Genomic DNA, 56,740 nt, shown 5'->3' on the forward strand with positions numbered 1-56,740 from the left:
CCTCGTGTTGCCGCCCTGCTGGATGTTGGTCAGATCTCCGATATCATCAAGGTTGAATCACCCGATACCTTTGTACGTCCGATCTATGCCGGTAACGCCATCGCGACGGTACAGTCACTGGATGACACCAAGGTGATCACGGTACGGACCACTGCATTTGATGCGGTTGCCGAAGAGGGCGGCAGTGCAACTGTTGAGTCGCTGAGCCAGGTCAAGGATCTGGGTCTGAGCCGTCTGATCTCTGAAGATATGGCCGTTTCGGATCGTCCCGAGCTGACAGCCGCACGTGTCGTGATCTCCGGTGGTCGTGGTATGGCCTCCAAGGAAAACTTCGAGCTGCTTGAGAAAGTCGCTGATAAGCTGGGTGCTGCTATCGGCGCGTCACGCGCTGCAGTCGATGCCGGCTTTGTCCCGAATGATATGCAGGTAGGGCAGACAGGTAAGATCGTTGCGCCTGAATTGTATATTGCAGTGGGTATTTCGGGTGCGATTCAGCATCTGGCTGGTATGAAAGATTCCAAGGTGATTGTTGCGATCAACAAGGATGAGGATGCGCCTATCTTCCAGGTTGCCGACTATGGTCTGGTGGCGGATCTGTTCGAAGCTGTGCCTGAGCTGGAAAAGTCACTGTAAAAGGTGATCTGTAGAAGGGCCTCCCGCCCTGCGACAGGCGGGAGGGCCCATTCAGCTCTGTTGGTTAGACAAGAGCCGGAGACGCTTAAGCTGCGCCGGTTATCCTGGGATCAGGATGAGTGGCCATGAAGTGCAGCAGTGTCTTTCTTAACAAGATAACGCGCTCATGATTGCCGCACTTTCTGGCATGTTCTATATCATCAAGAATGATACTCTTGATACGATTTTCCCCCTCATGTGTTACCAGATAATGCCCCAGTGCCATTGCGATCATCGGATCAACGTGCTCATGCTCTGCGATTGCATCGATCTCTTCGGGGGTAAGATCGCACATTTCAAGGCATTCGTCGTAGGTCAGCATATGCCTCACCTCCTGTTATGGTTTGATGATCTGTTCAGATCCGAAAACTGCATGACATCCTGTGGCTAGCTCCAGTGTAGAACACCTGTATAGGGAGTCTAGAGTCTCTGTGAGAGTATTTTTCATCTAATCTCAGTGTTGCTGCTAAGGGTTTCATGTTGCAGTTGCGGGTTTTAAGGCTTCAGCTTGGTGCTTTTACTAGCTGAAACAGTGACTAATGATGCTTAGCAGCTGCGGAAAATGCTGTTCTCGGATGGTGATTTTTTGAACAGAAATAACAGTTGTTTATTGATCTGTATCAGTATTTCGGATCTGCTTTTCCTGAAGAGTTGTCCGCCTTGAATGGCAGGCCTTCTGACAGGTGCAGCATACGCTGGCGCATCAGTCGGGTTTCGTCTGTCAGGAATTGGCGGATGCCCTGTCTGAACCCTGGCTCCTCTATCCAGTGTACGGACCAGGTTTCAATCGGCTTGAAGCCACGCTGAATCTTATGCTCGCCCTGGGCGCCGGGATCAAACCAGCGTAACCCCTGCTCGATACAATACTCGATACCGCGATAGTAGCAGGCTTCAAAGTGCAGATTTTCATACTCATCCAGAGACCCCCAGTAGCGTCCATAGAGGGTATTGCTGCTTTTGAATGAAAGCGCTACGGCGACGGTCTTTTCCCGCGTTTCAGCCACGACCATCATCAGATGCTGTGGCAGGGTGTTGCGAATAAGGCGGAAAAAATCCAGATTCAGATATCCACGCTGACCCCGTTTCAGATAGGTCAGTTGGTAGCAGCGATAGAACTCCTCCAGTAGTCCGTCGTGAATATTACTGCCCTCGACCACGCGTATCTCAATTCCCTGCTCACGAATTTTCTGGCGCTCCTTCTTCAGATTTTTGCGCTTGCGTGAAGCGAAGCGTGACAGGAAGTCGTCGAAATTCTCATAGCCTTCATTATGCCAGTGATACTGGGTTCCCAGCCTTGGCAGCATGCCGCAACTGCTGAAATGGTCCTTGGTGATAGACTCGGTGAACAGGCCATGCCATGAGGAGGTCTGAAACCGCTCACACAATACCCTGATGGCCTGTGCTATGGCAGGTATGGCCTGTTCAAGTGGAATGCTGATCCCGAATCTGGGGCCCTGTGAAGGAGTGAAAGGGATGGCAGTCAGCAGCTTGGGATAGTAATCCAGGCCATGGCGTGAATAGGCGTCTGCCCAGGCCCAGTCAAACACATATTCGCCATAGGAGTGGTTCTTCAGATACAGCGGCATGACCCCGACCAGGTTGCCTTCCTGCTCAAGCCTCAAGTGCAGTGGTTGCCAGCCGGTGCTGGCACTGACGCAGCCAGAGCGCTCAAGCGCCTGCAGAAATTCATGGCGCAGAAAGGGATAGTCCGTTCCGCACAGAGCGTTCCACTCCTCACGGCTGATCTGGTCAATCGACTCACACACCTTAACTTCGAGCATATTGTTCTATACTTCCCTGAGTAACCTTTGAGAAACTGGCATCCATCTTATCCTGCCGACTGGAGAATGTAATGGACGAACTGGAACTTGAGTTTGTTGAGTTTGTACTGGACCCTCGCCTGCAGTCTGACTGCATTGTCATGGGGGATTTCCCGTTGTGTCGCTTGCTGTTGATGAATGATGCCCAGTACCCCTGGTTCATACTCGTACCGAAGCGGGCAGAGGTGTCCGAAATCTATCACCTTTCGCCTGAAGATCGACTGCAGTTGATGAATGAGATCTCCTGCCTGAGCGAAAATCTCGCGGATCTGTTTCAGGCCAGGAAAATGAATGTGGCTGCGCTGGGCAATGTCGTTCATCAGTTGCATGTGCATTGTATTGTTCGCTATGAAAATGATCCTGCCTGGCCCGGCCCTGTCTGGGGTGTCAGACCGGCTGTTGCTTATACGCCGGAAAAGGAGCAGGAGATTCGTCGCAAGCTTGAAGTCATGCTTGATGGAGAGCTGCATTATGTCCCGGAAGGGGGGTAGTAAGGCCGACTGTCGAAGCTGAGCCGCAATATCTCAATATCTTTTTTCGGGCGCTGTCAGCGCTCGGATAATCAGGTATAATTCCTCCCCTTCATTACACGTGGTTACCGTTCTGGCAATTTTATCGAAATTGCGAGTGCCGTTCATGCGCTTGTTCAGACGGTAATCGGTTGAGCCGGGGTATCAGCAGAACTGATGCTGATAATGGCTAAGTCATTGTGTATACAGTATAAACGCTTCTGGAACAGGAACAGCCAACCATGCGCAGTCATTATTGCGGCGATCTTCGTAAAGAACATGTTGATCAGGATATAGTCTTGATGGGGTGGGTTCACCGCCGTCGTGATCACGGTGGAGTGATCTTTCTCGATCTGCGGGATCGTGAGGGGATAACTCAGGTCGTATTCGATCCTGACAGAGAAGAGAGCTTCAAACTCGCCGACAGCGTGCGTAATGAGTTCGTGGTTGAAGTGCGCGGTACCGTTCGTGCCCGTCCTGCCGGAACTGAAAACTCCGACATGAGCACCGGTGCGATTGAAGTGCTGGGTAAAGAGTTGGTTATCCTCAACCGTGCCGATACGCCGCCATTCCAGTTGGATGAACATCAGCAGGTAGGTGAAGACGTTCGTCTGCGCCACCGTTATATCGACCTGCGTCGTCCAGAAGTGCAGCGCAAGCTGCGTCTGCGTTCCAAAATCACACACAACATCCGCAACTATCTGGAAAAGAACGGCTTCATTGATGTTGAAACGCCGATTCTGACCCGTGCAACGCCAGAAGGTGCCCGTGACTACCTGGTACCGAGCCGCACACATGAAGGCAGCTTCTTTGCGCTGCCTCAGTCACCACAGTTGTTCAAGCAGTTGCTGATGGTATCTGGCTTCGACCGTTACTATCAGATCGCCAAATGCTTCCGTGATGAAGATCTGCGTGCCGATCGTCAGCCTGAATTTACACAGATCGACATTGAGACCTCCTTCCTGGGTGAAGACGATATCATGGGTCTGACCGAAGGGATGATCCGTGAGTTATTCCAGGAGCTGCTCGACGTGGATCTGGGTGATTTCCCACGTATGCCTTACTCCGAGGCGATGCAGCGTTACGGTTCAGACAAGCCGGATCTGCGTATTCCGCTGGAACTGATCGATGTTGCTGATCTGATGGAAGGGGTTGAGTTCAAGGTGTTCGCTGCGCCTGCGCAGGATCCCAAGGGCCGTGTCGCTGCTCTGAAAGTGCCTGGTGGTGCTGTTCTGACGCGCAAGCAGATAGATGATTACACCAGCTTTGTTGCCATTTACGGTGCCAGAGGTCTGGCCTGGATCAAGGTTAATGAGCTGGAGAAGGGCGCAGAAGGTCTGCAGTCTCCGATCGTCAAGTTCCTGGGCGAAGAGGTTGCATTGAAGATCATGCAGCGTCTGGGTGCACAGAATGGCGATATCGTCTTCTTCGGTGCTGATAAAGCCAAGATCGTCAATGAAGCACTCGGTGCGCTGCGTATTCGTGTCGGCGAGGAGATGGGACTGGTCGAGCGCGAGTGGGCACCTCTGTGGGTGGTTGACTTCCCGATGTTTGAAGAGGCCAGCGATGGCAGTCTGACAGCACTTCACCATCCGTTCACCTCTCCAAGCTGCACGCCTGAAGAGTTGATCGCCGAGCCAGAAGGCAAGCTGTCGCGCGCCTACGACATGGTACTGAACGGTACTGAACTGGGTGGCGGTTCGATCCGTATTCATGATCAGACGATGCAGCGTGCAGTGTTCAAGGTGCTGGGTATTGCTGATGATGAAGCGGAAGAAAAGTTCGGCTTCCTGCTGAACGCCCTGCGCTTCGGTGCACCTCCGCATGGTGGTCTGGCGTTTGGTCTGGATCGTCTGGTGATGCTGATGACCGGTTCCAGCTCGATTCGCGACGTGATCGCCTTCCCGAAAACCCAGAGTGCGGCCTGTCTGCTGACTGATGCGCCGGGTGAGGTGAGTGCGGCGCAGTTGCGTGAGCTTAACATCAAACTGCGCAAAACCCCCTGATCGTCTGTTTTGAGCGGGTTGCCATGCAGCCCGCTGATTTACCGAGGAAAGTAGTATGGCTGGTCATTCCAAGTGGGCTAACATCAAGCACAGAAAAGCCGCCCAGGATGCCAAGCGTGGCAAGATTTTCACCAAATTGATTCGTGAACTGACCGTTGCAGCCAAGGCTGGCGGTGGTTTGCCGGAAGATAACCCACGCTTGCGTGCGGCGGTTGACAAGGCACTCGGTGCCAATATGAAAAAAGACACCATCGAAAAAGCGATCCAGCGCGGTGTCGGTGGGGCTGATGGTGAGCATTATGATGAACTTACCTATGAAGGCTATGGTGTCGGTGGTGTTGCCATTCTGGTCGAGTGTCTGACCGATAATGTCAATCGTACCGTTTCCCAGGTGCGCGCTGCTTTCAACAAGCATGGCGGAAATCTCGGCACCAACGGCTCTGTCTCCTATCTGTTCGAGAAAAAGGGACAGATTACCTATCCCGAAGGAACCGATGAAGATGCTCTGATGGAAGCAGCCCTTGAAGCTGGTGCCGATGATATTGTCACCCATGAGGATGGCAGTATCGATGTATTCACAGCCGTTTCTGACTTCATGGATGTAAAGCAATCACTTATTGATGCCGGGCACGAACCTGTGCATGCCGAAATCGGCATGATACCAGCAACCACCGTTGAGCTGGATGTCGAGGCGGGTCAGAAGGTCATGCGCCTGCTGGAGGTGCTGGAAGATCTCGATGACACCCAGGAGGTGTACCATAATGCCGACATTCCTGAAGAGGCGATGGCGTGAGCCGGTTGTTGGTCAGGAATGCTGACGCATGGTGATTCTGGGGATAGATCCCGGCTCCCGGATTACCGGGTATGGTGTGATCAGCTCGCTGGGCTCTCGAAATGAGTATATCGCCAGTGGCTGTATCCGTATCAAGGGTGACGAACTGGCCGACCGGCTGAGTCAGGTCTATGCCGGTATCACTGAGGTGATCGATCGTTATCTGCCTCAGGAAGTTGCCATAGAGCAGGTGTTCATGGCCCGAAATGCTGACTCTGCGCTCAAGCTTGGGCAGGCAAGAGGGGTGGCGATCGTGGCAGCGGGTAACCAATTGCTGCCCGTACATGAGTACTCGGCACGCAAGGTCAAGCAGTCAGTGGTGGGAACGGGTGCCGCCGATAAGGCGCAGGTTCAGCATATGGTGGCGATGCTGCTGAAGCTTCCCGGCATGCCTCAGGCTGATGCTGCTGATGCGCTGGCTATTGCTTTGTGCCATGCTCACAGCCGTCTATCACTGGTGAGTATTGCCGGTGTTGCTTCCGGTAAGGGCGGCCGCTGGCGCTGACACGAGTTGCTCAGTGCTGTGACCAGGGCGCTCGCTGGTGCTATGATCATCCTCTTCAGAACCCTTGCTCGACTAATTGCTCAGATTTTCAGTCGGGCGGGCAGGCTCATCCAATTCACGTCATTGCAGGAACATAATCATTCATGATCGGTCATCTCAAGGGTATCGTTCTCGAGAAGCTGCCACCCCAACTGCTGTTGGATGTGCAGGGTGTGGGCTATGAAGTTGAGGCTTCCATGAATACCTTCTATCGCCTGCCTGCTGTTGGCAGTGAGACCAGTCTTTATACGCATCTTGTCGTGCGTGAGGATGCTCAGCTACTGTTCGGCTTTGCTGATCGTCAGGAGCGCACGCTGTTTAGGGAACTGATCAAAACCAATGGTGTCGGCCCAAAGCTGGCGCTGACGCTGCTTTCGGGGATCAGTGCCGATGCTCTTATCAATTGCATCCAGCGGGAAGATAGCGCAACTCTGATCAAGGTGCCGGGCGTTGGCAAAAAGACCGCCGAGCGTCTTATCATAGAGATGAAAGACAAGCTGAAGCAGTTGCATATGCCGCTGTTGTCAGGAGACCCTGCCGAGATGCCGGTGCATTTGCAACAGGCGCGAGTGGATCTTCGCGGAGAAGCGGAGAGTGCTTTACTGGCACTCGGGTACAAACCCGTGCAGGCGACACGTGCAGTGGAGCAGGCCAGCAAGCAGGCGGGCGAGGGGGCTTCAACGGAGGAGTTGATCAAGCTGGCGCTGAAGTCGATGGTCAGTGCCTGAGCCTGCATCAGTGCCTGATACTGAACGTGCGATCCATCAATTGAAGCTAATATAAGACAGGTAAATCATGTTAGAAGCTGATCGCTTTATCAGTGCCCTGCCCGTCAAGAGTGAGGAGCAGCAGGATCGAACTGTCAGGCCACAGACGCTGGGTGATTATCGTGGTCAGCCAACCGTCTGTGAACAGATGGAGATCTTCATTCATGCTGCAAGGCAGCGAAATGAAGCTTTGGATCATACACTGATTTTCGGTCCTCCCGGTCTTGGCAAGACCACGCTGGCCAATATCATTGCCAATGAGATGGGTAGTCAGATCAAGACGACATCCGGGCCTGTGTTGGAAAAGGCCGGAGATGTCGCCGCGATTCTGACCAGTCTTGAGCCTGGGGATGTCCTCTTTATCGACGAAATTCATCGTCTGAGCCCGAATGTGGAAGAGATACTCTACCCGGCGATGGAAGACTATCAGTTGGATATCATGATCGGTGAGGGGCCTGCTGCGCGCTCCATCAAGATAGATCTGCCACCTTTTACGCTGGTGGGTGCTACTACCCGGGCCGGGTTGCTGACATCTCCGCTGCGGGACAGATTTGGCATAGTACAGCGCCTGGATTTTTACTCCATCGAAGATCTGACCGCGATAGTTGTCAGAACGGCTGAGCTGTACGGGACGCCTCTGGACCCTGACGGAGCACGTGAAGTGGCTTGCCGTTCGCGTGGTACCCCGCGTATTGCCAATCGTCTGTTGCGTCGTGCCAGGGATTTTGCTCAGGTCAAGGGTGATGGTGTGATCACGCGTGAAATTGCGGATCTGGCTCTGAATATGCTGAAGGTAGATGAGCGTGGTTTTGATCATATGGACAGAAGGATGTTGCTGGCGATGATCGAGAAGTTTGGTGGTGGCCCGGTAGGTGTAGATAGCCTGGCTGCCGCTATCAGTGAGGAGCGGGACACCATTGAGGATGTGCTGGAGCCCTATCTTATTCAGCAGGGGTTTATCATGCGCACACCGCGTGGAAGGGTGGTAACGGATCATGCCTATCAGCATTTCGGGTTGCCAAAGCCTGCGGTTTGAAATGTCGGTATGAAACAAGCGTATATTTTTTTGGCTGACTGCATTTGAGTTGATACTGATCAAGGTCTGTACTGTGTGGGGGGTTACAATGTGTAATCACTTTCCACTAACGGTGTCAGCATGTGCAGCCGACTTGATAAAGCTCAGTACAGGCGAGAATTACAGTCTCTGCAGCGCAGCCTGCTGGATGAACTGTCATCCTGTGAGGCGGCACTGCAGCGGATTGAGCAGGGTACTTTCGGCCGCTGTGAAATCTGCTCGGAACCGATAGAACTCAATCGCCTCAAGGCCGACCCTCTTACCACTCGCTGCCTGGAATGCCAGCACAGGCATTAGGCGAGGGCTGGCGCGCGTCGGATTAGGCCACTGAATAAATCTCCTTACCATTCTGATGCCCCCCTCTTGTATAAATTCTCGCGACTGCTATTGTGTGCAGTCTTTGCTTTAATTGGGTTTTGAGATGGTATTCAGCTGGCCGCTGAGGGTTTATATAGAAGATACCGATTACGGCGGTATTGTCTATTACGTGAACTATCTGAAGTTCATGGAGCGTGCCAGAACTGAGCTGCTCCGTAGCCTGGGCTTCTCTCAGCAACAGCTGGCCTTGCAGCAACGCCTCTTTGTTGTGCATAAGGTCGACTGTCAGTATAAGCTTCCAGCGTTGTTGGATGATGAACTTATTGTCGAAACATCTCTCAAAGAGCAGGGTGCGGCACGTGTCGTTTTTCGACAGAAAATAATACGCATCCGCGACGCATCTGAACTCTGTCAAGCTGAGGTTCAGGTAGCATGTGTAAATTCCACATCCATGAAACCCTGTCGATGGCCGGCTGCTATTTCGACCGGTCTGGAAAAATATTGTCAATGCCACTCCGAGGGAGAGAAAAGTGCAAGATAAGATGTCAATCTGGAGCCTGATCCTTGAGGCGAGCCTCCTGGTGCAACTGGTGATGCTCGTGCTGGTGCTTGCTTCCTTCTTGTCATGGGTCATGATTTTCCAGCGCAGAGCCGTTCTTCAACGTGCCAGAAAGTCGTTTGCAGCCTTTGAGGAACGATTCTGGTCTGGAACAGATCTTGGGCATCTTTTCCGTGAAGTGAGTCAGAATCCAAATCCTGATAATGGCGCTGAAAATATTTTTCGTGCAGGCCTGAAAGAATTCACGCGTCTGACACAAAGTGGGAACGCAGATCCCGATGTTGTCATGAACGGTGTTCAGCGCAGTATGCGCGTTGCCTTTTCACGAGAAGAGGAAAAGTTAGAGAAACACCTTCCGTTTCTGGCTACTGTCGGTTCGACCAGCCCGTATATCGGTCTGTTTGGAACCGTATGGGGTATCATGAACTCCTTTCGAGGCCTTGCCAACGTACATCAGGCGACGCTTGCTGCAGTAGCTCCAGGTATTGCAGAGGCCTTGATTGCGACAGCTATCGGACTCTTTGCGGCGATTCCTGCGGTTATCGCCTACAACCGTTTCTCCGCTCAATCGGAAGCGTTGATGAGTAACTATGAGACATTTGCTGACGAGTTTTCCAGCATCCTCTACCGCCGTGTTCACGTGCTTTGAGGTTTAATTGATGATCAGGCGGAACCGTAAAAAGCGCAAGCTGAACGCAGAAATGAACGTCGTGCCCTATATCGATGTCACATTGGTGTTACTTATCATATTTATGGTAACAGCGCCGATGCTGACGCAGGGGGTGAATGTCGAGCTGCCTCAAGCCAGTGCAGAGCCGGTTGAAACCCAGGATGACGAACCTCTGATCGTCACGGTTGATGCTCAGGGGCAGTATTTCATCAATGTAGGTGGTGTGGAAACTGATCCTGTGGATGCTGAAACGGTTCAGGATCGTGTCGGTAAGGTACTGAACAGTTCACCGCAGAAGATGATACTGGTCAGAGGGGATCGTCATGTTGATTATGACCGAGTGGTCAAACTGATGGTGTTACTGCAACAGGCCGGTGCTGCGAGCGTAGGCCTGGTGACCGAGTAGGCATTATCGTGGAAATACGCGGTTACATTGTTCCATCTCTGAAGGCCTTGGCTGTTCATCTGCTGGTGATTGTCACTGTCAGTGGATACTGGTTCGATCACTCCAAGCCAGAGCATAGAACACCCAGGCATATTCAGGCACAGATGGTTGATTTGTCCACACTGCAGCAGGCACCGCAGCAAAATCAGCAGGCGGCGCAGCAGGCAGAAGAGCAGCGACGTGCTGAGCAGCAGCGTCAGGCTGAGCAGCAAAGGCTAGAGCAACAGAGAGCGGAACAGCAAAGAGCGGAGCAGCAGCGTCAGGCTGAGGTTCAAAGGGCAGAGCAGCAGCGTGTTGAACAGCAGCGGGTAGAACAACAACGGGCAGAACAACAACGGGCAGAGCAGCAGCGACAGGCTGAGCAGCAGCGAATAGCTGAGGAGGCCCGTCGTAATGAGCAGGAGCTGGCTGCGCGCCGCGAGGCTGAAGCCAGGCAGAAAGCTGCTGAGGAAGCGCGCAAGGCGGAAGAAGCTGAGCGCAAGCGTCAGCAGGAGCTCGCCGCGCAGAAGGCCGCCGAGGAGCGTAAGCGTCAGGAGGCACAGGCCAAAGCCGAGGCAGAGGCAAAAGCTCAGCGCGAAGCAGCCGAAGCCAGAGCCAGAGAGCAGCAGCGACAGGCAGAGGCGGAAAGAGTACAGGCAGAAGCTGCCGCTGCAGCTGCAGCGGCTCAGGCTGCTGCAGCCCAGGCAGCCAATGTTGTAGTGGCGGATATCTCCTCCTACATCGCTGGCATGCTGCAGCGTAACTGGCAGATTCCATCCACTGCACGCAATGGCATGCAGGCGGTGGTTTCGATCAATCTGCTGCCTAATGGTGAGATAAACTCGGTGGATATACACACCAGTAGTGGCGATGCAGTATTCGACCGCTCTGCAGTACAGGCGGTATTGAGAACAGAGCGTTTCCCGCGTGTGGCGGAGATCGATCCGATTCTATTCGAGCGACGGGTAAGACGGACTTTAGTAACATTCAGACCAGAAGGCCTGAGGTGGTAAAACAATGATGAAAAAACTGATCGCAATATTGACTCTGATGCTGACCAGCACCTGGCTGCAAGCACAATTGGTGGTGGAGGTGACGCAGGGTGTCGATAGCCCTAGCCCCGTTGCCGTGGTTCCATTCAACTGGAGTGGCACCAGCCCGCTGCCGGAGGATATCGCCCAGGTTGTCTCTCAGAACCTTGAGCGCAGTGGCTTTTTCCGTATGATGTCGCGCGACAATATGCTCAGTTTTCCGAGCCGAGGAGATCAGGTCTTTTTCCGCGATTGGCGCATCAGTTCAACGGACTATCTGGTTATTGGTCGCGTAGAGCCTGTCGGTGGTGATCAGGTCAGTATTACCTTTGAGGTTTATGATGTCCTTAAAGAGCAGCGCATTGTCAGTCAGCAGGTGGCAGGCACCACAGGTAGTCTGCGTGATGCCGGGCACTATATCTCAGACGTGATTTTCGAAGCCCTGACCGGTATCAAGGGTGCTTTCTCGACGCGTATCGTTTATGTGACAGCAGAGCAGTTGGCGCAGGATCGCCAGCGCTTCAGGCTGCAGATTGCAGACTGGGATGGTATGCGCCCGCGAACTATTCTGGAATCCAGTGAGCCCATACTTTCACCTAGCTGGTCATTCGATGGCAGCAAAATCGCCTATGTATCCTTCGAGACAACTCGTCCGTCGATCTATGTGCAGCATCTGGCGACAGGTCGTCGTGAGCGGATTCAGTCCTTCCCTGGTCTGAACGGTGCTCCCGCCTGGTCACCTGATGGTAACCGCATGGCTTTGGTGCTGTCGAAGGATGGTAACCCGGAAATTTATGTTTTGAATCTCAATACGCGTGAGCTGGATCGCATGACCCACAACAGCGCGATTGATACTGAACCGTTTTGGGCGCCTGATGGACGCTCTCTCTATTTTACCTCTGACCGTGGAGGCTCTCCTCAGATCTATCGTCTGGATATGTCCAGCAGAAATGTCGAGCGCGTCACGTTTGAAGGTAATTACAACGCCAGGGGGCGCCTGACACAGGATGGTCGGTTCCTGGCAATGGTACATCGTGGTCAAAGCAGAAGATTCCAGATTGCCGTTCAGGATCTCCAGAGTGGCCGTATCGATATTCTGACCAATAGCGACTACGATGAATCACCTAGCATCGCACCCAATGGCAGCATTATAATTTACGCCACTCAGCAGGGGAATCGGGGCGTTCTCGCCGCCGTTTCACTTGACGGACGGGTACGTTTTACAATGCCGGCTCCAAGTGGGGATGTGAGAGAACCAGCCTGGTCTCCATATCTGCAATAAGATTGAAATCAAATACCCTTAATCATGTCTCAGACCATGCTGGTCTGTGCTCAGGAGTGAAAAATGCGTGTAATGAATGTTGGTAAAGCTTTGGCACTGGTTGCTGCTGTCGCTATCATGGCTGGTTGTAGTTCAACGAGCACCAGAACCGGTGCCGGTGATACCAGTGGAGCGGCAGGCACGGGTACAGGCACTGACGGAGCCAGCGCTTATGGAGCTGGAACAGGGGCAGGCGTTTCCGGTGTAGGTCTTGAAGAAGTGGCTACGCTGCGTACCGTATTCTACTTCGACTTCGATCGCTCAGTAGTACAGCAGGAAGGCTTTGCTGATCTGGAAGCGCATGCTCGTTTCCTGTCACGTAACCCATCTGTTTCTGTACGTCTGGAAGGTCATGCTGATGAGCGCGGAAGCCGTGAATACAACATGGCTCTTGGCGAGCGTCGTGCAAATGCGGTTGAGCGTCTGCTTGTTGTTAACGGTGCAGCAGCCAATCAGATTGAAGCCATCAGCTATGGCGAAGAGCGTCCTGCAGTCACTGGTAGCCATGAAGGTGCCTGGGCTCAGAACCGTCGTGTTGAGCTGAAATACGTAACGCGTTAATTATGAAATACTTACTGAAAGGTGTTCTGGCGCTTTGTCTTGGTGTATCCGGGCTTGTACATGCTCAGGTAGATAATGTACAGGTCATCGAGATCAGCACCAGTGGTCAGCAGTCGCAGGCTCAGCGTCAGCCAGATGTGACAGCTGGCTCCATGGCCGGGCAAAGTGAGCTGTTGCTGGTTGTCTATCAACTGCAGGAAGAGATCCGCCAGCTTCGTGGTGAGCTAGAAGCTCAGCAGCACAAGTTGAACAGGCTCGAGACAGATCAGCGGGACCGGTATCGTGATGTCGATCGGCGCCTCAGTGCCCTGATCAACGCTCTGCCTGATCCCGCTGCACCTCCTGCTGTGCCGGCTCCTGAGCCGATACAGTCATCGGCTGGTGCGCCTTCAGTAAGTCCTCCTTCGGCACCAGTTGCGCCGGCACCGGAAGTAGCTTCCGTGCCGGATGCAACCCGCGCTGATCAGCAGGCGTATGACCAGGCTTTCAATCTTGTGCGTGAGCGCAAGTTTAATGAGGCGATCGCTGCCTTTGAAGCCTTCGTTATCCAGTTTCCGAACAGCAGCAATACGGCAAATGGCTATTACTGGTTAGGTGAGATTCATCTGGCTCAGCAGTCATTGGATATGGCTCGAGTGCAGTTTGAAAGGGTGCTCAGCGACTTTCCCAGTCATGGCAAGGTGCCGGATACACTCTATAAGCTGGGTGTAGTCTATTCCAATCTGGGTCAGCAAGAGCGCTCACGAAATATGATGCAGCGTGTGATTGATGAGTTTCCGCAAAGTACTGCTGCCAGTCTTGCCAGAAATTTCAGAGCTGCAAACAGCTGATTAAGGGCTTCTGTTTCATGAGTAGTGATTTAAAACGGGCAGTGGTTCTGTTGTCCGGCGGTCTTGATTCCGCAACGGTTCTGGCTATTGCCAGGAGTCATGGGTATGAGTGCCATGTCTTGAGCTTTGACTATGGTCAACGCTCTCTGACTGAGCTGAATGCCGCTCGTGCAGTGGTTGCCCAGCTTGGCGTTGCCCAGCACAAGATTCTGCGACTGCATCTTGAGGATATCGGCGGTTCTGCATTGACGGATCACTCCATAGATGTGCCCGAAACCTTCGAGGATGAAAGTATTCCTGTTACCTATGTTCCAGCACGTAATACAGTTTTTCTGTCCCTTGCTCTGGGTTGGGCAGAGGTGCTTGATGCTCAGGCAATCTTTATCGGGGTTAATGCCGTGGATTATTCCGGCTATCCGGATTGTCGTCCTGAATTCATCAAGGCCTTCGAGGTGATGGCGAACCTGGCGACACGTCAGGGTGTTACCGGCCATCCACTGACGATTGAAACGCCACTTATTGATCTGACCAAGGCCGAGATCATACAAAAAGGTGTCGCACTGGGGCTTGATTATGGATTAACGGTATCTTGCTACCAGGCTGATGAACAGGGTCGCGCCTGTGGTGTCTGTGATAGCTGTCGCCTGCGTGCAGCGGGGTTTGTCGAAGCCGGTGTTCCAGACCCGACACACTACTTCCAGTGAGTCTCTTCCACATCTGATTTACAGCACGACTATGGTATAATTCGTTCAGGGTTATACCAGTGCTGTTCAATTCAGCATCTCTTAATCCAGCGTTATTCAATTTTTTCGGAATAAGATACTTTCATGTCACAGACAAGCGAACTTGCCGAGCGTATTCTGGTTCAGGAACATTTTGCTCAGGAACACCTGCCTTCAGCAGTGACTCCAGAGCAGGAAGCATCATATCGTCAGAAGATTAAGCAACTGTTACATGAAAAAGACGCTTGTCTGGTGGCGCACTATTATACCGACCCTTTGATTCAGGCTTTGGCCGAAGAAACCGGGGGATGTGTGGCCGACTCGTTGGAGATGGCACGCTTCGGTAGCCAGCACTCCGCATCAACACTGCTTGTGGCAGGTGTGCGATTCATGGGGGAAACGGCAAAAATTCTTAATCCGGAAAAACGGATACTGATGCCGACACTCGAAGCCACCTGTTCGCTGGATATCGGCTGTCCTGTCGATGAATTTTCTGCCTTCTGCGATCAGTACCCTGATCATGTAGTCGTGGTGTATGCCAACACGTCAGCTGCGGTCAAGGCGCGTGCTGACTGGGTGGTAACGTCCAGCATTGCATTGAAAGTGGTGGAGCATCTGTCTGACCAGGGTAAGAAAATTATCTGGGCACCGGATCGGCATCTGGGTGAGTATGTACAGCGCCAGACGGGCGCAGAGATGATTCTGTGGGATGGTAGCTGCATTGTTCATGAAGAGTTCAAAGCCAAAGGGCTGAAGGATCTCAAGGCACTCTATCCGGATGCGGCGGTTCTGGTGCATCCAGAGTCACCTGCTGCCGTTGTGGATCTGGCTGATGTGGTCGGTTCGACCAGCCAGTTGATTCGTGCTGCCAGTGCTTTACCAAATCAGTTATTCATCGTTGCAACGGATCGCGGCATCCTTTACAAGATGCAGCAGGCTGCGCCGGGTAAAACCTTTATTGAAGCGCCTACAGGTGGTAATGGTGCAACCTGTCGCAGTTGTGCGCACTGCCCGTGGATGGCAATGAACGGTCTTGATAATATTGTTCAGGCGCTGGAAAATCAGACCGAGGAGGTGATCGTTTCTCCTGAGCTGATCAGGCAGGCACGTATACCGCTGCAGCGCATGCTGGATTTCCCGGTCTGATATCTGTATTCAGACTGACTGTGCTCTGGCAGGCTGTTGGTGACCGCACAGCCTGTCAGTCGCTTTCTCTTGTCAGCCTTGCGCTTATCAAATAGAACGGGCTGGCGCTTAAAGATCTTCTCTGATCTGCCTTCTTATCTCTTCGACCTCCGCTTCCTTCTCTTCAAAACGACTGAGATCTGATGGGCTATGGATGCTGTCTCGCTTGGCAAATTCGACCTGGCGTTGTGCGTGGTCAAAATTGCCGGTCAGTAGAAAATAGTCTATCCGTGCTTCATGCACCGCCAGAATATTTCCAAGCAACCCCTCAGTTTCGGCGAGTTGGAACAGGCTGTCGGTATCCGTGGGGTAGTCACGCAGTATCTGACGATAAAGAGCCGTTGCCTGCTGAAGTTTGCCTGTTTCTCTGGCAGCTGTGGCCAGTAGCTTCCTGACTGGCAGGCTGCCCGGATAGATCTTGTTCAGGGTATTGCTGCGCTCGAAGGCCTGGGCGTACTCTCCGGCTGCGAGCATGATCTCCACTTCGGTCAGTGCAATGTAGAGATGCTGGCGCCAGTTGGCAGGCAGCTTTTCCAGATGTTCGCGGGCCAGTGAGGTCTGGCCGTTGCGCATGGCTGCCATGACAATGCCGTAGTCATTTTTGGCTGATGGATTAACTGTATTGTCTGCCTGGTAACGCTGCAGGGTTTGTGCCGGTTGCTTGCTGAAGTGTACTTCCAGCCTGGTTCTGATGATCTCAAATTCCGGGTTATAGGCTCGCTCTGCAGGTCTTGGCAGAGTTTCGGCACGATTGAGCGAGTCGGCAATACGGGATTCAGTGACAGGATGTGTCAGCAGAAACTCAGGAGGTCGTTGCCCGTAGAAGCGATAGTTCCTTTGCAGTCGAGAGAACATCTGTGGCATGGCATGAGGGTCAAGACCGGAAGCAACCAGTGTCTGCATGCCGATACGATCAGCCTCCTGCTCATAGCGACGACTGAAGGATAGCTGAGACTGCGCCTGGGCAGCGATAGTGGTGGACAGAGCGGCTGTCCCTCCTTGTACATCTGCGGCTGATATCAGAATACTGGCCAGTATGCCTGCCAGGACCAGAGGTCTGGCGCGTCGCTCCTCTTCCAGGCGCTGAGCAAAATGGCGCTGACTCAGATGCGCGAGCTCGTGCGCCAGTACGGATGCCACCTCATCCTCACTCTCTGCAGCAAGGAAAAGTCCACCATGCACCCCGATAATGCCCCCCGGAACAGCGAAGGCGTTGAATGTGGGGTTGTCGAGCATGATCAGTTCAAGACGTCTGTCAGTGATCTGGGAGCCTGGTACCAGTCGCCACAGCAGGTCATCAACATAGTGATAGACAATCGGATCCTCAAGCAGCGGCGCTCTGCCTCTGAGTATGCGAGCCCAGTTTCGGCCCAGACGATACTCTGCATCAGCGGCAACCATCGCAGCACCGGGGCCGGTGAGGCTGGGGAGGCGAGTATCGGCATAGGTGGTTTGAAAACCCAATGCAAGCGTTAGTAGCAGAAAAAATCGGATCATAAAGGTCCTGACGAGAAGTTCTTTGGTTACCATGTTATCTGTAATAGTATAAGGTGCGCTTTGATTCTGAAGCGAAAGTTTGTGTCATCTATCTATCTTACCTGATTGACTCATCAGTAAGATTTTGTATCGGTTTCCGAGGTTCCAGGTCATGACAGATTACCCCATTGATCAACAGTTGGATGCATCCGGCTTGCACTGCCCGTTGCCGTTGCTGAAAGCCAAGCAGGCGCTTAATCACCTGCAGCCAGGGCAGATACTTCGTGTCATCGCCACTGATGCGGGGTCTGTCAGGGACTTCAAAGCCTACACTGATCAGTCAGACCATTGTCTGCTTGAATCGTTCGTTGAGCAAGACAGTTACATCTATATCATTCGCCGCGGTTAGGATGGGCAGGAGAGATCATGCTGAAGATCATCAGTAAATGGATTCATCGCTATCTGTCGGATGAGGAAGCACTGCTTCTTTTCTTCCTGTTAGTGGCGGGGCTTTTTCTTATTCTGATGCTGGGGCGAGCACTTGCCCCGGTTTTCATCAGTATTATTGTCGCATTTCTGATGCAGGGTGCTGTTAACCGGATAGAGAAGTATATTCCTCGCACGGTATCGGTGTTGCTGGTCTTTTTTGCATTTGTAGCAGCGCTTCTGGCGTTCATGCTGATAGTGATGCCGCAGGTCTGGCAGCAGTTGGTAACCTTGTTCAACGAAACGCCGCGCATGATTTCACAGTTTCAGGCGATGCTGCTGGTACTGCCTGAGCACTATCCCGATCTGATCACCGAACAGCAGGTGCGGCAGTTGATCGGCGTAGCCGCCACCGAGTTGAGCAAGGCTGGGCAATGGGTGCTGACTTTCTCGCTGCACTCCATTACGAATATCGTGGCGCTGCTGATCTATGTGATTCTGGTGCCGATCCTGGTGTTCTTTTTTCTCAAGGATGGTTCGCACCTGATGGATGGTCTGGCCAGATTTCTGCCCGAGAAGCGCCAGATGATGCGCACCATATGGATCGAAATGGATGCTCAGATTGCCAATTATGTGCGTGGCAAGGCGATCGAGATTCTTATCGTCGGTGCGGTCAGCTATGTGGTTTTTGCCTTTCTGGGTCTTAATTATGCCGCACTGCTGGCGATCATGGTGGGTGTTTCGGTTGTCATTCCCTACATAGGTGCAGCGCTGGTGACTATCCCGGTCGCTGGGATCGCCCTGTTTCAGTGGGGGTGGGGAAGTGAGTTCATGTATCTGATGATTGCCTATTTCGTGATTCAGGCGTTGGATGGAAACGTGCTGGTGCCACTGCTGTTTTCTGAGGCTGTCAATCTTCACCCTGTATCCATTATCGTGGCAGTTTTGCTTTTTGGCAGTCTCTGGGGTGTCTGGGGAGTGTTTTTTGCCATTCCGCTTGCGACTCTGATCAAGTCGGTCATCAATGCCTGGCCAAGTGTGATTGAAGAGGTTGCGGCGAAGGAGGAAGAGTAGGCGGCACCGGCTTTTATGGCTGGTGCCGCAGGGCGTGCTTCAGCTGAGCTGTTTGACGGCTTCCAGTACCTCGTCAACATGTCCTTTGACAGAAACCTTGCGCCACTCCTGTCGCAGCACGCCTTCCTTGTCTATCAGGAAGGTGCTGCGTTCGATTCCAAGTGACTCGCGTCCATACATTTTTTTCAGCTTGATCACATCGAAGTGTTTGCACAGGGCTTCATCCTGGTCACTCAGCAGCTCGAACGGAAAGGACTGCTTGGCCTTGAAGTTTTCATGGCTGCGCAGGCTGTCTTTGGAAACGCCGAAAATTTCCGTATCGGCAGACTGAAACTGCTCGTACCTGTCGCGGAACTCCTGTCCTTCAGTGGTGCACCCAGGGGTGCTGTCCTTGGGGTAGAAATAGATCACGACATTGCGTCCTCGCAATGCGGACAGTGAGATCTCCTTGTCGCTGGTGGCCTGTGCAGTGAACTCGGGTACGGGTTGGTTGAGTGCTACATTGCTCATGGTGTTTCATCCTGTGTTAAAAAAAGATCTATCCTACTACGCTAAAAGAGGCATATTCGTTTAAAATATTGTGCTGTTCACAATAGCAGAAGGTAAAGTGGGGTTGAAACTTTACCTTGAGTGTTGTGTGGCCGCTGAGTGGTGAGTACCATACGGCATCTGATTGAATTTTGGAGATAATGATGATTCGCGGCAGTATTGTAGCCCTTGTAACCCCAATGAAAGCCAATGGCGATGTCGATTGGGATGCATTGAAGAGAATCACAGAGCTCCATATAGAAAAGGGCACAGCCTCGATAGTCGCTGTCGGAACAACGGGAGAATCGGCGACACTGAACTGCGATGAACACATCGAGGTGGTCAAGTTCATTGTTGATCAGGTGGCTGGTCGTATACCTGTGATAGCTGGCACAGGCGCTAATTCAACCAGCGAAGCGATTGAGCTGACGCAAGCGGCAAAAGAGGCTGGTGCGGATGCGGTGTTGCTGGTGACACCCTATTACAATAAGCCGACGCAGGAAGGTTTGTATCAACACTACAAAGCTATCGCCGAAGCAGTGGATATACCCCAGATACTTTACAATGTACCCGGCCGTACAGCTTGTGACATGCTGCCGGAAACAGTTTTGCGGCTGGTGGGCATTGATAATATCGTGGGTATCAAAGAAGCAACCGGCAATCTCGAACGTGCACGCTTTCTGATTGACTCGGTTCCTGACGGTTTTGCAGTCTATTCCGGTGACGATGCTACTGCCATTGAGCTGATACTGATGGGCGGTGACGGTAATATTTCAGTCACGGCTAACGTTGCGCCCGGCGAAATGGCAAAACTCTGCCAGTTGGGTCTTGAAGGTGATATAGAGGCTGCTAGAGCCTTGCAGGAGCAACTGATGCCATTGCACACCAATCTTTTTATTGAAGCGAACCCTATCCCCGTAAAATGGGCCATGCATGAGATGGGTATGATTGACTCCGGTATCCGGTTGCCACTGACGCCTTTGTCCGAGCAGTATCATGACGTGGTTCGCGGCGCCTTAAAGCAAAGCGGCATAATCTGACAGGCTTACAAATGATAAATAAAGGCTTAGGTATACTGACGATGGCCGGGGCAGCAGTGATGCTGGTCGGTTGTAGCTATATCGAAAAAAATCCGGTCTATGGTGAGCATGGAATAATTCGTGATCGCAGCCAGGACTATATGCAGGCTGAAGGTGGAAGTCGCCTGCAGATACCAGAGCATATCAATGCGCGTGAAACCTATGAGCAGCTTCAGGTGCCTGATGTGGGCGTGACAGCCACCCGGACTGAAGGCCGCTTTCAGGTACCGCGTCCCGAATTTTTCTATGCTGATCCTGTTTCCGATTCGGTGAGTCTTGCGCGTCTTGATGGCGAGCGGATTATCATGGTGGATGAGCCGATTGCAGATGTCTGGGTCAAGATTCAGGATTTCTGGGATTATAACGGCATCGATGTAGCCAGAGCAGATCCCAGACTGGGCATCATGGAGACGGACTGGATCCGCACCGATGGGCGAGAATACGGGTTTGTTGATCGCTGGTTCAAGCGTCTTACGTTTCAGGGGCTGGAAGGACCAGTTGATAACAAGTTGCGTGTGAGCATTCGTCCTGATCCGGATGACTATGATCGCACCTCTATTCGTATGAGCCATGTTGCCTTCGCGGCCAGCGATCGTCATGAAGAGGTTGACTGGGATCTGCAGCAGATGGATATCAGCTATCAGTCGGATATGATGTTTGAGATGCTGCGTTATCTCAGCCGTGCTTCTGCACCGACGACAGCACAGAGCCTGATGGCGATGCAGCAACAACAACAGGCTCGTCCATTGCTGGGTCGTGATTCGCGCGGCAACCCTGCACTGCGTATCAATGCTCCGGTTGATGAGGTATGGGACCTGCTTGATAGCGTCATTGATGGCACGACGCTTGATGTAGGCACAAGAGACAAGGAGGGTGGTGTTTTTTACATGAGCTACACTACTTCCACACCGATAGCTGAAACGCGCCGACGTGGTTTCATGGAGTGGCTGACCTCGGAGCGCGAGGAGATCAAGCTGAGTACCGGCTTCCTGAGTAGCGCACTGGGTTTCTCTGAGGAGGAGCAGGCCGAGGCGGTGGCTTACTCATCCACTGACGGCCGACTGAGTGGCCGTTCGGCTGAGGAGATGGCTGCAGATCTGAGTGACCCGAATAATCTTGCCAATCAGGAAGGGTACAAAATCTGGCTGGGTGGAAGGGTAATCTTTGTATTCGGTGGCTCTCAGCGCGGTGTATTCAACACCGAGAGTGGCAGCTTCGAGCATACGGGGCGTTACCAGTTGAAACTGAACCGGACACGAACAGGTGTGATTATTTCCGTGTTGACGGATCAGGGGCTGGATGCACCTGCGGTGGTTGCTGAAGAGATATTGTGGCAGATAAAAGACCAGTTGCCGTCCAACACGGCTGGCTGAAAAGATTGATTGCAAAACCAGCCCCCAATAAGGGGGCGGTTTCGTCTGGAGACCTTGATGACAACGCGTACAGAGCTTTTATATTCGGGTAAGGCCAAATCGGTTTACTCTACAGATAACCCGGATTACATGATCATGCTGTTCCGTAATGACACTTCGGCCTTTGATGGCAAGAAGGTCGATCAGCTGGATCGCAAGGGCATGGTTAACAACAAGTTCAATGCCTTTATCATGGAAAAGCTGGAAGCTGCCGGTATCCCGACGCACTTTGAAAAGTGTCTGTCCGACACAGAGAGTCTGGTCAAACGTCTGGATATGCTGCCGATTGAGTGCGTCGTGCGCAATGTTTCAGCTGGCTCTATCTGCCGTCGTCTGGGTGTGGAAGAGGGGCTGACACTTAACCCGCCAACGTTTGAGATGTTTCTGAAGAACGACGCGCTTGGTGACCCGATGGTCAATGAGTATCATATTGAGTCTTTTGGCTGGGCTACGCGCGATCAGGTGGAAACAGCCAAATCACTGACCTTTCGCGTCAATGATGTGCTGAAGCAACTGTTTGACGATGCTGGTCTGCTGCTGGTTGATTACAAGCTGGAGTTTGGCATGTTCAAGGGACAGCTCGTGCTGGGTGATGAGTTCTCTCCGGATGGTTGTCGCCTGTGGGACAAGGAAACACGCAAAAAGATGGATAAGGATCGCTTCCGTCAGGGATTGGGTGGTGTTATCGAATCCTATGAAGAGGTGGGGCGTCGTCTCGGTATCAATTTCGACTGATTATCAGGTCGATATTGAGGCCTCGGTATCAATTTCATGCAAAAGCAGGTCCATGTTAGTAAAGGAGAGGTAGATGCGGGCAGTATTTCTTGACCTTCAGAGCCTGGATGACCTGGATCTGCAGCCACTGCGCAGCGTTGTCAGTGAGTTGGTCTGTCATCAGCAGACCGCTGTAGCAGACGTGCTGGATCGTATTCGTGGCTTCGATATTGTCATTACCAATAAAGCGGTGCTGACGGCTGAAACCATTGCTCAATCTGACTCTCTCAAATTGATCTGTGTGGTGGCGACAGGGGTCAACAATGTTGATCTCGATGCAGCAAAGCAGCGTGATATTCCTGTGTGCAACTGTCAGGGATATGGTACTTCATCTGTAGCGCAGCATGTTTTTTCCCTGATGTTGGCACTGCATACGCGCTTGCTGGATTATCACAAGGCGGTTGGAGAGGGGCGCTGGAATCGATCAGAACAGTTTTGCCTGCTGGATTATCCGATACAGGAGCTGCAGGGCAAGACTCTGGGGCTGGTGGGCTATGGTAATCTTGGTCGCAAGGTGGCGGAGATAGCTCGTGCATTCGGCATGAAAGTACTGGTTGCACAGCGCCCGGGTGCAGAGCCGACACAAGCGGATGACAGTCGTTTACCTCTGAATGAGATGTTGCCATTGGTGGATGTGTTGAGCCTGCACTGCCCGTTGACGGATGCAACACGGAATCTGATTGATGCCAGGGCCCTCAGGTTGATGAAACCCGGTAGCTTCCTGATCAATGCAGCCCGCGGTGGCATTGTGGATGAACCTGCACTGGTGAGTGCGCTTCGCGAAGGGCATCTGGCGGGCGCCGCGACGGATGTGCTGCTAGAAGAGCCGCCGCGTCATGGCAATCCATTGCTGGAGCCTGATATTCCTAATCTTATCGTGACTCCTCATTGTGCCTGGGGAAGCTTTCAAGCGCGCAGTACAATCATTGCTCAGGCAGCTGAGAACATACATGCCTTCCTTGAGCAGGGATCACCGAGTCGTCGGGTTGTCTGATCAGCTCATTCCTCAGGATTTAAGTCAAAAAGGGCAAGCTGACTCGAACGCCAACCACTCCTCGCTGAGTGGATGTTGCAGTGCCAGTTGTTCAGCATGCAGCAATAATCTGGGTGAAGCCTCTCTGGCGTCGCCTTCGGCATAAAATTCATCACCCAGAATCGGGTGGCCAATAGCCTGCAGGTGTACCCTGAGTTGGTGAGAACGGCCAGTGATGGGGTGCAGCAGCAAGCGAGACCCCTGATCGTTGCGCTCCAGGCATTGCCAGTGCGTCAGAGCTGATTTTCCCTGTTCATGATCCACTATCTGTAAGGGTCTCCTCTCCCAGTCACATCGCAGAGGCAGCTCAATGCTACCTTCATCCCCTCGTACCTGTCCGCTGACTATAGCCTGATAGCGTTTCTGTGTGATGCGATTCTGAAACTGCATGCTCAGATGGCGATGAGTCACGGCGGTCAGTGCCATGACCATAAGCCCGGAAGTGGCATAATCCAGTCGATGGACAATACGTGCCGTAGGATACTGCTGCTGTACACGCCGCCAGAGGCAGTCCTGCTTCTCTTGGCCAAGACCCGGTACAGAGAGCAGCTGATGGGGCTTGACGACCACCAGCATCGCTTCATCCGCGTAAAGCACCGGAATCATCGTTTTTTCTCAAACAGCGCCATGGATTCCACGTGAGAGGTCTGAGGGAACATGTCCAGTACACAAAAGCGCGTCATCCGATAGCCCTGACTGGTAAGAGTGGCGCTGTCGCGCACCAGTACAGAAGGGTTGCAGGCGATATAGAGGATGCTTCTCGCGCCTGTTTTTGACAGGCTTCTGGCCAGCTCTGCCGCCCCTGAGCGAGGCGGGTCCAGCAGTATCAGATCATACTTCTGGCGCATCCAGGCAGTTGCACTGCAATCCTGGCTGAGATCAGCACAATGGAAGCGGGTGTTGTCGCAGTGGTTCAGCGCGGCATTTCCCTGCGCACGCTCAACCATCTTCATGCTGCCTTCAACGCCCGTCACCTGGCCTGCCTGCTTAGCCAGCGCGAGGGTGAAATTGCCAAGGCCGCAGTAGAGATCCAGCACTTTGTCTGTAGCCTTTGGGCTCAACCACTCAAGTGCCTGAGAGACCATCCTGCGATTGACCTCACTATTAACCTGCAGGAAGTCGTCGGGCTCAAACTGAAGCGTTATATCAGCATCCGGCAGCTTGTAGGTTAAGTGAGGTGTGCTGCCGATTGATGTGAGTTGATGGTCGTTCAGTTCAAGATAAAGCTGCAGAGAAAGGGTGTTGGAAACGCGCTTGAGTGCTTCTATCAGTTCGTCAGAGGGTTGGCGAGTGGCGCGGAAGGTCAAGGCGCCAGAGTCATCACCCAGAGTGATATCAAGATGTGTCAAAAGCTTCAGGTCAGAGAAGTGTTCAAGTTCACGATAAAGCACACTGAACAGTTGATCGGCACGCGGGTCCAGCACCATGCAATGTTCGATGCGAGTCAGTTTGTTGCTGTTTCTGCGCCTGAAGCCGATGATCAGGCTGCCATCACGCTGCAGCTGGTTGATACCGATGCGCGCACTGCGGCGGTATCCGGCAGTGGCTGACTTAATGGGTGCCTCCACCTGTGTCGGAGTGACAGAAGCAAATCGAGACAGTTGATCCAGCACGGCTGATTCCTTGAAGCCGAGTTGCTTATCAAGATCCAGATGTTGCAGATCACAACCTCCGCACTCCTGATAATGCCTGCAGGCAGGCTTGATCCGATCCGGGCTGGTGGTGAAGCACTCAATCAATGTGGCTTCATCATAACGACTGTGGCGCTTTTCCAGTCTGGCGCTGACGCTTTCACCGGGTAGTGCGCCCCTGACAAACACCGTTTTGCCATCATGCCTGGCTACCCCTCGTCCCTCGATGCTGAGCCCAGTGACATCAAGTTCAATCGGGGTTTGTGGAAGGTTCTGGCGGGTGTGTCGGGCTGTGCGTCGCTTGTGCATGGTCGAGTCTCGAAAACAGGAGCGCTAATATTACCAGTTTCAGAGATAAAAACCCCAGTCAATACGACTGACTTATAATAACCTATCATTTTACTCGGAATTAATTTCGGTGTATGCTGTCTCACGCTTAGAGTCCAGATGCGAGTATTAAAGTACCATGATAATTACTGTAACCGAGAGTGCTGAAGAGTATCTGTTTCAACTGCTCGAAAAGCAGAATGTTCCCGGCATCGCTGTACGTCTGTTTGTCACGCAGCCAGGTACACCCTATGCCGAAACCTGCCTGGCTTACTGCCGTCCGGATGAGGTGAATGAAGAGGATGAGATCATCGATCTTCAGAAGATTCGTCTCTATCTGGAGCGCAACAGTCTCGCCTACCTTGAAGAGGCGCGGGTGGATTTTGCCGAAGATCGGATGGGGGGGCAGCTGACCATCAAGGCACCCAATGCCAAGATGCCCAAAGTCACGGCTGACAGTCCGCTGGAAGATCAGATCAACTATATCCTCTACTCCGATATCAATCCGGGCCTGGCCTCACACGGTGGAGAGGTGAAGTTGATTGAGTTGGTGGAGGAGGAGGCGGGTCATGTCGCGATACTCAAGTTCGGTGGTGGCTGCCAGGGTTGCAGTGCCGTTGATCTGACACTCAAGGATGGTGTTGAAAAAACGCTGATAGACCGCATACCCGGCTTGATAGCCGTCCGTGACGTCACTGATCATACCGTGACAGATAACGCCTACTACCGGTAATTATCTCTGTCAGCCAGTCTGAGTTGGCCAGAGGCAATGTCCATATGTGAGGGAGAGCGTTCGCTATCCCTTCTGTTGGCGCTCTGGGTTGCTTATTACCACCCGGAGCTTGTTTTCCATTTTCCGATCCCCATAAATAGAATTAATTCCAATATCAGCTCTGTCTTCTATAGTGAATTAGTGGCAGGCTAGTCAATATCAGGGATCAGGTTTAACAGTTATCTTGCGGTTTCCCACACTGGTCAGCCGCTTTGCACAGAGGCAACCCTACTATGGATCATATTGAAGCAAAAGATGATGCAGTGACCATCGAGCTTCCCGTACTTCCATTGCGAGATGTCGTGGTTTATCCGCACATGGTTATTCCGTTGTTTGTCGGTCGTCAGAAATCTATCCATGCGCTGGATATGGCCATGATGAACGATAAGCAGATTCTGCTTGTTGCCCAGAAAAATGCATCTGAAGATGAGCCCGTTCCTGGCGATCTGTTTCATGTCGGTACCGTCGCAACTGTTCTGCAGATGCTCAAACTGCCCGATGGCACGGTAAAAGTGCTGGTGGAAGGTGAGTATCGCGCCGGTATCAAGAGCATGACGGAGCAGGAGGACTACTTTGTCTCCACCCTGTCGCAACTGGATTCAGAAAATGTCAGCGGCAGCGAAAGCGACATATACAAGCGCACCGCCATGGATCAGTTCGAACGCTTTATCCAGGTCAACAAAAAGATTCCCGGCGAAGTGCTGACATCACTGCAGAATATCGATGACATCGGCCGTCTGGGCGACACCATTGCTGCGCACATGGCACTCAAGCTGGAAGATAAGCAGAAAGTGCTGGAGATGCTCAGTACGCGTCAGCGTCTGGAATATCTGATGTCGCAGATGGAGGCTGAAATCGATCTGGTTGAGGTCGAAAAGCGCATTCGCGGTCGCGTCAAGAAACAGATGGAGAAGAGTCAGCGCGAATACTATCTGAATGAGCAGATCAAGGCGATTCAGAAAGAGCTGGGCGATCTTGATGAAAGTGGTGCGACAGATCTTGAAGATCTCAAACGTCGCATAGAAGCTGCCGAGATGCCGGAAGAGGCGCTGACCAAGACGCTGGCCGAGCACAACAAGCTGCGCATGATGTCTCCGATGAGTGCTGAAGCGACCGTTGTGCGCGGTTATATCGACTGGATGCTTCAGATTCCCTGGAAAAATCGCTCCAAAGTGCGCTTTGATATGCAGCGTGCAGAGAAAATCCTTAACGAAGACCATTATGGGCTTGAAGAGGTCAAGGATCGTATCATCGAGTACCTTGCCGTGCAGAAACGGGTGAAAAAGCTCAAGGGACCGATTCTCTGTCTGGTTGGCCCGCCGGGAGTGGGTAAGACTTCGCTGGGTAAATCGATAGCACGCGCCACCAATCGTGAGTATGTGCGCATGGCTTTGGGTGGTGTGCGCGATGAAGCCGAGATCCGTGGTCATCGCCGTACCTATATCGGTTCAATGCCGGGTAAGCTGGTACAGAAGATTGTCAAGGCTGGTGTAAAGAATCCGCTGTTTCTGCTGGATGAGATCGATAAAATGGGTATGGATCACCGTGGTGATCCTGCATCAGCTCTGCTGGAGGTGCTGGATCCCGAGCAGAACAGTACCTTCAATGATCACTACCTGGAGGTGGATTTCGATCTGTCGGATGTGCTGTTTGTGTGTACCTCCAACTCGATGAATATCCCCGGACCACTGCTTGACCGCATGGAAATCATCAGAATTCCGGGATATACCGAGGATGAGAAGCTCAATATTGCCCGGAATTACCTGATTACCAAACAAATTAAGCAAAATGGGCTGAAAAATCAGGAAATTCGCTTCGAGGATGAAGCGATCATTGATCTGATCCGTTATTATACCCGTGAGGCCGGTGTGCGTGGTCTTGAACGTGAGATTGCCAAGATCTGCCGCAAGGTGGTGAAAGACCTTTCACTCGGACGTATCGAGAAGAAAGTGGCTGTGATCAATTCCGAAAATCTTGAGTACTTCTGTGGTGTGCGCAAGCACAACTATGGCAGGGCTGAAGAGGAGGATCTGATCGGGCATGTCACGGGTCTTGCCTGGACACAGGTGGGCGGTGAGATACTGACGATCGAGTCGGCTGTTGTACCTGGTAAGGGGCGACAGATCAGAACAGGATCGCTCGGGGATGTGATGCAGGAGTCAATTCAGGCAGCAATGACAGTGGTGCGCTACCGTGCACAAAGCCTGGGTATCAAGCCTGATTTTCATGAAAAGCATGACATCCATATCCATGTGCCTGAAGGGGCTACACCCAAGGATGGACCCAGTGCCGGTATAGGCATGTGTACGGCTCTGGTGTCGGCCCTGACGTCGATTCCCGTTAGATCAGATGTGGCAATGACTGGTGAAATTACGCTGCGTGGACAGGTGCTGCCGATCGGAGGATTGAAGGAAAAATTACTGGCTGCACATCGTGGTGGCATCAAGACAGTGATCATTCCGGATGAAAACCGCCGTGATTTGAAGGAAATACCTGAAAACATAAAGGCGGATCTCAGCATCAAAGCGGTAAAATGGATCGACGAGGTTCTGGCGATAGCGCTGGTGCGCCAACCGGAGCCACTTTCGGCTGAAGAGGTCGAAGTTGTCAGTAAGGATTCAGGTACAACCAAGGGAGAGCCTGGGTCACTCAGTACCCATTAAGCGCTTTCCCGCGGCAGAAAAGGGCTGCAGTCAGTTGACACCGGTTTCTGCGAGTTGGTATAAAGTGCATGAATAGTCGCTTGGCACAGTTTTTAGAACAGAATAATGTACAGAACAAAATAATGATTCAATAAGGGGAACAATGTGAATAAGTCTGAACTAATCGATGCAATTGCAGCGTCTGCTGATATTCCCAAGGCTGCTGCAAGTCGCGCTCTGGATGCAACGCTGGCTGCTGTTACTGAAGCTCTGCAGAAAAATGAATCAGTGGCACTGGTAGGTTTTGGAACCTTCTCTGTCAAGGAACGTGCAGCTCGCACTGGCCGCAATCCTCAGACTGGTGCACCAATTGAAATCTCTGCAGCAACTCTGCCTACCTTTAAACCGGGTAAGGCTTTGAAAGATGCGGTGAACAAGTAATCTGACCCTCATCAGATTAAGTACAGGAGGCCTTGAATATTCAGTGTACGGAGAAGGTCGAGATCCGTCAGTTGATAGACAGGGCCCCATGTCAAAATAAGCGCATTCTTACCGGGTGCGCTTTTTTTGTATATATGAAATAAGGTGTGTGGCAAACAATGCTTCAAAAGATAAGGGATAATTCAAAAGGCATCATCGCCAAAGTGATCGTGGGTCTTATTGCACTGACCTTTGCACTCTTTGGTGTTGAGTCATTGATCGGAATGGGTTCAGCTGAAAGGGCGCCGGCCAAGGTCAATGGTGAAGATATCAGTAGTCAGGAGCTTATGCGTGGTATTGAGTTGCAGCGCCGCCAGATTCTGACTCAGATGGGTGCCAACGCAGATCCGGCCCTGCTGGATGATAATCGTCTTTACCGACTAGTACTGGATGAACTGATTGAACGGACGTTGCTGGAGCAGTCCGCTGAAAGCCAGGGCCTTTATCTTTCAGAAGAGATGATCGATCAACTGATCGTATCGACTCCGCAGTTTCAGGTGAATGGGCGCTTTGATCGTAACCAGTTTGAAGCGATCCTGAGAAATTCAGGGTATACCCCGCTGATGTATCGTGAAGCCCTGCGCATTGAGAATCTTCTCAATCAGGAGCGTGCAGCTTATATTCTGTCTGCCTTCGCAACGCCTTCGGAAGTTCGTCGAGTCATTGCCATGGATCAGCAGTCACGTGATCTGGCTTATACCGAGCTGTCCCTTGCAGATGTGATGGCAAATCTGAGTGTTGATGTTGCTGACGTTCAGGCTCGCTATGATCGTGAGGCGCCACGCCTGCAGACAGAAGAGCAGGTAGTGCTGGAGTACGTATTACTTGAGCGTGATCAGTTTGTTGATTTTGAAGGTGTCAGCCAGGAGCAGTTGGAAGCAGCCTATAATCAGGTGCTGGCAACCTTTGGTGAACAGGAGGAGCGTGAGGCACAGCACATCCTGATCGAGATAGGTTCAGGGCGTAATGCTTCTGCTGCTCAGGCGCGCGCGCAGGAGCTCCTGGAAGAGATCAGGGCCGGTGCAAGCTTTGCTGAGGTTGCGCGTGAGGCTTCCGACGATATCGGATCAGCGTCATCGGGTGGCGACCTGGGTTTCAATACTCGTGGCGTTTTTGCTGAAGCCTTCGAGAGCGCCCTCTTTGCACTGGAGGTTGGAGAGATCTCCGAGCCTGTACGTACCGAGTTTGGCTATCACCTGATTCGTCTGAACGATGTGCGCAAAGCGGAGCCACCCAGCTTTGCCGAGCAGCAGTTTGGACTGCGTGCCGAGATTGCTGAGCGTGAAGCGGAGCTGGAATATGTAGCTGCCCTTGAGCGGTTGGCAGATATCTCCTTCTCAGCGGCGGATCTGATTGTTCCGGCCGAGGAGCTGGGTCTTGATATTCGTACGACCGAGCCTGTAACTCGTGAAGCTGGAGTAGGTCGTGTTGCTGGTGATACGCGTGTCAGAACAGCCGCCTTCAGCGGTGATCTGCTGAATGAGCGTCTTAACAGCATGCCGATTGAGCTGGATACAGGATCTGCTGTTGTGGTGCGTGTCAAAGAACACCTGCCTTCTCGCCAGCTGACGTTTGAAGAAGTGCGCGAAAATCTGGAGCAGGTGCTGCTGGTTGAAATGGCTCAGGCGCAGTTGACCGAGCAGATAGCGCAGTGGCTGGTCGGGCTGCGCAGTGGTGAGCCGTTGGACAGGCTGGCTCCAGAGCAGAGCTGGTCAGAGTTCTCCGGATTGCAGCGCGATGCACGCGAGGTGCCTGTCAATGTTCTGCAGAAGGCTTTCTCACTGCCTTATGGCGATGCTCAGCAGAAACCCTTGTATGACAGTGTCACCCTGGCAAATGGCAACCTTGCGATTGTCAGGCTGGATGCCGTACATGCCGGTGAGCCTGATCTGAGCGATGAGGAGGTCAGAATGATGGCCTCAATGCTTGCTTCACGCTTGGGTGAGCTTGATTTCCAGAGCCGCTTCAACTCTCTGAGAAACTCAGCGACGATTGAGCGTAGATAACAGGCGCAGATAAGCTGGAATGAAAAAAGCCCCCAGAGCGCTGCGATAGCGCCCTGGGGGCTTTTTCTTTTCTCAGCCATGCATTGACGGGATGGCTGCGATCAGCTTCCTGGTGTACTCCTGAGTGGGCTGAGTGAAGATCTGCTCTGCCTGACCTGTTTCCACGACTTTGCCTGCCTGCATGATCATGATGCGATGACTCATCGCTCTGACCACTGTGAGATCGTGGCTGACAAACAGGTAACTCAACTGATGCTTCTGTTGAAGCGCCTTGAGCAGGTCTATGATCTCTTTCTGTACTGAGCGATCAAGAGCCGATGTCGGTTCATCCAGTACCAGCAGGCTTGGGTTCAGAATCAATGCCCGAGCGATGGCGATGCGCTGTCGTTGACCGCCCGAAAAGGCGTTGGGATAGCGGTTGCGTGAGTCGGGGTCCAGTTGCACTGCTTTCATCGCGGCAATGACACGTTCGTCCACTTCATCACTGCTCAGTTTCTCATGCACATGCAGGCCTTCGGCTATGATCTGGGCCACCGACATGCGTGGGCTGAGGCTACCGTAAGGATCCTGAAAAATGATCTGCAGATTGCGTCGCAAGGGGCGCATCTGACGCTGGTTGAGCTGATTCAGGTCCAGCTTTTTCATATCCGGCCCGACATATCCGATTCTGCCTTCACTCGGCACCAGGCGAAGCAATGCGCGAGCAAGGGTTGTCTTGCCGGAACCGCTTTCTCCTACTATGCCCAGTGTCTCACCCTTACGGATACTCAGGCTGATGCCGTCGACAGCCTTGACATGGTCATAGACGCGCTTCAGGACGCCCTTTTTCATTGCAAACCAGACTTTCAGGTCATCAGCCTCAAGCGCCACAGGAGCGCTCTCTGTCACGGGGAGAGGGGAGCCGGAGGGCTCTGAGCTCAGCAGTTTTCGGGTATAGGGGTGCTGTGGGTTACGAAAGAGTGCATCGGTCTCACCCACTTCCACAATCCTGCCCTGCTGCATGATAGCCACGCGGTCGGCCATCTGATGCACAATACCCAGATCATGGGTGATGAACAGAACCGACATGCCTAGGTCTTTCTGCAACTGCTGAATCAGGCTCAGTACCTGAGCCTGAATGGTCACATCCAGGGCTGTAGTAGGTTCGTCGGCAATCAGCAGATCCGGTTCATTGATCAGCGCCATGGCGATCATGACGCGCTGACGTTCTCCACCGCTCAGCTCATGTGGCAGGGCTTTGAGGCGCTTTTCCGCATCACGCAAGCCGACCCGATTCAGCCACTCCAGCACTTTGTTTCTTGCAGACTGTCCGGTATCACCACTATGCAGAAAAACTGCTTCTGCGAGCTGCTTCTCGATATTGTGCAGCGGGTTGAGACTGGTCATCGGCTCCTGAAAGATCATGCTGATCTTGTGGCCACGCAGAAAGCGCAGTTCAGGAGGCGGGAGTGTCAAAATATCCTTGCCCTGATAGATGATCTCACCGCTTTGATAAACCACTGGAGGCTCAGGCAGCAGACGCATCAGAGATTGCGCTGTGACGGACTTGCCGGATCCGCTTTCGCCGACCAGACCGAGAATCTCCCCCTTGCCGATACTCAGATTGACATCAGAAACAACGGTTGTCAGCGTGTTTTCCTGCTCGAAGGCGATTGAAAGGTTCTGAATACGAATCAGCTCTTCTGACATCAGTACTTTGCTCATCTGCTCTTTGCTCGCTCTTTATTCATACTGCAGGCTCTCAGCGTGTTCGGTTGGGGTCAAAGGCATCACGTACTGCTTCGCCGATGAATACCAGCAGGGTCAGTAACAGAGACAGGGTGATGAAGACGGATATGCCGATCCAGGGAGCACGCAGATTGGTCTTGCCCTGGTTCACCATTTCACCCAGCGAGGGTGAGCCAGGTGGCAGTCCAAATCCGAGGAAGTCCAGTGAGGTCAGGGTCGTGACTGAGCCGGCCAGAATAAATGGCAGGAAAGTGACGGTGGCGACCAGCGCATTGGGCAGTACGTGACGGAACATGATGGCAGTATTGCTGAGGCCAAGCGCCCGGGCAGCCTGTACATACTCGAAGTTTCTGGCGCGCAGCGATTCCGCGCGGACAAACCCCACCAGACTCATCCAACTGAACAGCAGCAGTATCGCCAGTAGAATGAAAAAAGTCGGCTGCAGCAGGCTGGCAACAATGATCAGGATGAAGAAGGATGGCATGCTGGCCCAGACCTCGATCATGCGCTGTCCGATCAGATCCACCTTGCCACCATAGAAGCCCTGGATCACGCCCAGCGTTATACCGACTACAGAAGAGAGTAGAGTCAGCGCAAAGCCGAAGATCACGGATATGCGAAAACCATAGAGTAATCGGGCCACAACATCACGTCCGCGATCATCCGTTCCCAGCCAGTTCTCCCAGGTGGGTGGGCTCGGTGCGGGGGAGGGCAGGTTGTAGTTGATGGTGCGGTAATTGAATCGTATGAGTGGCCAGATCATCCAGCCATCTTCATTGATGATATCGGCCAGGAAGGGATCTCGATAATCGGCGGCCAGATCAAACTCGCCACCAAACTCCAGTTCCGAGTAGGTCGTGAAGATCGGGTAATAGTTCTGGTTCTGGTAACGGACCATGATCGGCGACTCATTGGCGATGAAGTCAGCAAACAGGCTGAGCATGAACAGCACCAGAAACACCCAGAGGCTCCAATAGCCCCTGCGATTCTTGCGGAATCGACGCCATCTTTCCTGATTGATAGGGCTCAACTGCACAGACAGCTCCTGTTAGCGTGATTCAAAGTCGATACGTGGGTCGACCCAGGTGTAGGCCAGGTCGGTCAGAATGCCGATCAGCAGACCGAGCAGGCTGAAGATATAGAGGGAGGCAAAGACGACCGGATAGTCGCGCTGCACAACAGCCTCGAATCCGAGCAGCCCTAATCCTTCCAGAGAAAAAATAATCTCGATCAGCAGCGCACCGGTAAAGAAAATGCCAATAAAGGCTGCCGGAAAGCCTGCGATGATGATCAACATGCCGTTACGGAACACATGACGATAGAGAATGCTCTTTTCGGTGGCACCTTTTGCGCGGGCGGTCATCACATACTGCTTGTTGATCTCATCCAGGAATGAGTTTTTGGTCAGCATGGTCAGCCCGGCAAAACCGCCGATCACCAGTGCCAGCACCGGCAGCGCCATGTGCCAGAAGTAGTCGAAAATCTTCTGGTACCAGAGCAGTTCATCAAAATTCTGTGATACCAGTCCGCGCAGCGGGAACCAATTGAAGTAGGAGCCGCCGGCAAACAGGATGATCAGCAGAATCGCAAACAGGAAGGCCGGAATCGCGTTGCCTATAACGATCACCCAACTGGTCCAGACATCAAACTTGGAGTGATGTTTGACTGCCTTGCGAATACCCAGGGGGATAGAGATCAGATAGATGATCAGTGTACTCCAGAGTCCGAGCGATATGGAGACAGGTAGTCTCTCCACGATCAGATCAATCACGGAGCGGGCACGGAACAGGCTGTCACCGAAGTTGAAAGTGATATAGTCGCCCAGCATTTTGAAGTAACGCTCATGCAGCGGCTTATCGAAGCCGAAGCGGGCTTCTATTTCGGCGATCACCTGAGCATCGAGCCCTCTCGCGCCTCGGCTTTCACCACTGCCACGGGCACTGCCTGCAGCCACTTCGCCTCCGGCACCATCCGTGACGCGATCCAATACGCCGCCATCAATCCCGGCCATGCTGGCCAGCATCTGATCAACAGGGCCGCCGGGCGCTGCCTGAATGATGAAAAAATTAAGCGTGATGATAGCCAGCAGTGTCGGAATGATCAGTAGCAAACGGCGGATTACATACGCAGCCATGCACGATTCCTTGGTTCAGGTATTGTACTGTTAGTTTTGCTGCAGCGATGATCAATCAAGCCGGATTGAGCATCGCTGAATGGTCAGCGTCGAGTGATCCTGGATGCCTTTTCCTCATCATACCACCAGGTGTCCAGGCCCAGTTCATAGACGGGGCGAGTCTCCGGGCGTGAAAATCTGTCCCAGTATGCGATGCGGAACAGATTGCTATGCCACTGTGGCATCACGTAGAAATTCCAGCGTGCAACCCTGTCAAACGCGCGACCGTAGGCGAGCAGCATCTCTTCATCTTCCTGAGCGGCGATGATGCCTTCGATCAAGGAGTCGATCACTTCATCCTCGATGCCGGCCGTATTCCAGGTAGAGTCGATAAAATCAGACTGGAACAGGATACGCATGCTGACACTGGGATAGGCCAGCGCACTGTAACCGCGAGCGATCATGTCAAAATCGCGGGAGCGCAGACGGTTGATAAACTGTGTCGGATCAACCAGACGGATATTCATCTTGATGCCGAGTCGTTCCATGTTGCGCTGCAGCGGCAATGCGACGCGCTCATCCGTCGGGCTGTTGATCAGCAGTTCAAACTCGAAACGCTGGCCGCTCTCGACATGGGTGAGCTGCTGATTGCGCAGCTCCCATCCGGCGTCTTTCAGCAGGGCGAGTGCCTGTCGTGTTTCTCGGCGCAGGTTACCGCTGCCATCTGTTTCGTTGGGGGTCCATACCTCGCCGAACACCTCTTCAGGCAGGCGATCGCGGTAGGCCTCCAGTATCTCCAGCTCAAGCCCTTCCGGCTTACCACTGGCCATATAGGGGGTGTTCTGGAAGTAACTGGTGTTGCGCTCATATTGATCGTAGAACAGATTCTTGTTCATCCATTCAAAATCCAGAGCGAAATTCAGTGCCTGACGCACCCGGCGATCACTGAACAGCTCGCGCTGGATATTGAAGGTGAAGGCCTGCATGCCCTGCGGAATCTGGTGTGGCAGCTCTTCCATCTTGATGTCGCCACGGGTGAAGGCCGGGCCTGTATAGTCCTGTACCCACTGGCGTGCCGAGTTTTCCTGGCGGAAGTCATACTCGCCGGCTTTGAAGGCCTCCAGTGCAACCGTTGAATCACGATAGTAGTCATAGCGAACGGTGGAAAAATTCAGGGTGCCTTTACGGCTGGGTAGATCTGCCGCCCAATAGTCATCGAGGCGCTTATAGGTCACGTTCTGTCCCATCGAAAAATCGCTGACGGTGTAGGGGCCGCTACCGAGCGGTACAACACTCAGGGGCTCTGCAAAGTCACGCTCTTCCCAGAAATGCTTTGGCAGAATCACCAGTCGGGCCAGGCCGGAAATATAGTCCTTGTTCGGGCCAGAAAAGCTGAACTTCACCCGCTGCGGGTTGATCTCTTCGGTATCCGTGACACCCGCATAATAAGAGCGGAATTGAGGCACGCCCTCGGTCATGAACTTGTTGAAGGAGAAAGCGACATCAGCTGCCGTGATCGGCTCACCATCCTGATGGCGTGCGTCTGGATTCAGGTTGAATATCACGAACGTGTAATCTTCTGGATATTCCAGAGACTCTGCAATCAGCGGATAATAGACATCTATCTCATCATCACTGCCGATCATCAGGGTGTCGTAGAACTCGGTGCTGTTGATGGCGGCAGATCCACGCTGGGCATAGCGGTGGAAATTGTCATAGGTGCCGATGGCCGACATCACCATATGGCCACCTTTCGGCGCATCCGGGTTGACATAATCGAAGTGCGTGAAGTCGGGGCCGTATTTGGGTTCGCCATGCATGGCGAAAGCGTGAGACTTGATCAGTTGGGGGGCGCTTTGCTCTTCGGCAGCGAGGGAGAAGGCCAGCAATGAACCTGCCATGCTGCCCAGAACTGCAAAAACAAGGCGACGAACGGAATATGACTGTCGAGTCATTGGCTGTTGAGTCAGTAGCAAAGCGGAACCCTCCTGGCAGAATAACGGGCTTCATCTTATGACAATCTATATGCGGCGGGAAAGGGCTGGTGCAGTATTAGCTGAAAAAGCCTTCCCGGCTCAGGATCTACTGACTGTGTGATTTGCAAATTGTTCCCTGTGGGCGCGACGGGAAGGGCTGTTTCAGCTCGTACCATCGCTCTGGGCAAGATAAAGTGCCAGTTGCTGCCCCGGGTGTAATACGGTGTTGAGGTTGATCCGGTTCCAGCGCGTCAGGTCATCAACACTGACGTTGAAGCGGTTGGCTATCACCCAGAGGGAGTCGCCGGGCCGTATCTGATAGGTCATGACTTCGAGATCACCGGCTTCTACTGCCTGAGCCAGCAGCTCGTGCTGCACCTCTGAGTGTTCGGACTGCAACGACTCGACAGCCTGTTGCATGCTTTCAGCACTTTCGATCGGTGCCAGCAATCGGTGTGGGCCATTTGGAGCCGTCAGTTTACGGCTGAACCCCGGATTGAGGCGCTGCAGCTCTTCCAGATCTATGTCAGCCAGTTGGGCGACAAGCGACATGTCGATCTGACCGTCTGTTTCGACTTCAGCGAAATAGGGCTTGGCAGGGATGTGGGCCAGCTTCAGATCATAAACACGTGCATCTCGTATCATGAGTGCGGCTGCAAGCAGTTTCGGAACATGGCGCATGGTTTCTGCCGGCAGGCTGAGTGACCAGTAGTCTTCAGGCAGGTTATGTTCACGGTTATGGCGTATCGCTCTGGATACAGTACCTGCACCGGCATTATAGGCTGCCAGAGCGAGCAGCCAATCGCCTTCAAATTGCTTGTGCAACTGTTCCAGGTAGGTCAGAGCAGCTTCGGTGGACTCGATCAGATCGCGGCGGCCATCATACCAGGCATTACTGGTCAGGCCGAAGTGCCTGGCAGTGCCTGGAATGAACTGCCAGGGGCCGGCAGCTGCTCCCGGTGAGTGAGCAAAGGGGTCGTAACCACTCTCAATCATCGGCAGCAGGGCCAGCTCGGCCGGAAGGCCTCTTTCAAGTACCTGATCCAGAACATAAAAATAGTAGGGTTTTGCGTTCTCGCTGATCAGCTCCAGGTGTTCAGGGTTCTTGCGCAACCAGTCAAGTTGATCTTTCAGGCGGCTATCATCTGCATCAATGGGCAGCTTCATATTGCTGCGTGTCAGTTGCCAGATATCCGGGGCCGGTGCGGTCCGCGCGGCTGGGCGCGTTCGAACAGGGAAGGTGTGCGGAATGTTCAGTGCCACTTGTTTATCGGCGCGGGTTTCCTGTGCTGGCTCTACCTCAGTATATCGCTCTGCATTGGCCGAACAGCCGGTCAGAGCGATGAGCAGGACGAGCGAGATCAACCCGCAGGCTCGATTGGTCATAGCGGTTACCTGAATTATGGTGTTTACCTGAACAGGGACTCCTGAATAAGGGCCGTCTGCAAAAAAGGATCAAATGAAACTGAATGAAAACTTAACGAGGCATTGTAACAGGGTTTGAACCTGAATCAATGCCCATACAGAAAAACCATGTTAATACAAGGGTAATTCCTGAGATGGGCATTACCGAAATGAGCTGTTCAAAAATGGTTTTTCCACTCGCGCAGACTCGCCAGTACTTCAACTTCGGAAGTGAGTGGCTGCCCTTCATGCGTTTCGGCAGCACTCCTGACGCTGATTTGAGATGTGCGCATGAAGGGGTTGATATTGCGCTCCTGATCTATGCGAGAGGGCAGAGTGGGCTCTTGTCTGGCGCGTAACTCGCGGCAGCGCTCAATCGTTGCGGCTATCATGGCGTTATCCGGCTCAACGGCCTGAGCGAAAGCGAGGTTGGACAGGGTGTACTCATGAGTGCAATAGACTTCGGTATTGTCCGGCAGGCTGGAGAAGTAGCTCATGGCCTTGAACATCTGGGCTGCCGTGCCTTCAAAGAGCCGGCCGCAGCCTGCCATGAACAGCGTATCGCCACAGAAGAGCTGAGGTTGTCCCTCGGGTTTGAAATAGCTGATATGATCCAGAGTGTGAGCAGGTACGGCCTGTATTTCCAGTTGTTCACCGAACAGATCAAGTGTGTCGCCGCTTGCCAGCGGATGGGTAATGCCATCGAAGGGCGAGTTGTGTGGTCCATAGACCGGCACCTGATATCGGCTCAGCAGCTTCTGCACGCCACCGGTATGATCGGCATGGTGATGAGTGATGAGAATGGCATCCAGTGTCAGATCATGGGATTCCAGAAAACGTATCACTGGGTCGGCATCGCCCGGATCAACAACGGCGGAACCGTATCCGGGTTTGTGAATCAACCATATATAGTTGTCGTTGAATGCCGGAATGGGTGTAACCTTGAACATGGACCCTTCTCCTCCTGTATGGCTGGCAGCTGTCATGAGGTAAGTGTAACTCAAAACAGTGGTGGCTTCTTATAATGTGGGCCTTCTGACTGTTACTATTAACGCCAATGCACCCTGAGTCGAGTACGGCATGAAGTTTGAACAGTTGATACCCCCGGATAAACTGGTTTCTGAGATCTCTGCCTGGTTTTCAACACCGGTCGGTCAGGAGTTTCTGGCGATCGAACAGGAGCTCGTCAGTCGGCTGCTGCCCACCCTTTTTGGCTATCATCTGGTTCAGGTCGGGTTTGATTGCCGCTACTCGCTTTATGCCGACAGTCCTATTTCGCACAAAGTGATGCTCTGCCCGCGTCTTGAACTTGGGATGGGGCTGAGCAGTATTATCGGCTTGAGTACCGAGCTGCCGTTACTGAGTAACGAAGTGGATCTGTTGATTCTGCACCACACTCTGGATTTTTCAGAGAATCCCCATCAGGTGTTGCGAGAGTCGGCACGAGTGGTTCGACCCGGAGGTCATCTTCTGATCGTTGGTTTCAACCCCACCAGTCTCTGGGGGCTGTGGAGTCGTTTCAAGCGCCGTAAGGGGGTGCCCTGGAATGCACATGCGCTCAGTCATGGGCGTCTGCAGGATTGGCTGGGGCTGCTGGAGTTGACCGAACTCAAGTCCATGTCGGGCTATCATCGACCACCTGTCAGCAGTCAGCGGTGGCGGGAGCGTTGTACTTTTCTGGAGCGCTGGGGTGAAAAATCACCGGCCTGCAGTGGTGGCTTGATGGTGATTCTGGCACGTAAGGATGTGGCGGGAATGACACCACTTAAACCTGCTTTGAGGCATCGAAAACTGATATCCTTTCCTGTTGCAGAACCGACAGCCAGAGGAAAGTCCACTTGAAGAAGGTCGAAATCTATACCGATGGTGCCTGCAAAGGCAATCCCGGACCAGGGGGCTGGGGGGTATTGATGCGTTACGGTGAACATACAAAGGAGCTGTTTGGCGGAGAGCCGGATACCACCAATAATCGCATGGAGCTGATGGCGGCGATCATGGCTCTGAAGGAGCTGAAAAAGCCCTGCGAAGTGATTCTCTCGACCGATTCGCAGTATGTGCGCCAGGGAATCATGCAGTGGATTCATGGCTGGAAACGTAATGGCTGGAAAACCGCCGCTAAAAAACCGGTCAAGAATGCGGAGTTATGGCAAGAGTTGGACCAGCAGGCTGCCAGACATCAGGTGGAGTGGCGCTGGGTAAAGGGTCACAGTGGGCATCCGGGCAATGAGCGGGCAGATGAGCTGGCTAACCTGGGTGTAGATGAGTGCGGAAAACGGAAGAGTTATGCGTCAGATAGTGCTTGATACCGAAACAACCGGTATAGACCCGGCACAGGGTCACAATATTATAGAGATAGGCTGCGTCGAGATGGTGAAGCGTCGCATCACCAAGCGCACCTATCACGAGTATCTGAAGCCTGATCGTGAAGTCGAGGCTGAAGCGATAGCTGTTCATGGCATCACCAATGACTTTCTGCAGGATAAGCCGAGCTTTGCCGAGAAAGCGGCTGAGTTTCTGGAGTTTGTCCGCGGGGCCGAGCTGATCATCCATAACGCAGCGTTCGATATAGGGTTTCTGGATACCGAACTGGCGCGCAATGGCTTCAAGGAGCGCATGGCAGACATCTGTCAGATCACCGACACCCTGAAGCTGGCGCGGCAGAAGCATCCGGGGCAGAAAAACAGTCTGGATGCTCTGTGTCGACGTTACGGTATCGATAACTCCCATCGACAGCTGCATGGCGCACTGCTTGACTCCGAGATTCTGGCTGATGTCTATCTGATGTTGACCGGTGGGCAGACCGCTTTGCATCTGGCTCATGTCGATGACAGTGATGACGAAGCCCGAGTACTGATTCGAGAAGTGGGCAGTCAGTTTGTGCTTCCGGTGCTCAGGGCGAATGAAGAGGAACTGAAAGCTCATGAGGCCTTTCTGAATCTGCTTGAGAAAAAATCCGGCCAGCGATACTGGGGAGTAGGGTCAGAGGCACAGCAGGAAAGTGTATGAGGCAGCGTCTGATCGTTCGGCAGGGCAATATCTATACGGATGAAGCAGGGCAATATCTTTGGCGCGAGGGCGATGAGCAGATCAATGATGCGCTGCTGCGCGATGTCATGGAGGCGCGCTACCCCCTCGCCGACAGTGATATTGAGCTGCTGATTCCCGCCACGGATGAGGTGCCTGGGTTGCAGGCTGGTAATATGCGCAGTCTGCTGTCATTGGCGGCACAGGACGAATACGCCTATGCACTGCTGTCGCGGGCGTCGCAGATCAGTATCTGGCATGACCAGCACCGTTATTGCGGGCGCTGCGGTACCGAAACACTCGTGCATCATCAGGATCTGGCCAAAGTGTGTCCGGCCTGCGATCTGGCCCAATACCCGCGGATATCACCCTGTATCATCGTTCTGGTCATGAAAGGGGATGAGTGCCTGTTGGCTAATGGTGCGAACTTTCCGCCCGGGCGCTTCAGTACATTGGCAGGTTTCATAGAAGCCGGAGAAAGTGCTGAACAGGCAGTGGCCAGAGAGATACGGGAAGAGGTGGGGATAGAGGTCAGTAATATCCGCTTTTTCTCCAGCCAGTCCTGGCCTTTTCCGCATGCTCTGATGCTCGGCTTTTTTGCTGATTATCTTGCGGGGGAACTGAAGCCGGATGGGGTTGAGATACTGGATGCCAGATGGTTCCGGCGGGATGCGATGCCCGACATGCCGCCTTCGTTCTCCATCTCTCGTCAGTTGATTGATCACTATCTGGCGATGCCGAGTGCTACTGGCTCCGGCTGAACAGTTTTCCCAGACGGGTAGCCAGCATCACGTTGCCTTCTGCTCTGAGCTGGCCCTTCATGAAAGCGCTCATGCCATCCAGCTCACCGGAGATCACCTGCATGAAGGTCGATTCATCCATGATCAGCGTGATGTCGGGGTCGGGGTGTTCGCCATACTCGCTGACGCAGGCTTCATCCTTGATGACAAGATGGAAGGCCTCGCTGTCGTTGAGCAGAAACTGAAAAACCGCCTGCAGTCCCTTGCCCTGCTCTGCATTGAAACGCTCGGGAAACTTGCGGATGATTTTTTCCAGAGTAATCGGTTCGCTCATGAAGCGTTTTTCCTGATCGTACCGGAAGCTAAGCCGGATAAGTTAAGTGATTTAGGGTTGGGAAGAATAAACGGGTGACTGTTATGAAAGCAAATCGGAAGACGGATATTTGCTCCATCAGGCTAATAGTAATGAGTTGCTTTACAAGTAACTATATCAATTCACGGCAGCAGTTTTTATCATAGCTCGATTCTGAGGTGCCGGTTCAGGCAAAAATTCTCAGTCGTATTGTATTGCTCGTATTGTAAAGGGAGAGTGTAGTGGTAGATTTTTTAATGCAGTACGGTTTGTTTCTCGCCAAAACGTTAACGCTGGTGCTTGCCATTGTGATGGTGATTGCAGCGATAGGCGCGATTGCGCACAGGCGCAGGCAGCATCAGCAGGAAGGGCATGTAGAGGTACGCAGCCTTAACGATCGCTATCAGGATATGCAGCATGAACTGGAACATGCGGTTCTGGATGAAGAGACGCTAAAGCAGCAGATAAAGTCAGAGCGCAAAAAAGAGAAGGCCGAAGCCAAGGCGCGTAAAAAAGCAGCCAAAGAGGGTAAACTGGATGAACTTCCTGAGCGTAAGCGTATCTATGTGCTCAGTTTTGACGGTGATATGCATGCCTCTGAAGTCGAGCTGCTGCGTGAAGAGGTAACCGCCGTCCTCAGTCTGGCACGCCCTGAAGATGAGGTAGTGCTGAAACTGGAGAGTCCCGGTGGTGTCGTGCATGACTATGGTTTTGCTGCATCACAACTGGAGCGTATCCGCCGTAAGCAGATTCCCCTGACGATCTGTGTCGACCGCGTAGCAGCCAGTGGTGGCTACATGATGGCGTGCATTGCCAATCGACTGATCGCAGCGCCTTTTGCGGTATTGGGGTCTATCGGTGTGGTCGCGCAGTTGCCAAACTTTCACCGTCTGCTGAAAAAAAATGATATCGATGTAGAGGTGCTGACAGCAGGTGAATACAAACGCACTCTGACGGTGTTTGGTGAAAATACCGAAAAAGGGCGCGAGAAGTTCCTTGAAGATCTTGAGGATATTCATTGCCTGTTCAAGGAGTTCGTGTCTGATCATCGCCCTCAGCTTGATCTTGAAAAAGTGGCAACCGGTGAGATCTGGTTCGGCAAGCGCGCCTTGGAGCACAAACTGGTGGATGAGCTGATGACCAGTGATGAGTACCTTTTTCAGTGCGCCGAGAATGCAGATCTGTTTGAGGTACGCTACGAGCAGCGACGCGGGTTGCAGGAGCGGCTCAGCGAACTGGCGGTTGAGTCGTCGGATAAGGTGCTGATGCGTTGGTGGCAGAGGGCTTCGCAGACCCGTTTCTTCGTGCGCTGAGCTCACGATTTGTTGTGGTAAGCAACTCAATAGCTGACTTCAACCTCTTGATCGGTATATGATTGAACCGAGAGTTTCAAACGCTGGCATCACCGGGAGATGTGCATGAAGCGCCGTATAGACACAGCGACAAGGATTATTCTGGCGGCTGAGGCCCTGTTTGCAGAGCAGGGCTTTACAGAAACCACCATGAGACAGATTACGGCTGAGGCGGATGTCAATCTGGCAGCGGTCAACTATCACTTCCGTTCCAAACAGGGGCTGGTCAATGCAGTCACCGAACGTCTGATGGAGCCGCTGTGTGATGAGATTGAAGTGGCGCTGGCTGACCGTCTGGCCAGCAACGGCAAGGTTCAGCTTGAGGAGTTGCTGGAAATGCTGATGCGGGCCCTGCTGCATGTCAATCAGCAGAATACCTACTCCCTGTCTGTCTTCATGCGTCTGCTTGAACTGGCCTATATGAAAAATCAGGAAGAGCTCCGGGAGTTCTTCGTATCTCGATATGCTCCAAGGCTGGAAAACTACCTGCGCTGCCTGCAGGCGGATGCTGCTCCGATGGAGGAGAATGAGTTCTTCTGGCGCCTGCACTTCATGCTCGGTGCCGTCGTGTTTACGCTGTCCAACTACCACACACTGCTGATTCTTGAAAAACGCAGCTTCAAGGACAGTGCCGAGATCGAACAGATCCTGCACCGCATGATTCCAGTTCTGACTGCAGGCTTGCAGGCCAGGGCAGAAAACAACTACTTCTGCAGGCTGTGATGAACGATCTTCTGATCCGTATATCCATCCCTGCTCAGACCCTGCAACTGCTGGATCAGGGCCGTGTTCTGGCTGAGTATCCTGTGTCGACCGCTCTGAATGGCGCTGGCGAGCAGAAAAACAGCGGTTGTACACCGCGAGGTCTGCATATTATCCGTGCCAGAATCGGCGCAGACCTGCCCTTGAATGCAGTGCTGGTGGGGCGGCGATTCACCGGCGAAATCTATTCAGCAACTCTGGCTGAGCAGATGCCGGAACGGGACTGGATTCTGAGTCGTATCCTCTGGCTCAGTGGCTGTGAACCAGGACGTAACCGCCTGGGGCAGGTAGACAGCATGCAACGCTATATCTACATCCATGGCACGCCGGATACGGAGCCGATGGGTATACCCAGATCACATGGCTGCGTGCGTATGCGTAATCTGGATGTGGTGGATCTTTTTGATCGTGTTCCGGTCGGTTGTCCAGTTGAAATTGTTGACTGACGTGTGTTGACTGAGTAAGCCTTGACTGACGCGTGCTGTTTGATTTTTCGAAATTTTTGATGAGTGATCCTGAATGACAACTGGTGTTCTGATGCTGGATCTTGAAGGGCTATCCCTGACAGACAGCGAACGAGAAGTGCTCCGCGATCCCGATGTCGGTGGTCTGATTCTGTTCAGTCGCAACTTTTCTGATCCGGCGCAACTGACCTCTCTGATGCGCTCAATACGTGCGGTGCGCCCCGATCTGATGGTGGCAGTTGATCAGGAAGGGGGGCGCGTACAGCGTTTCCGTGAAGGCTTTACTCGCCTGCCAGCCATGGCAACGCTGGGGCAGCGTTATAAGCAGGATCCCGAGCAGGCGCTGATTCAGGCACGCGAGCTGGGCTGGCTGATGGCGGCGGAACTCAGAGCTTTTGATATCGATATCAGCTTTGCACCGGTATTGGATCTCGACTGGCAGCGCAGCTCGGTGATCGGTGATCGCGCCTTTGCGACCGATGCGGCGGATGTATCAGTGCTGGCAGGTGCTTTCATGGCGGGCATGCACGAGGCGGGTATGGCTGCCACCGGCAAGCACTTCCCCGGTCACGGCTGGGTAGAGGCCGACTCCCATCTGGAACTGCCTATCGATCAGCGGTTGGAAAGTGCAATCTGTGATGTCGACATGCAACCCTTCAGTGATCTGATCACACAAGGGCTGGATGCGATCATGCCGGCTCATGTGGTCTACACTCAGGTATGTCACTCGCCTGCAGGCTTCTCCGAATACTGGCTGCGCACGATCCTGCGTGAGCGGCTGGGGTTTGACGGCGTTATTTTCAGTGACGACCTGACCATGGAAGGCGCCAGTGTCGCCGGCAGCTATGCGCAGCGCTGCGATCAGGCGATGGCCGCCGGTTGTGATATGGTGCTGGTATGTAATCAACCGGCCGCCGCCCGTGAAGTGCTGGCGCATATCAAGGCCAGCGGAATCAAATCATCGGGACGCCTGCCGCGTATGCTCGGTAAGCCGTTTACAGCAGATGAAGCACGTCTGGCAGCGGCGCGTGATACCGCCGGGGAGCTTTTGTCCATGCAGGCCTGAGGGCTTGCCAACATCCCCCATACTGAGGATGGCGCTGAATGCAGCAACGCAGCCGTGACGCAGACAGGACAGGAAAAGGGTGGCTGAAACGAGCTGCTGCTACCGAGCGGCGCTGGATTCAGTTGTCTGTTGTGTCTGCCTTGTTGTCGGGCGGATTGCTGATCTATCAGGCGCACCTGCTGGCCTCAGTCATCTACTTCGGGCTGTTTGAACACCGCTCACTGGAACAGCTGTCGGATTATTTCCTTTACTATCTTGCCGCGCTTGTCGGGCGTGTAGCGCTGAGTGTCCTGCGTGAGTGGAGCGCACAGCGCGCATCAATCGGCGTCAGACGACATCTGCGACAGCTGTTGCTGCAGAAGCTTGCCAGTCTGGGGCCTGCCTATACTCAGGGAGAGCGCAGTGGTGAGCTGAGCAGTGCACTGCTGGAACGGATCGAAGCGCTGGATGGGTTTATCGCGCGCTACCTGCCACAGGTGGCGCTGGCTGCCATGTTGCCGCTGGTGATACTGTCATTTGTACTGACACTTAACTGGGCTGCAGCCTTGATATTTCTGGTCTCGGCTCCTCTGATCCCCTTGATGATGATACTGGTGGGGCGTCGGGCTGCAGAGGCTAACCGACAGAACTTCCGTACCCTGGCCAATCTCAGCGCCTACTTTCTGGATGTAGTACAGGGGCTGGGAACGCTGAAGCTCTTTAATCGCAGCAAGTTCCAGCACAAGATCCTGGCGGATAATGCCGAAGCCTTTCGCAGTAAAACCATGCAGGTGTTGCGGCTGGCCTTTCTCTCCACGGCTGTGCTGGAGTTGTTTGCCGTGGTATCCATGGCGCTGGTGGCGATCTATCTGGCCTACCACTTCACCGGTCTTGTCAGCTTTGGCACCTGGAGTGGAACAGAGCTGACGCTTTACCATGCGCTGGTGATTCTGATTCTTGCACCGGAGTTCTATCTGCCGTTGAAGGAACTGGGTACACACTACCATGCCAAACAGGAGGCAGTGGCGGCTGCTGAGCGCTTGCAGGAGATCCTGGAGCAGGAGGAGAGAACCACAGAGTCTGGTGAGCGCGAACTTTCACCCGGCCCGATCAGTCTGGAACTGGATCAGATCGGTTTCTCCTGGCACCCGGGGCAGCAGCAGGAGGTGCTGAAAAACATCAGCCTGACTATCGAAGCCGGTCAGATGCTGGCGCTGGTTGGTCCCAGCGGCGTTGGCAAATCCACACTGATGGGGTTACTGCTTGGGTTTTTGCGACCATCGACAGGTGAGGTGCGCATTAACGGCATACCGCTGAGTGAGCTGAAGCGAGACAACTGGCTGCAACAGATAGCCTGGGTCAGTCAGCAGACCACACTGTTTCCCGGAACCTTGAGAGAAAACCTCCTGCTTGCAGCACCGGATGCATCTGATGAGCAGCTGCTTGATGCCTGCAGGCAGTCCTCGGCGCTTGAGTTTGTAGAACGTCTGCCGCAGGGATTGGACAGTCATCTGGGCGAGATGGGCAGTCGCCTGTCGGCCGGTCAGATTCAACGTCTGGCGCTGGCACGCGCCTTTCTGAAGGATGCGCCCGTGTTACTGCTGGACGAGCCGACAGCCAGCCTGGATAAAGACAGCGAAGATCAGGTGTTAAAAGCGCTGGCAGAGCTGTGCAAGGGGCGCACGGTGCTGCTGATCACCCATCGCCTGGGTAGCATGCGCCGGGCAGACAGGGTGTGTCGGCTCGATGCTGGCGGGCTGCAAATGCTGGATGAAGATGAGCGCAGCGCCTTGCTTGCCGGAGGTGCCACATGAGAGAGCTCTGGCCATTCCTCCGCCTGATGCGGCGTCATCTGATCTGGGTGTTGCTGGGCATGTTGTTGGCACTGATCACGGCTCTGTCGGGCATAGGGATGATGGCCCTGATCGGGTGGTTTGTTTCGGCAACCGCACTTGGCGGTGGCTTTGTGGTGCTGCGCAGCCTGGCCGGGCTGAGCAGTATCGAGGCGATCCGCACCCTGGCTGGCGCCCGCATCATCGGGCGCTACCTCGAGCGAGTTACCAGCCATGAGGCCACCTTCCGCATTCTGGCCAGAATCCGCTGCTGGTTTTATGAGCGGCTGGAACCTCTTAATCCAGCGCGCCTGCAACAGTACCGATCTGCTGACCTGCTGAATCGACTGATTGCAGATGTCAGCGCCATGGATAACCTGTACCTGCGTGTTCTGTCACCCTCGCTGATTGCAATAGTCGTATCGTTGCTGGTTTTTTCACTGCTGCTCTACCTCGCTCCGGTTATTGCACCACTGGTATTACTGATGCTGCTGGGTGCGGGGTTCTTCGTACCATTGTTCGGTTATCGCCTTGGAGTGTTGGTTGGTCCCGCACTGGTCAGCTCTACGGCAGCCTTGCGTGATCGCAGCCTTGCCTACATCTCCGGCATGGCAGAACTCACCATTTACAATGGTGTGCTGGATCAAAAGCTCAGAATCGAGCAGGAGGAAGCGCGCCTGGTGCGTGCGCAGTTGCGCATGAGCCTCATAGCGGGCCTCACTAGTGGCTTGATGCTGCTGTTGACGGGCTTTGCCATAGCCGGAGCACTGGCGGTGGGGCTTAACCTGGTACAGCAGGGTTTGATGGGGTCGATGAACCTGGCGCTGGTGCTCTTTTGTGTACTGGCCGCTTTCGAGGTGGTGGCTCCCTTGCCGATGGCCTATCAGTATCTGGGCAAAACGCGTGCGGCAGCACAAAGGTTGCAGGAGATTGCCGATCAGGAGTCGGATATCGCTTTTCCTGATGCGACCGAAGTGGCGATTGCCAGTGAGCCCGGGCGCGTGGTGTTTGATAAAGTCAGCTTTGCCTACGATGACCGGCCCGTATTGAATGAGATCTCATTAGAGATAGCGCCAGGAGAGAAGGTCGCGCTGCTGGGCCATACCGGCAGTGGCAAAAGCTCACTGATCAATCTGCTGGCACGCTTCTGGGAGCCGCAGAGTGGACAGTTGTTGCTGTCCGGGCAACCGATTCAGTCCTTCTCGGAAGAGGCGCTGCGAGCACAGATCAGCGTGTTGGCACAGCCGGTCCATCTTTTTGCAGGCAGTGTACGCAGTAATCTGCTGCTGGCCGATGCAGAGCTGAAGGATGAACTGATGCTCGACCTGATGGATCAACTGGGCATGAGCGATGCACTGGGTTCTGACGGCCTGGCGCGTGAAGTGGGCGAGGGTGGCAGTAGGCTCTCTGGCGGACAACGCAAACGGCTTGGCATAGCACGGGCCCTGCTGAAGCCAGCGCACCTGCTGGTGCTGGATGAGCCCTGCGAAGGGTTGGACACCACAACCAGCGAGCGGGTGCTTGATCTGGTGCTGGCCTATAAACCTGAGCAGAGCCTGCTGTTGATCACCCATCACCTGCACGCTCTTGAGCGGTTTGACAGAGTGATCGTGCTGGATCAGGGGTGTGTGCTGGAGCAGGGCACACCACAGGCACTGCTGGCAGATCCTGCCAGCCGCCTGTATGCACTGCGAAGCCTCGATAATGGCTGACCTTGCACCAGGCAGCACCATCGACATTGCGCACACAAAGATTCTGGGTTAAGTTTCAAGAACAATATGGAAGTACCGACTTGCTGTGATGGAGCACCGGCGGGGCGGTAGCGTGTCTCGCGCTCAGTTAAATCCCTTTATTTCAACAGTTGGAAACGGTCTAGTGGGCTGGTTGTGCCAGCAAAATGCTGACCAATAACATGTGTGTAAATCTGTGTTGTACTGACATCGTTATGGCCCAGCAACTCCTGAACTGTTCGTATGTCACAGCCTGATTGAAGCAGATGAGTAGCAAACGAGTGACGAAATGTATGGCAGCTTATTTTCTTCCTTATATCTGATGCACGCACGGCTGCTTGCAAGGCTTTGCGAATGACAGTGTCGTGCAGGTGATGGCGGCAGAGTTCGCCAGTCAATGGGTGTGGACACAGAGTCGATGAAGGAAAAATGTACATCCATCCCGGTGATCTGAATGCATTGGGGTACTTGCGTCCCAGTGCATCGGGCAGGGAGGGACCGAGTCCTTGCTCGTTATCGGTTTTTTGCACAGCTAACGCCAGGTTGACCATTTCCTGCAAGGGGGCTACAAGATGCTTGCTCAGCAGCGTGATACGATCTTTATTTCCTTTGCCATCTTTAACAGTCACGGCGAGGGATGAGAAACAAATATCCTGCACCCGCAGTCGCAGGCATTCACTGATCCTCAAACCACTGCCATAGAGCATCTGGATAACGAGTTGATTGCGATCAGACAGTTGATTAATGATTTTGAAGACCTCTTCCGGTGTGAGTACCACAGGTAAGCGACGTTGCTTTCGGGCTGGCTGAAAACCAAGTTCACCCAACTGTCGATGCATCACCTTCTGGTACAGGAAAACCAATGCATTGAGTGCCACCTTCTGGGTGTTGACAGCGACATGACGACTGACCGCCAGCCAGCTCAGAAAAGCCTTTATCTCTTCTGGCCCCATGTCACGGGGGTGGCGCTTGCCGTGAAACAGGATGAAGCGCTTGATCCAGAAAATGTAAGTCTTTTCAGTGCGCAGGCTGTAGCCTCGCACGCGGATTTCGGCACGCAGTGATTCGATGAAGGGGCTTCCTGCCATGATGTACTCCAGAATATGTATATTTGTACAGTATATTGAGCAGGGTAGACGATAAGTGCTCGTTTTGACAAGTGATGTTGCTCGTTTTGTCAGTGTAGGTTATAAATAAGCATTTAAATTCAATTAGTTATAATTCATATGTTTGAGATATGAGGCATGCGTGCAGGGCAATTCGAGCATGCGCGGATTGCTTTTACTGGATTGAGTAAGTATCTGTGATAGTGTATGCAAATCAAGCCGATACGCAGACATGATCGGTATATCAGAAATGGCAAAATGCGCATGCGCAGAATACAAATGTTGGACATAACCGCTACGCGGTGGAGAGCGTAATTCAAGGATCAGGAGGCATATGGACATGCCGAATAGAACCATACAAAAGTTATTTCTGGCGTACAAGCCAGCATTGGACAAAACACCCCAGCCACTGAAGTACCGCAAGGCGATTCAGGCGCTCAGCCAGTGCCGAACACGTGACATGGGCGTCAGTTATTATAGCTGCCCGGAAGGGCATGAGGATTGGGAGCAGTTCCATTCCTGCCGACACCGAAGCTGCTACCTGTGTGCACAGAAAAAGCGTGTGGAATGGGTGGAGCAACAACAACAGCGGCTGCTTAACACACCTCACTTTCATGTGATATTTACTTTGCCTCATGAGTACCTGTCACTGTGGCGGTATAACGAGACACTGTTTACACGGATTCTGTTCAAGGCCAGCCAGCAATCGCTGATGGAGCTGATGGCTGACGCCAAATATGGTGGTGTGACTCCTGGGCTGTTGATGACCCTGCACACCTGGGGGAGACAGCTTAATTTGCACCCTCATACCCATTGTCTGGTGACCGCTGGTGGTTTGACAAAGGCGAATGGCTGGCAAGACTCAGGCACATTTTTACTTCCGAGTGCCGTGCTGAGACGCTACTACCGTGGCAAGATTCAAGCCTTTTTGAAGGAGGCAATGGAGGCTGGCGATCTGGTGCTACCGCCGGATATGAGCAAGGCGGATTTCTGGCAGCAATACCGGGGGCTGTATCGTAAAGAGTGGAGTGTGCGGATAGAGGAGCGCTACGCGCATGGAAAGGGCGTGATGCTGTATCTGGCCCGGTATTGCAAGGGCGGCCCCTTAAACCCGGAACAGATCAAGGGCTGGAGCCAGGGACAGATCGAGATGAGCTATCTGGATCATCGAAGCAAGCGCATCAGGCGGCAGCAACTCAGACCACTGCAACTGATCCAGCGACTGCTACAGCATGTCCCAACCGATGGTATCCATACTGTGCGCTATTACGGGCTTTATGCACCGGCTGCAAAGCAGAAATATGAGCAGGCACTGAGCTGGCATGGCAATCTTGCTGGGTTGAGCGTTCGACGTGGTCTGGATGTTCGAACTATGCTACTTTGCTGTAAAACCTGCGGCACACCTGCCCAGCTTCAGGGACGGGTTTGGCGACATGCTCCAAAAGGAAATTCCTTTATAAACAGTCGTCCCGAGTTGGGTGCCAGCGGTACTGTCCAACCAGGCGATGCACCATACACTGCAAGCGTGCTACATAGTGATCTCGCAGCATTACCACCGTGATCATTTTTTTTTGTTTCATGCAGTGAAGGTGATCTAAACGTTGGACATAACCGCTACGCGGTGGAGAGCGTAATTCAAGGATCAGGAGGCATATGGACATGCCGAATAGAACCATACAAAAGTTATTTCTGGCGTACAAGCCAGCATTGGACAAAACACCCCAGCCACTGAAGTACCGCAAGGCGATTCAGGCGCTCAGCCAGTGCCGAACACGTGACATGGGCGTCAGTTATTATAGCTGCCCGGAAGGGCATGAGGATTGGGAGCAGTTCCATTCCTGCCGACACCGAAGCTGCTACCTGTGTGCACAGAAAAAGCGTGTGGAATGGGTGGAGCAACAACAACAGCGGCTGCTTAACACACCTCACTTTCATGTGATATTTACTTTGCCTCATGAGTACCTGTCACTGTGGCGGTATAACGAGACACTGTTTACACGGATTCTGTTCAAGGCCAGCCAGCAATCGCTGATGGAGCTGATGGCTGACGCCAAATATGGTGGTGTGACTCCTGGGCTGTTGATGACCCTGCACACCTGGGGGAGACAGCTTAATTTGCACCCTCATACCCATTGTCTGGTGACCGCTGGTGGTTTGACAAAGGCGAATGGCTGGCAAGACTCAGGCACATTTTTACTTCCGAGTGCCGTGCTGAGACGCTACTACCGTGGCAAGATTCAAGCCTTTTTGAAGGAGGCAATGGAGGCTGGCGATCTGGTGCTACCGCCGGATATGAGCAAGGCGGATTTCTGGCAGCAATACCGGGGGCTGTATCGTAAAGAGTGGAGTGTGCGGATAGAGGAGCGCTACGCGCATGGAAAGGGCGTGATGCTGTATCTGGCCCGGTATTGCAAGGGCGGCCCCTTAAACCCGGAACAGATCAAGGGCTGGAGCCAGGGACAGATCGAGATGAGCTATCTGGATCATCGAAGCAAGCGCATCAGGCGGCAGCAACTCAGACCACTGCAACTGATCCAGCGACTGCTACAGCATGTCCCAACCGATGGTATCCATACTGTGCGCTATTACGGGCTTTATGCACCGGCTGCAAAGCAGAAATATGAGCAGGCACTGAGCTGGCATGGCAATCTTGCTGGGTTGAGCGTTCGACGTGGTCTGGATGTTCGAACTATGCTACTTTGCTGTAAAACCTGCGGCACACCTGCCCAGCTTCAGGGACGGGTTTGGCGACATGCTCCAAAAGGAAATTCCTTTATAAACAGTCGTCCCGAGTTGGGTGCCAGCGGTACTGTCCAACCAGGCGATGCACCATACACTGCAAGCGTGCTACATAGTGATCTCGCAGCATTACCACCGTGATCATTTTTTTTGTTTCATGCAGTGAAGGTGATCTAAACATTATATTTCATTAGGAGATGTGGGTGGATGATCTTAAGAGGGTGAATCCCAAATCATTCAAAGAAATGATAGAAAGCCTGCCTGCCGGAGAGCTTGACCGTATACATCAGCTTCAGCACGATCAAGCACTCGATGAGCACAGAAGATTCAAGGAGCACTATGAACGTGAAGAATGCTATTTGTGTGGAAAGCCATTTAAGACACTAAGCAAGAGTGAGCCATGTATTCACTGGCTCCTTAGAAGGTGCAAATTTAAGGCAAAGGATTTTTCAAAAATATATCAGGCGTTCGATTATCATCAAATATCTTCGTATCTTAGATGGGTTGCTAACCAAGAAAGATTCCAAGGAAATATCAATGACCTTGTTGACGAGAAAGGCGAAAGAAAAATAATACAAACAACAATCAAGTGGAAAAATATCGAGTGGACATTTGATTGTTCAAAAACCGATTATGAAGGTCACGGAAGTGGTAACTCTAGCTTTCCTCATTACCACTTTCAGATGAGAATAGATGGCAAGCAGTTTATAAACTTTAACAGTCATCATATTTCTTTTTCGGAAAAGGACTTGTTCAATCTCGATGTAACTATTCAGCTCAATTTTTTGCAAAAAGTTCTTGACAGGGTTTTTGCCAGAATTTCGAGATATTCAGTGACAGCCAGCGCACCGCTCTAAAATCCGCCTCACGACTCCGCTTCGCCGCCCTGAAGCGCCTTGCGCATCTGCGCATCCCCAGGCGTGGCAGCCATACGAAAGTCGTTCAGATCCGCATTGTCAATGGCCATCTATTTTGACCCACTTTTGGCCAATAAAATTGACCCACCTAGTTCGCTAATTGGTCAGTTTTTCTTTCAGTCGATAGCTCTCACCTCCCAGCATGTAGATGTGTGAGTGATGTATGATCCGGTCCACGATCGGGATCGCCACATTGTCGTTATGGAAGAACTGTAAGCGCCGCTAAATAGACACTCTTGCCTTCAGTCGAGCTGCGCCACCTTTTTTGAAGTACGCTCCAGCTCAGTATTCCAGGGCAACAACTGTTCCAGCTTCTCCAGTGTGTCAGCTTGTGCGATGCGCTCCAACACATACTGGATATACGCTGACGGCTCCAGATCGTTGGCCTTGGCCGTTTCGATCAGGGAGTAGCAGGTCGCACTGGCACGAGCGCCCTGCGGTGTGTCTGCGAACAGCCAGGCCTTGCGACCCAGTGCGAACGGGCGGATCGCATTCTCGGCCAGCACGTTACTGATGTGCAGATCACCCCGTTCACAGTAGCCGATCAGATAGGGCCACTGGTTTAGCGTGTACTCCATCGCCTTGCGGGTCAGCGAGCCTTTCATCACTTTATTGACGTTATTCTCCAGCCAGGTTTTGAACACGGCCAGTGTCGGCAGGCTCAGTTCCTGACGGATGTGATAACGCTCGGTTACACTCAGGTCCTTGATCTGACGTTCAATCGCATAGAGCTTGCTGATATGACTTAATGCCATATCAGCCTTGGAGACAACGGCTTTTTTGCTTTTACCCTTTGCCTGTGCCGCTTTGGAGGCTTCAAAGAACTTGCGACGCGCATGATCCCAACAACCGATACGGGTAAGACCATTAGCCGTACACACCTGCCCATAGCCGGAGTAACCATCCGCCTGCAGGATACCGGTGAAGTCATCCAGCAAGCGCACCGCCACACTGCCAGCTCGTGATGGATCGTAGTCGAACAGCACTGAGGGGTGGTCGGGTGGACCACCCCGTGTCACCCACATCCACTTGTCGGATTGGGCCGTTTTACCATCCTCCTTCAAGACCTGGATACGGGTTTCATCAGCCTGTAGGTAGTCACTGCTGTTCTGTACCTCCCGCATCAGGTTGATCAGTGGTTTGAACACCTCATCCAGGCGGATGATCCAGTGCGCCATGTTGGTACGGCTGACTTCATGACCCAGGCGCCTGAGCATCTGTTCCAGCCGGTACAGCGGCAGACCATCGGCATACTTGGAAGTGATGATGTAAGACAGCAGTGACGTGGTGGCGATGCACTTACCCAGTGGATGAACCGGACGCTGAGCGGCGATGATGCGCTCGTAACCTTCCTGCTCGAACACGGCTTTCTCCTGCCAGTACTCCAGCACCTTCAGTTGTGCCGGAATGAACTGCAGTTCTTCCTTCACCTTGGTGAAGAACACCTTGCTGGCACCGGCTTTCTCTTCATCAGAGAGAGTCAGTTCAATGCGCTCACGCAGCAGCGTATCGGAGAAGCCACGCTGACGGCACTTGCGTGCAGGCTTGGGGGCATCGGCTTCTACCACGTCCTCGGGTAGCTGATCGCGCAGAAGGTCGATTTCGGCTTCCAGTTCAGGTTCGTCGAAGAGATGGATCTGGTGAGCGGACTTCTCACTGCTGGCGGCGAACTTCTGAATGTTCTTCAGACGCAGGAGCTCTTCGAGGATCTGGATATACTGGTCACGCTGTTGGACAACAGCATCTTTAGCCGCTAACTGCTGCTGAAGTCCTGCCACAACCGACAGCAGCTCAGCGGCAGACAGGCCGCTGAGATCGGGTGTGATGGCAGGCTTTTCCGGCGGTAATTTCATGCGCAAATTGTAGCAAAAACAGCTGGTTGGAGCACGTAAAAAAGCTATCCAACCGCATCATATTGCAGGGTTTTATGTCCCTTCAGCAAGGTGATGT

The 56,740-nt window shown here is 53.1% G+C and carries 56 protein-coding genes and 1 pseudogene (2 of these 57 only partly in view); 40 read left to right on the forward strand and 17 right to left on the reverse strand.

Going from position 1 to position 56,740, the window contains the following annotated elements; all coding sequences use genetic code 11:
• Window positions 1-633, forward strand: the 3' portion of a protein-coding gene (locus F7R27_RS16900; RefSeq protein ID WP_151705447.1) for an electron transfer flavoprotein subunit alpha/FixB family protein. 297 nt of this gene lie to the left of the window's left edge; 633 of the gene's 930 nt are visible here — the last part of the coding sequence; its start codon lies beyond the left edge, outside the window; the stop codon is at window positions 631-633.
• Window positions 634-718: 85 nt separating this feature from the next.
• On the opposite strand, the gene F7R27_RS16905 is transcribed toward F7R27_RS16900, so the two are convergent.
• Both F7R27_RS16905 and F7R27_RS16910 read right to left on the reverse strand, forming a co-directional pair.
• The gene (locus F7R27_RS16905) at window positions 719-994 is read right to left on the reverse strand and encodes a hypothetical protein (protein WP_151705448.1); all 276 of its coding nucleotides are present in this window, start codon (window positions 992-994) and stop codon (window positions 719-721) included.
• Between the two features lie 298 nt (window positions 995-1,292).
• The gene (locus tag F7R27_RS16910; protein WP_151705449.1) at window positions 1,293-2,453 is read right to left on the reverse strand and encodes a GNAT family N-acetyltransferase; all 1,161 of its coding nucleotides are present in this window, start codon (window positions 2,451-2,453) and stop codon (window positions 1,293-1,295) included.
• A gap of 71 nt (window positions 2,454-2,524) precedes the next feature.
• Here F7R27_RS16910 and F7R27_RS16915 point away from each other — a divergent pair, with 71 nt between their 5' ends.
• From F7R27_RS16915 to nadA, 16 genes are all read left to right on the forward strand, one after another.
• Window positions 2,525-2,983: an HIT domain-containing protein gene (locus F7R27_RS16915; protein ID WP_151705450.1), complete on the forward strand. Its 459-nt coding sequence runs from the start codon at window positions 2,525-2,527 to the stop codon at window positions 2,981-2,983.
• Window positions 2,984-3,243: 260 nt separating this feature from the next.
• A complete protein-coding gene (gene aspS / locus F7R27_RS16920) occupies window positions 3,244-5,007 on the forward strand; it encodes an aspartate--tRNA ligase (RefSeq protein WP_151705451.1) in 1,764 nt (587 codons plus the stop codon).
• Between the two features lie 55 nt (window positions 5,008-5,062).
• On the forward strand, window positions 5,063-5,800 hold the full coding sequence (locus F7R27_RS16925) for a YebC/PmpR family DNA-binding transcriptional regulator (RefSeq protein WP_151705452.1): 738 nt from the start codon (window positions 5,063-5,065) through the stop codon (window positions 5,798-5,800).
• 28 nt (window positions 5,801-5,828) lie between these two features.
• On the forward strand, window positions 5,829-6,344 hold the full coding sequence (gene ruvC, locus F7R27_RS16930; protein ID WP_151705453.1) for a crossover junction endodeoxyribonuclease RuvC: 516 nt from the start codon (window positions 5,829-5,831) through the stop codon (window positions 6,342-6,344).
• 143 nt (window positions 6,345-6,487) lie between these two features.
• Window positions 6,488-7,111, forward strand: coding sequence for a Holliday junction branch migration protein RuvA (gene ruvA / locus F7R27_RS16935; protein ID WP_151705454.1), 624 nt, complete (start codon window positions 6,488-6,490; stop codon window positions 7,109-7,111).
• Between the two features lie 67 nt (window positions 7,112-7,178).
• The gene (gene ruvB / locus F7R27_RS16940; protein ID WP_151705455.1) at window positions 7,179-8,186 is read left to right on the forward strand and encodes a Holliday junction branch migration DNA helicase RuvB; all 1,008 of its coding nucleotides are present in this window, start codon (window positions 7,179-7,181) and stop codon (window positions 8,184-8,186) included.
• A 120-nt stretch (window positions 8,187-8,306) separates the two neighbouring features.
• Window positions 8,307-8,522: a TraR/DksA family transcriptional regulator gene (locus F7R27_RS16945; protein ID WP_151705456.1), complete on the forward strand. Its 216-nt coding sequence runs from the start codon at window positions 8,307-8,309 to the stop codon at window positions 8,520-8,522.
• 124 nt (window positions 8,523-8,646) lie between these two features.
• Window positions 8,647-9,084: a tol-pal system-associated acyl-CoA thioesterase gene (gene ybgC, locus F7R27_RS16950; RefSeq protein ID WP_151705457.1), complete on the forward strand. Its 438-nt coding sequence runs from the start codon at window positions 8,647-8,649 to the stop codon at window positions 9,082-9,084.
• Window positions 9,074-9,751, forward strand: a complete 678-nt coding sequence (gene tolQ, locus F7R27_RS16955) for a protein TolQ (RefSeq protein ID WP_240776418.1) — start codon at window positions 9,074-9,076, stop codon at window positions 9,749-9,751. Before ybgC ends, tolQ begins: the two co-directional genes overlap by 11 nt.
• Before the next feature lie 10 nt (window positions 9,752-9,761).
• On the forward strand, window positions 9,762-10,178 hold the full coding sequence (gene tolR / locus F7R27_RS16960) for a protein TolR (RefSeq protein ID WP_151705458.1): 417 nt from the start codon (window positions 9,762-9,764) through the stop codon (window positions 10,176-10,178).
• Window positions 10,179-10,186: 8 nt separating this feature from the next.
• A complete protein-coding gene (gene tolA, locus F7R27_RS16965; protein ID WP_168927545.1) occupies window positions 10,187-11,209 on the forward strand; it encodes a cell envelope integrity protein TolA in 1,023 nt (340 codons plus the stop codon).
• A gap of 7 nt (window positions 11,210-11,216) precedes the next feature.
• A complete protein-coding gene (tolB, locus tag F7R27_RS16970) occupies window positions 11,217-12,509 on the forward strand; it encodes a Tol-Pal system beta propeller repeat protein TolB (RefSeq protein WP_151705503.1) in 1,293 nt (430 codons plus the stop codon).
• A gap of 63 nt (window positions 12,510-12,572) precedes the next feature.
• Entirely contained in the window at window positions 12,573-13,109 is a 537-nt protein-coding gene (pal, locus tag F7R27_RS16975) for a peptidoglycan-associated lipoprotein Pal (RefSeq protein ID WP_151705460.1), read from the forward strand.
• Between the two features lie 2 nt (window positions 13,110-13,111).
• Entirely contained in the window at window positions 13,112-13,939 is an 828-nt protein-coding gene (gene ybgF, locus F7R27_RS16980) for a tol-pal system protein YbgF (protein ID WP_151705461.1), read from the forward strand.
• 17 nt (window positions 13,940-13,956) lie between these two features.
• Window positions 13,957-14,643 carry a 7-cyano-7-deazaguanine synthase QueC gene (queC, locus tag F7R27_RS16985; RefSeq protein ID WP_151705462.1) on the forward strand — a complete coding sequence of 229 codons (687 nt, stop codon included), beginning with the start codon at window positions 13,957-13,959 and terminating at the stop codon, window positions 14,641-14,643.
• A 123-nt stretch (window positions 14,644-14,766) separates the two neighbouring features.
• Window positions 14,767-15,807: a quinolinate synthase NadA gene (gene nadA, locus F7R27_RS16990; RefSeq protein ID WP_151705463.1), complete on the forward strand. Its 1,041-nt coding sequence runs from the start codon at window positions 14,767-14,769 to the stop codon at window positions 15,805-15,807.
• A 108-nt stretch (window positions 15,808-15,915) separates the two neighbouring features.
• Here nadA and F7R27_RS16995 read toward each other — a convergent pair whose 3' ends face one another.
• A complete protein-coding gene (locus F7R27_RS16995; RefSeq protein ID WP_151705464.1) occupies window positions 15,916-17,343 on the reverse strand; it encodes a M48 family metalloprotease in 1,428 nt (475 codons plus the stop codon).
• 151 nt (window positions 17,344-17,494) lie between these two features.
• Between F7R27_RS16995 and F7R27_RS17000 the strand changes: the two genes are divergently transcribed.
• Both F7R27_RS17000 and F7R27_RS17005 read left to right on the forward strand, forming a co-directional pair.
• Window positions 17,495-17,731, forward strand: a complete 237-nt coding sequence (locus F7R27_RS17000; RefSeq protein WP_151705465.1) for a sulfurtransferase TusA family protein — start codon at window positions 17,495-17,497, stop codon at window positions 17,729-17,731.
• 17 nt (window positions 17,732-17,748) lie between these two features.
• Window positions 17,749-18,822 carry an AI-2E family transporter gene (locus F7R27_RS17005; RefSeq protein WP_151705466.1) on the forward strand — a complete coding sequence of 358 codons (1,074 nt, stop codon included), beginning with the start codon at window positions 17,749-17,751 and terminating at the stop codon, window positions 18,820-18,822.
• 39 nt (window positions 18,823-18,861) lie between these two features.
• Here F7R27_RS17005 and F7R27_RS17010 read toward each other — a convergent pair whose 3' ends face one another.
• Complete coding sequence (locus tag F7R27_RS17010) at window positions 18,862-19,332, reverse strand: peroxiredoxin (RefSeq protein WP_151705467.1); 471 nt, start codon at window positions 19,330-19,332, stop codon at window positions 18,862-18,864.
• 182 nt (window positions 19,333-19,514) lie between these two features.
• Between F7R27_RS17010 and dapA the strand changes: the two genes are divergently transcribed.
• The 4 genes from dapA to F7R27_RS17030 all read left to right on the forward strand — a co-directional run bounded on the left by dapA (window position 19,515) and on the right by F7R27_RS17030 (window position 23,609).
• Window positions 19,515-20,390 (forward strand): 4-hydroxy-tetrahydrodipicolinate synthase, encoded by an 876-nt coding sequence (dapA, locus tag F7R27_RS17015; protein ID WP_151705468.1) that lies wholly within the window; start codon window positions 19,515-19,517, stop codon window positions 20,388-20,390.
• 41 nt (window positions 20,391-20,431) lie between these two features.
• Entirely contained in the window at window positions 20,432-21,802 is a 1,371-nt protein-coding gene (gene bamC / locus F7R27_RS17020; RefSeq protein ID WP_240776419.1) for an outer membrane protein assembly factor BamC, read from the forward strand.
• A 57-nt stretch (window positions 21,803-21,859) separates the two neighbouring features.
• On the forward strand, window positions 21,860-22,576 hold the full coding sequence (purC, locus tag F7R27_RS17025) for a phosphoribosylaminoimidazolesuccinocarboxamide synthase (protein ID WP_151705470.1): 717 nt from the start codon (window positions 21,860-21,862) through the stop codon (window positions 22,574-22,576).
• A gap of 73 nt (window positions 22,577-22,649) precedes the next feature.
• Complete coding sequence (locus F7R27_RS17030; protein ID WP_151705471.1) at window positions 22,650-23,609, forward strand: 2-hydroxyacid dehydrogenase; 960 nt, start codon at window positions 22,650-22,652, stop codon at window positions 23,607-23,609.
• A gap of 24 nt (window positions 23,610-23,633) precedes the next feature.
• Here F7R27_RS17030 and F7R27_RS17035 read toward each other — a convergent pair whose 3' ends face one another.
• Both F7R27_RS17035 and rlmD read right to left on the reverse strand, forming a co-directional pair.
• A complete protein-coding gene (locus tag F7R27_RS17035) occupies window positions 23,634-24,254 on the reverse strand; it encodes an RluA family pseudouridine synthase (protein ID WP_151705472.1) in 621 nt (206 codons plus the stop codon).
• Window positions 24,251-25,588, reverse strand: coding sequence for a 23S rRNA (uracil(1939)-C(5))-methyltransferase RlmD (gene rlmD / locus F7R27_RS17040; protein WP_151705473.1), 1,338 nt, complete (start codon window positions 25,586-25,588; stop codon window positions 24,251-24,253). The genes F7R27_RS17035 and rlmD overlap by 4 nt, the downstream gene beginning before the upstream one ends.
• 157 nt (window positions 25,589-25,745) lie before the next feature.
• Between rlmD and nfuA the strand changes: the two genes are divergently transcribed.
• The 4 genes from nfuA (at window position 25,746) to F7R27_RS17060 (ending at window position 31,506) form a co-directional block, all read left to right on the forward strand.
• Entirely contained in the window at window positions 25,746-26,339 is a 594-nt protein-coding gene (gene nfuA / locus F7R27_RS17045) for a Fe-S biogenesis protein NfuA (protein ID WP_151705474.1), read from the forward strand.
• A 272-nt stretch (window positions 26,340-26,611) separates the two neighbouring features.
• On the forward strand, window positions 26,612-29,041 hold the full coding sequence (gene lon / locus F7R27_RS17050; RefSeq protein WP_151705475.1) for an endopeptidase La: 2,430 nt from the start codon (window positions 26,612-26,614) through the stop codon (window positions 29,039-29,041).
• A 144-nt stretch (window positions 29,042-29,185) separates the two neighbouring features.
• Window positions 29,186-29,461, forward strand: a complete 276-nt coding sequence (locus F7R27_RS17055; protein WP_151705476.1) for an HU family DNA-binding protein — start codon at window positions 29,186-29,188, stop codon at window positions 29,459-29,461.
• 158 nt (window positions 29,462-29,619) lie between these two features.
• On the forward strand, window positions 29,620-31,506 hold the full coding sequence (locus F7R27_RS17060) for a SurA N-terminal domain-containing protein (RefSeq protein ID WP_151705477.1): 1,887 nt from the start codon (window positions 29,620-29,622) through the stop codon (window positions 31,504-31,506).
• Between the two features lie 72 nt (window positions 31,507-31,578).
• Here F7R27_RS17060 and F7R27_RS17065 read toward each other — a convergent pair whose 3' ends face one another.
• The 6 genes from F7R27_RS17065 to gloB form a co-directional block, all read right to left on the reverse strand.
• The gene (locus tag F7R27_RS17065) at window positions 31,579-33,210 is read right to left on the reverse strand and encodes an ABC transporter ATP-binding protein (RefSeq protein WP_151705478.1); all 1,632 of its coding nucleotides are present in this window, start codon (window positions 33,208-33,210) and stop codon (window positions 31,579-31,581) included.
• A 37-nt stretch (window positions 33,211-33,247) separates the two neighbouring features.
• Window positions 33,248-34,270, reverse strand: coding sequence for an ABC transporter permease (locus tag F7R27_RS17070; RefSeq protein WP_206060547.1), 1,023 nt, complete (start codon window positions 34,268-34,270; stop codon window positions 33,248-33,250).
• 12 nt (window positions 34,271-34,282) lie between these two features.
• Window positions 34,283-35,368, reverse strand: coding sequence for a microcin C ABC transporter permease YejB (locus F7R27_RS17075; RefSeq protein WP_151705480.1), 1,086 nt, complete (start codon window positions 35,366-35,368; stop codon window positions 34,283-34,285).
• A gap of 83 nt (window positions 35,369-35,451) precedes the next feature.
• Entirely contained in the window at window positions 35,452-37,302 is a 1,851-nt protein-coding gene (locus tag F7R27_RS17080) for an extracellular solute-binding protein (RefSeq protein ID WP_240776420.1), read from the reverse strand.
• A 183-nt stretch (window positions 37,303-37,485) separates the two neighbouring features.
• Window positions 37,486-38,709 (reverse strand): transglycosylase SLT domain-containing protein, encoded by a 1,224-nt coding sequence (locus F7R27_RS17085; protein ID WP_151705481.1) that lies wholly within the window; start codon window positions 38,707-38,709, stop codon window positions 37,486-37,488.
• Between the two features lie 197 nt (window positions 38,710-38,906).
• Window positions 38,907-39,677 (reverse strand): hydroxyacylglutathione hydrolase, encoded by a 771-nt coding sequence (gene gloB, locus F7R27_RS17090; protein ID WP_151705482.1) that lies wholly within the window; start codon window positions 39,675-39,677, stop codon window positions 38,907-38,909.
• A gap of 130 nt (window positions 39,678-39,807) precedes the next feature.
• Here gloB and F7R27_RS17095 point away from each other — a divergent pair, with 130 nt between their 5' ends.
• The 4 genes from F7R27_RS17095 to nudC are packed head-to-tail and all read left to right on the forward strand — an operon-like array spanning window position 39,808 to window position 42,512.
• Window positions 39,808-40,569 (forward strand): class I SAM-dependent methyltransferase, encoded by a 762-nt coding sequence (locus F7R27_RS17095; protein ID WP_151705483.1) that lies wholly within the window; start codon window positions 39,808-39,810, stop codon window positions 40,567-40,569.
• Window positions 40,566-41,030 (forward strand): ribonuclease HI, encoded by a 465-nt coding sequence (gene rnhA, locus F7R27_RS17100; RefSeq protein ID WP_151705484.1) that lies wholly within the window; start codon window positions 40,566-40,568, stop codon window positions 41,028-41,030. The genes F7R27_RS17095 and rnhA overlap by 4 nt, the downstream gene beginning before the upstream one ends.
• Complete coding sequence (gene dnaQ / locus F7R27_RS17105; RefSeq protein WP_151705485.1) at window positions 41,011-41,733, forward strand: DNA polymerase III subunit epsilon; 723 nt, start codon at window positions 41,011-41,013, stop codon at window positions 41,731-41,733. Before rnhA ends, dnaQ begins: the two co-directional genes overlap by 20 nt.
• Complete coding sequence (gene nudC / locus F7R27_RS17110; RefSeq protein WP_151705486.1) at window positions 41,730-42,512, forward strand: NAD(+) diphosphatase; 783 nt, start codon at window positions 41,730-41,732, stop codon at window positions 42,510-42,512. The genes dnaQ and nudC overlap by 4 nt, the downstream gene beginning before the upstream one ends.
• Here nudC and F7R27_RS17115 read toward each other — a convergent pair.
• Complete coding sequence (locus tag F7R27_RS17115; RefSeq protein ID WP_151705487.1) at window positions 42,496-42,825, reverse strand: SCP2 sterol-binding domain-containing protein; 330 nt, start codon at window positions 42,823-42,825, stop codon at window positions 42,496-42,498. The genes nudC and F7R27_RS17115 overlap by 17 nt on opposite strands.
• Before the next feature lie 260 nt (window positions 42,826-43,085).
• On the opposite strand from F7R27_RS17115, the gene sohB reads away from it, so the two are divergent.
• The 6 genes from sohB to cydC all read left to right on the forward strand — a co-directional run bounded on the left by sohB (window position 43,086) and on the right by cydC (window position 50,010).
• A complete protein-coding gene (sohB, locus tag F7R27_RS17120) occupies window positions 43,086-44,156 on the forward strand; it encodes a protease SohB (protein WP_206060548.1) in 1,071 nt (356 codons plus the stop codon).
• A 105-nt stretch (window positions 44,157-44,261) separates the two neighbouring features.
• Window positions 44,262-44,918, forward strand: coding sequence for a TetR/AcrR family transcriptional regulator (locus tag F7R27_RS17125; RefSeq protein ID WP_151705488.1), 657 nt, complete (start codon window positions 44,262-44,264; stop codon window positions 44,916-44,918).
• Window positions 44,918-45,403 (forward strand): L,D-transpeptidase, encoded by a 486-nt coding sequence (locus F7R27_RS17130; protein ID WP_151705489.1) that lies wholly within the window; start codon window positions 44,918-44,920, stop codon window positions 45,401-45,403. Before F7R27_RS17125 ends, F7R27_RS17130 begins: the two co-directional genes overlap by 1 nt.
• A 73-nt stretch (window positions 45,404-45,476) precedes the next feature.
• Window positions 45,477-46,487, forward strand: coding sequence for a beta-N-acetylhexosaminidase (nagZ, locus tag F7R27_RS17135; protein ID WP_240776421.1), 1,011 nt, complete (start codon window positions 45,477-45,479; stop codon window positions 46,485-46,487).
• Between the two features lie 38 nt (window positions 46,488-46,525).
• Window positions 46,526-48,280: a thiol reductant ABC exporter subunit CydD gene (gene cydD, locus F7R27_RS17140; protein WP_151705490.1), complete on the forward strand. Its 1,755-nt coding sequence runs from the start codon at window positions 46,526-46,528 to the stop codon at window positions 48,278-48,280.
• Window positions 48,277-50,010, forward strand: a complete 1,734-nt coding sequence (gene cydC, locus F7R27_RS17145) for a thiol reductant ABC exporter subunit CydC (RefSeq protein WP_151705491.1) — start codon at window positions 48,277-48,279, stop codon at window positions 50,008-50,010. Before cydD ends, cydC begins: the two co-directional genes overlap by 4 nt.
• Window positions 50,011-50,147: 137 nt before the next feature.
• Here cydC and F7R27_RS17150 read toward each other — a convergent pair whose 3' ends face one another.
• The gene (locus tag F7R27_RS17150) at window positions 50,148-51,116 is read right to left on the reverse strand and encodes an integron integrase (protein WP_151705492.1); all 969 of its coding nucleotides are present in this window, start codon (window positions 51,114-51,116) and stop codon (window positions 50,148-50,150) included.
• Window positions 51,117-51,474: 358 nt separating this feature from the next.
• Between F7R27_RS17150 and F7R27_RS17155 the strand changes: the two genes are divergently transcribed.
• The 3 genes from F7R27_RS17155 to F7R27_RS17165 all read left to right on the forward strand — a co-directional run bounded on the left by F7R27_RS17155 (window position 51,475) and on the right by F7R27_RS17165 (window position 54,730).
• Window positions 51,475-52,695 (forward strand): IS91 family transposase, encoded by a 1,221-nt coding sequence (locus F7R27_RS17155; protein WP_168927546.1) that lies wholly within the window; start codon window positions 51,475-51,477, stop codon window positions 52,693-52,695.
• 98 nt (window positions 52,696-52,793) lie between these two features.
• Window positions 52,794-54,014, forward strand: coding sequence for an IS91 family transposase (locus tag F7R27_RS17160; RefSeq protein ID WP_168927546.1), 1,221 nt, complete (start codon window positions 52,794-52,796; stop codon window positions 54,012-54,014).
• 62 nt (window positions 54,015-54,076) lie between these two features.
• A complete protein-coding gene (locus F7R27_RS17165) occupies window positions 54,077-54,730 on the forward strand; it encodes a hypothetical protein (RefSeq protein ID WP_151705494.1) in 654 nt (217 codons plus the stop codon).
• A 156-nt stretch (window positions 54,731-54,886) separates the two neighbouring features.
• Here the strand turns inward: F7R27_RS17165 and F7R27_RS17170 are convergent.
• The 3 genes and pseudogenes from F7R27_RS17170 to tnpB all read right to left on the reverse strand — a co-directional run.
• Window positions 54,887-54,991 (reverse strand): annotated as a pseudogene (locus F7R27_RS17170) (ATP-binding protein); the annotation flags it as partial.
• A 41-nt stretch (window positions 54,992-55,032) separates the two neighbouring features.
• Window positions 55,033-56,643 (reverse strand): IS66 family transposase, encoded by a 1,611-nt coding sequence (gene tnpC / locus F7R27_RS17175; protein WP_151705495.1) that lies wholly within the window; start codon window positions 56,641-56,643, stop codon window positions 55,033-55,035.
• 44 nt (window positions 56,644-56,687) lie between these two features.
• On the reverse strand, window positions 56,688-56,740 hold the final stretch of the coding sequence (tnpB, locus tag F7R27_RS17180; protein WP_151705496.1) for an IS66 family insertion sequence element accessory protein TnpB. Its footprint extends 316 nt past the window's final position; only the last 53 of its 369 coding nucleotides appear in the window; its start codon lies off the right edge, out of view; the stop codon is at window positions 56,688-56,690.

This window comes from Nitrincola alkalilacustris (genome assembly GCF_008973755.1).
In the GTDB taxonomy this organism is placed as follows: domain Bacteria; phylum Pseudomonadota; class Gammaproteobacteria; order Pseudomonadales; family Balneatricaceae; genus Nitrincola; species Nitrincola alkalilacustris.

Bases quoted from the DNA above. Each gene is read 5' to 3' on its own strand.
- F7R27_RS16905 (WP_151705448.1), bottom strand. From the start codon at position 994: ATGCTGACCTACGACGAATGCCTTGAAATGTGCGATCTTACCCCCGAA.
- F7R27_RS16910 (WP_151705449.1), bottom strand. From the start codon at position 2,453: ATGCTCGAAGTTAAGGTGTGTGAGTCGATTGACCAGATCAGCCGTGAG.
- F7R27_RS16915 (WP_151705450.1), top strand. From the start codon at position 2,525: ATGGACGAACTGGAACTTGAGTTTGTTGAGTTTGTACTGGACCCTCGC.
- aspS (WP_151705451.1), top strand. From the start codon at position 3,244: ATGCGCAGTCATTATTGCGGCGATCTTCGTAAAGAACATGTTGATCAG.
- F7R27_RS16925 (WP_151705452.1), top strand. From the start codon at position 5,063: ATGGCTGGTCATTCCAAGTGGGCTAACATCAAGCACAGAAAAGCCGCC.
- ruvC (WP_151705453.1), top strand. From the start codon at position 5,829: ATGGTGATTCTGGGGATAGATCCCGGCTCCCGGATTACCGGGTATGGT.
- ruvA (WP_151705454.1), top strand. From the start codon at position 6,488: ATGATCGGTCATCTCAAGGGTATCGTTCTCGAGAAGCTGCCACCCCAA.
- ruvB (WP_151705455.1), top strand. From the start codon at position 7,179: ATGTTAGAAGCTGATCGCTTTATCAGTGCCCTGCCCGTCAAGAGTGAG.
- F7R27_RS16945 (WP_151705456.1), top strand. From the start codon at position 8,307: ATGTGCAGCCGACTTGATAAAGCTCAGTACAGGCGAGAATTACAGTCT.
- ybgC (WP_151705457.1), top strand. From the start codon at position 8,647: ATGGTATTCAGCTGGCCGCTGAGGGTTTATATAGAAGATACCGATTAC.
- tolR (WP_151705458.1), top strand. From the start codon at position 9,762: ATGATCAGGCGGAACCGTAAAAAGCGCAAGCTGAACGCAGAAATGAAC.
- tolB (WP_151705503.1), top strand. From the start codon at position 11,217: ATGAAAAAACTGATCGCAATATTGACTCTGATGCTGACCAGCACCTGG.
- pal (WP_151705460.1), top strand. From the start codon at position 12,573: ATGCGTGTAATGAATGTTGGTAAAGCTTTGGCACTGGTTGCTGCTGTC.
- ybgF (WP_151705461.1), top strand. From the start codon at position 13,112: ATGAAATACTTACTGAAAGGTGTTCTGGCGCTTTGTCTTGGTGTATCC.
- queC (WP_151705462.1), top strand. From the start codon at position 13,957: ATGAGTAGTGATTTAAAACGGGCAGTGGTTCTGTTGTCCGGCGGTCTT.
- nadA (WP_151705463.1), top strand. From the start codon at position 14,767: ATGTCACAGACAAGCGAACTTGCCGAGCGTATTCTGGTTCAGGAACAT.
- F7R27_RS16995 (WP_151705464.1), bottom strand. From the start codon at position 17,343: ATGATCCGATTTTTTCTGCTACTAACGCTTGCATTGGGTTTTCAAACC.
- F7R27_RS17000 (WP_151705465.1), top strand. From the start codon at position 17,495: ATGACAGATTACCCCATTGATCAACAGTTGGATGCATCCGGCTTGCAC.
- F7R27_RS17005 (WP_151705466.1), top strand. From the start codon at position 17,749: ATGCTGAAGATCATCAGTAAATGGATTCATCGCTATCTGTCGGATGAG.
- F7R27_RS17010 (WP_151705467.1), bottom strand. From the start codon at position 19,332: ATGAGCAATGTAGCACTCAACCAACCCGTACCCGAGTTCACTGCACAG.
- dapA (WP_151705468.1), top strand. From the start codon at position 19,515: ATGATTCGCGGCAGTATTGTAGCCCTTGTAACCCCAATGAAAGCCAAT.
- bamC (WP_240776419.1), top strand. From the start codon at position 20,432: ATGGCCGGGGCAGCAGTGATGCTGGTCGGTTGTAGCTATATCGAAAAA.
- purC (WP_151705470.1), top strand. From the start codon at position 21,860: ATGACAACGCGTACAGAGCTTTTATATTCGGGTAAGGCCAAATCGGTT.
- F7R27_RS17030 (WP_151705471.1), top strand. From the start codon at position 22,650: ATGCGGGCAGTATTTCTTGACCTTCAGAGCCTGGATGACCTGGATCTG.
- F7R27_RS17035 (WP_151705472.1), bottom strand. From the start codon at position 24,254: ATGATTCCGGTGCTTTACGCGGATGAAGCGATGCTGGTGGTCGTCAAG.
- rlmD (WP_151705473.1), bottom strand. From the start codon at position 25,588: ATGCACAAGCGACGCACAGCCCGACACACCCGCCAGAACCTTCCACAA.
- nfuA (WP_151705474.1), top strand. From the start codon at position 25,746: ATGATAATTACTGTAACCGAGAGTGCTGAAGAGTATCTGTTTCAACTG.
- lon (WP_151705475.1), top strand. From the start codon at position 26,612: ATGGATCATATTGAAGCAAAAGATGATGCAGTGACCATCGAGCTTCCC.
- F7R27_RS17060 (WP_151705477.1), top strand. From the start codon at position 29,620: ATGCTTCAAAAGATAAGGGATAATTCAAAAGGCATCATCGCCAAAGTG.
- F7R27_RS17065 (WP_151705478.1), bottom strand. From the start codon at position 33,210: ATGAGCAAAGTACTGATGTCAGAAGAGCTGATTCGTATTCAGAACCTT.
- F7R27_RS17075 (WP_151705480.1), bottom strand. From the start codon at position 35,368: ATGGCTGCGTATGTAATCCGCCGTTTGCTACTGATCATTCCGACACTG.
- F7R27_RS17080 (WP_240776420.1), bottom strand. From the start codon at position 37,302: ATGACTCGACAGTCATATTCCGTTCGTCGCCTTGTTTTTGCAGTTCTG.
- F7R27_RS17085 (WP_151705481.1), bottom strand. From the start codon at position 38,709: ATGACCAATCGAGCCTGCGGGTTGATCTCGCTCGTCCTGCTCATCGCT.
- gloB (WP_151705482.1), bottom strand. From the start codon at position 39,677: ATGTTCAAGGTTACACCCATTCCGGCATTCAACGACAACTATATATGG.
- F7R27_RS17095 (WP_151705483.1), top strand. From the start codon at position 39,808: ATGAAGTTTGAACAGTTGATACCCCCGGATAAACTGGTTTCTGAGATC.
- dnaQ (WP_151705485.1), top strand. From the start codon at position 41,011: ATGCGTCAGATAGTGCTTGATACCGAAACAACCGGTATAGACCCGGCA.
- nudC (WP_151705486.1), top strand. From the start codon at position 41,730: ATGAGGCAGCGTCTGATCGTTCGGCAGGGCAATATCTATACGGATGAA.
- F7R27_RS17115 (WP_151705487.1), bottom strand. From the start codon at position 42,825: ATGAGCGAACCGATTACTCTGGAAAAAATCATCCGCAAGTTTCCCGAG.
- F7R27_RS17125 (WP_151705488.1), top strand. From the start codon at position 44,262: ATGAAGCGCCGTATAGACACAGCGACAAGGATTATTCTGGCGGCTGAG.
- F7R27_RS17130 (WP_151705489.1), top strand. From the start codon at position 44,918: ATGAACGATCTTCTGATCCGTATATCCATCCCTGCTCAGACCCTGCAA.
- nagZ (WP_240776421.1), top strand. From the start codon at position 45,477: ATGACAACTGGTGTTCTGATGCTGGATCTTGAAGGGCTATCCCTGACA.
- cydD (WP_151705490.1), top strand. From the start codon at position 46,526: ATGCAGCAACGCAGCCGTGACGCAGACAGGACAGGAAAAGGGTGGCTG.
- cydC (WP_151705491.1), top strand. From the start codon at position 48,277: ATGAGAGAGCTCTGGCCATTCCTCCGCCTGATGCGGCGTCATCTGATC.
- F7R27_RS17150 (WP_151705492.1), bottom strand. From the start codon at position 51,116: ATGGCAGGAAGCCCCTTCATCGAATCACTGCGTGCCGAAATCCGCGTG.
- F7R27_RS17155 (WP_168927546.1), top strand. From the start codon at position 51,475: ATGCCGAATAGAACCATACAAAAGTTATTTCTGGCGTACAAGCCAGCA.
- F7R27_RS17160 (WP_168927546.1), top strand. From the start codon at position 52,794: ATGCCGAATAGAACCATACAAAAGTTATTTCTGGCGTACAAGCCAGCA.
- tnpC (WP_151705495.1), bottom strand. From the start codon at position 56,643: ATGAAATTACCGCCGGAAAAGCCTGCCATCACACCCGATCTCAGCGGC.